The following is a 57,671-nucleotide window of genomic DNA, read 5'->3' as shown; positions in this document are numbered from 1 at the left end:
TGGCAACAAAATGAGTGTGTTCAATATCTCTGGGTTTAACGTCTATATAAAATGTCATATCAGGCCTTGGGTGTGTAATCCCTGAGTCATACTGACCAATACTCTCATCTGCAAATGTATTGATATGCGTATAAATAGCTAAAACACGCTTATTCATATTTTGAATATTGCTGGGTAAAGTAATTTGGTTTGCAGGAATAACTTTTACGCCGTCCTGAAGCTCAAGTTCCTGCATATTTAACAACGTTGATTTGTTAATGCTTAAAATTTCACCGAGTTCAACTCTATCTTGCTGTGCGCTTTTATTAATAGTGATCGAATGACTGTAATCTACATCTTTCCATTGTTGATTAAACTCGGTTTCTCCTATCACCATCATGCCTTTCACTGAGACATTTTGTGGGATCATCCAACCATCAATGGTTAAAAATTGCACCAGATGTTTGGCAATACTTAGCTGCCCTTCTTTCGTGAAACCATGCTGCATTGCCTCTAGCACAAGAATATCTATCGACTCAGTAGGGTGATACTGGGTAGCATCAGCTTCTTCAATTCGCAAAACATAATCGCCAAGTTGTAAGTCTTTAACTAACTGCTGCAACGATAATATTGCCCCAGGGTGAACATCTACCAAAATTACGTTGACCTGCTTTGACGTAAATTTAGTACTCTCTTTATAGTAACTCAACAAAGGCAGCAGCAACGGTGCAAATGGGCCACAGGCGGGGTATAAAATGGTGATGGAAGATGAGTGCTTAAGCTTGCTTTCTATCGCTTGATCAATCCCAAGTGCATAACCTTGAATGCGATACACATCTTTTATGGTGTGTTTGCAGTTTTAAGGAGACATAATTAAACCAGAGCCTGACACATATTGCCGCGTTAGCTGCTCTTGGCTGAGCTGTGCTAATGCCATTGATTGCACAGCATGATCATACATAGACTCAAAAGCGCTCACTAATTGAAGGTGTTCGACTTGCGTGTCGCTCAATACCAAAGTCATTGTATCAACAAAGCTTTTTTGCAAAACTTGTTGGCGTTGTTCAGTTGTTAATTTAGATTTTAGAAGAGACTCAAGCTGGGTACGTATTGAATGTTTTAATAGCTCATCAATGTGGGGCTCTGCATATTCCAAACACGCTTTAGGATGAGAGCTATATGTTTTCATAATTAAGCATTTCCTTGGATTTTGATTACCATGTAAAATCTTCATTCGTTAATACTACATTCAGCTAACATTTTAACCCACAAGGCATAGAACGCAATTTTTTTTGCATAAATATCAATAATAGTTACTTTAAATAATAAACTAAGAAGAAATCACTAAATCATTGATTAAATGGCATTTATAAAAAACAATATGCCACAAACTTGCTGTAAAAAATATTACACTTTATTACACGGCATTGTTTGTTACTCATAGCGAGTCTTTAGCTACTTACTTTAATGGAGCCATGTTTATATATTGTACAATACGAGGTCTACTTCCCTTATTTGGACAACTACCGTGCGGTAATGTATGTCGCCAAACAATTAAGCTACCTGCTTTTGCCGCTAATGGAGTGCTGTGGCATTTATCGAAATTAAAAGAGTGTGGATTAGTATTTTTAGGTAAGTTAGCTAGCCAGTTATCTATTTTTTTATGAAAGCCAGGTACACAACTAAACGCACCTTGCTCAGCGGCAACGTCAGTAAGGTACAGTAATCCTTGCGTTGCAAAGGTGAGTGGTTTATTAAAGTTTATATCCCAGTGAAGATTTGGCCCAGGAAACTGCCAACTTTCTGTCTGCGGTGGATTAAAACTAAGTCTGTCAGTGCTTACTATTAAGTTTTTTCTCCCCCAAAGTTGCTCAAAAACACCTCGAACTTGAGGAAGAGAGCGTATAACTTGCATGGTTATATCATTAAATATTTGTACCATAACCCCCTGTTTATGCGCATGACAGCTATACCATGAAGCGGGGTTGTTTTTATCCATTTTTAAACGTTCATAAAGCATATTACAAACGTCTTCACATAATTTTTTTGGCACCAACGCTGGAATGATAACATAACCATTATCATCCCAGCTTTGCCAATGCACTGGCGTTAAAATATAGTGACGAGGCGTCTCTACTAATACTGTTTCATTTTTTATGTCTGTTTTCTCAAAAAATGAAACAATGTTTTTATTAAGCTGATTTATTTTTGCGTTTGAAATAGCTCTACCATGCGTTTTTTTTACCCAACTTTCAAATTCAAAAAAACTATCACTCGCAAAAATAGACTCTATAGTCGGTGTGAGCCCTAAGCCTAGAGTGTCCATTATCATGACATCAAGCGACCATTCGTTTTCTATTATTTTTTTATCCGCACAGCCTTGTTTTTGTAACTGTGCTTTGTGCCACATTCGCTTTAATTGAAATAGACCTAAGCCTCCAGTTTCTTTATAACAAGGAAGTGTGCTCTGCGCTATTGTGTCCGAAGGTGGCACTTTTACTATCAACTCATTTTGCATAATAACTCCTTTTCCTTACCTGATTTTAGGCAAGTAAAACTCCTTAAATTGATTTATTAACACAATCTAAACTTTATTAGAATAGAGTGCTATATTATTGCGAGCAACGATTTTTTTAGCTAAATACAGGGAGCGATATGGATACTGAGTTACTGAACAGATACCGTAATGCGGTTACACATTTGCTAAATGAGCCAGCCGATGCGGGGTTGATGAAGCCTTTTATCAACGATTTCAAAAATTACTTAGGGAATATTACGTCTATTTCAACTGACTTAGATATGAATGACTGGAATGATGAAAATACGTCCCAAGGCGTTGCAATTTCTCCTGTACAAGCAGCTAAATGCACTGAAGAGACTCTTCGCACACAAATATTTATGCAAGGTATTAAGCTCGCCATTGAAGAACGTTTAAAGGCAAAGACTGATGATATTCATATTCTTTATGCTGGTACGGGGCCTTATGGCACGTTACTTATTCCTTACTTAAGTCTTGCCACAAACTCACGTATAAAAGTCACACTCATTGACATTCACCCAGAAAACATCAGTGCAATTAAAAAGCTAGTAAAGCACTTTTCAATCACCCAAAACATTGTTGCAATTACATGTGATGACGCAACTTGTTGGCAAGCGCCCCCCTCTCAGCAATTTGACATCATTATTTCAGAAACTATGACAGCGCTATTAAAGCGAGAGCCTCAAGTGTTCATTTTCTCTCATTTATGCCAATACTTGCATAATACTGGCACCTTAATCCCACAAAATGTTTCTTTAAAGGCATGGCTAACACCTTTTAAATCTTTAATGTCTGCAGAAGCTAATACTACAGATGACATACTCCTAAAAGAGTTTTATTGCTTAAACATCGACGAAGCAAGGCGTTTAAATGCAGGAGACGCATCTTCTTTCAAAGGCAATATGCTGATCCCAAATGACGTTGATATTAATTACAGACTCAAACTAACAACCGACATTCAAGTATACAAACACCATAAACTAACGGAAAATCAATGTAGTTTAAATATACCGCTTATTTTTTTACCTCATGATGCGCAGCTTCGTGGCGGTGAAGCTATTCATTATGAATACATAACACCTAACAATGCAGACTTTATATTTACATTCCCAATAAAAAACACGATTAAAACGATGAATGAATTGGCAAGATTTACAGTTCTCAATAACTTGGGATTGCCTGGTGTAAAGCGTATGTTTGAGCATGCGCAAGCAGCTAAATCCGGTCACCCTTTTAGTATTGCCGACGATGAATGGGCATTATGGACAGAGCTACTAGATTCATTAACGCTGCCGTACCATGAAACAACGGCAGCACTTTATCAAAGTCAACGTATTGAAGAATTTGAACATTGGCTAGTCACTAACAGTAATCTCAAATCATTATGACTATTAGCACTGAACACAATACAGATAAGCAGTTAACTGAGGTTGAAAATATTTTAGCCTTTCTTACTGATATAGGTATAAACCACCGGTATGAAACGTTAAACGAAAAGACTTTTTTACCTGGCCTTAAGCTAGAAAAAGGCGTTTTATTGCTTGATTTTGTCAATGGGTTCTATCCTGGTGATATCCTCCATGAGGCTGGGCATATTGCTGTCTGCGAGCCAATTTTTAGGCCCCTATTAGATGCTGACTTTTATAAGAATGGCTTGCTTGCGGGCAGAGAGAAACAAACTATGCACGCAGAAGAAATGGCCGCGACAGCTTGGGCTGTTGCTGCAGCGACTCACTTGTCATTACCACTAAGTATTATTTTTCACGATGACTCATACAAAGGCGCTAATAATTCATTAAAACATGCTTTTGAAAATGGGAAAGGCTTTGGATTTCCATTATTACAAGCATGGCAAATGACTTGCCCAAACAAAGGTTACCCTGTAATGGTCAAGTGGATCAGAGACTGTCGCTGGATAGAAACGCTTCCAAATATATAGTTTGCAAAAAACGGATAAACTTTGTTTAAAATAAAAAGGACAATTTAATTTATGAAAATATCCTCAAATAAACATGACTTTTTCCTAAAAAACGGTTTTGTTCACTTTGAAAATGCACTTTCGATAACATTACTTAAAAAATTACAACGTTTTTCAGATAAATTAGAAGCATTAGCACTAGAGAATTTTCACAATGGGCAAGTCAATAATCAATGTTGTATCTCAACAGACTCAGGTTTGCCTCGTCTTTTTCGTTATAACGACTTACTATTCGAGTCACCTGAATTAATAATTGAACTATTAGCTAGCCCACCACTCATCGAAGTTTATAAAGAATTGGTAGGAGATGGCGCAGTCCCCTTGCAATTAGATGTAGCTTATAAATACCCGTACCCACACCCTCATATTACTTGGCATCAGGATGCTCCTCATTCTAGGCAATATCCTTATTTAAATATTGGTATATACCTTGATGACGCTCTTTTAGAAGATGGCTGTTTACGCTACGTACCAAATACCCAGCATAAAGTTTTAGATATTTACGCACTTTCCAATCAATATGGGTGGGATATTCCTAATGTAGTACAACAACCCGCTAAAGCAGGTGACATCATAGTTCATGACATAATGGTTTTACATAGTTCAGGAGTAAAGCGCAGCCAAGGTGCAAGAAGAACACTGTATGTTGAATTAAGGCCAATTTTAGGGATTACCGAAAGTGGAAAACAAACTAAGGAGTGGGCCGAACTGAGAAAACAATGGATGGCACATGTAATTAAAGCGGCAGATCCAAGCAGTATTTCGCAAGCTTGGCATGAATTTTACGGCGAACCTAAATACGATTTAAGTACCTTGGTTAAGCTCATTAAAGCCAAGCCTGAAGCACCCATCCCTTCGATTCATGCCCATAAAAATGTAGTTCATCCAAATTACCCTACTCCCAAGGATTTACGCTAATATCACATATAATTTGAAAATATTCATTTTCTCATTAGGGTCTGTTGACCTTTCAGGACTAAAATTAAACAATCTCTTAAAGGAATATACGTGCTTGATGAACACTTTACGCCAGAACAACGTGCATTGATATGCGCTGATCTAGCTCATTTACGCTTATTAGCTGATTTAAAACTTGCACCATCAAATCCTTACTTTGCAGAAAAACCTTACCCTATTGGCCGCTGTAGAGAAATACGCGATGAGGTATTTACACTACTGCAAACGGAATTACCTACCACTAAAAAACCTGGGCTCAATTTATTAAAAAATCTAATTGTACAAGGTAACTCTTTACAAAAAGCATGGGGCTCACTGCGAGATGAATACTTTCAAAACGCATTGATACTTGGTCCTTGGTATATTGATGTTGCTAACGACACCGTAAATGCCAATAAACCTAGAATAGAGATTTTATCCTTAGCTACCTCAAACTTTACATCAATAAAGGATTTTGATCAGTTTGTAAAAATAGCTCGTCGCTATTGGAAGGTTGAAGTGTATAGAAATGATGTATGCCCAGCGCTTGCACCTTATATGCCGCTACTTTGTGTAGGTGAAAATGGGATAAGTTGGTTGGCAGCAGCTAATGATGAAATGCTCAATGTAGCTATTAATAGCAATTTTGAAGAATCTAAACGTATTTTGAACTCTTTACCCTGCGCGCCCGTAAAAGTCAGAGATCGCTGGAAGAAAGTATTAACCAATTTTAGCCATGATGATTTTTTGTTAAGTGTTGGAGACCCAGTAACGTATTGCATTATGTATGGTCAACACTCGTACCAACCAGATCTGGCAAAACGTGACGCTGCTGTTATTGCATACTTATCTTTACCTAAATGCGTTTAATTAATATTCAATGAAGGCTATTTTTACGTGCTTCAAGTTCCGGTACAAATACGGGTTTAAATAATGGTGACTATTTTAGCCATTAAATTAAGAAATAATAAGCTCAAGTAATATTTCATGCCACAAAGCTAATGAAATAATGCTATGGTTGAGTTATCGATTATGACCTCAAGGAATGGCTCATGAACCAACAAACTGTACATACCTATTTAATGAACAAGCCGTTAGTTAAACTAACCCAGCCTTTTGCTAAAGATGTTGATGTGTATAAAGTAAATCATAAAATGTTTGCCACTCTTGCACTTAGCAATGAGGGTGAAACCGATGAAAATGGCGAACCTATTTGGTGGCTAAACTTAAAGTGCGATCCTGATGAGGCGCAATCATTACGAGATATTTTCCCTGCCGTTATTCCTGGTTATCATATGAATAAACGCCTTTGGAATACCGTGATTTTAGATGGCTCAGTACCACAGGGTGAAATTGAGCGTATGATTGATAACTCGTTTAATTTGGTGGTCGACAACATGCCTGATAAAGATAAAAAGGCCATTGAAGCGTTACTGTAAATAAGCGTCCAGACGCAACTTTTACCAATTCGATTGATTAAGTATTATTGTTGATTATCGAACACAAAAAAGCCGCATAATTTGCGGCTTTTTTAGGTTAACTTAAAACATTAATCTTTCTGTTCAGTCGTCTCATTTTGAGTGTCAGTTGATTTATCATCATCTTGCGCTATCTCAATTTCAGCTTTTTTAGCGGCTGTAGTGTAAAACTTATCGCCCTTGTCAGCCATTGCAAGTAAAGTATCACAAGGTGTAAAAATAGCGTTGCTGTTAGCCAGAGTAGACATATCAGAGCTTATTTTACCTGCGCCTAATTTATCCATGTAGCTAAACGGGCCACCTAGGAATGGTGGGAAACCAATACCAAAAATAGCACCAATATCACCATCACGCGGGCTGGCAATAATACCGTCATCTAAACAGCGAACGGCCTCATTAAGCATTTGTGAGATACAACGCTTAGCAATTTCGTTTTTATTTAAACGTGGAGCTGGGGTTACACCTAGTAGCTCATAGACTGACTCATCAACCTTTTTGCCTTTCTTGTCGTATTCATAAAAACCACGACCCGTTTTACGGCCTAAGCGTTTTGAATCAATCATACGCGAGAAAGCATCTGGGCCTTTAAAACGCTCACCGAGTTCTTTTTCAAGAATTGGCGCGATTTTAGAACCAATATCAATACCGACTTCATCAAGCAGTGCCAACGGCCCTACTGGAAAACCAAACTCGACTAAGGCTGCGTCAATTTTTTCAATTGGCTCACCGGCAAGCATTAAGTTTGCCGCCTCATTCAGGTATGGCGCTAAAATACGGTTTACGTAAAAACCGGCCATGTCTTTTACCACAATTGGCGTTTTACCTTGCTTACGCGCAAAGTTAACTACACGAGCAATCGTTTCTTTTGAGGTGCCTTCGTGAGGAATAATTTCTACCAGTGGCATTTTCTCTACTGGTGAGAAATAATGTAAACCAATTACATTTTCAGGACGCGCTGCTTTAGCTGCAATTTGCGAAATAGGTAATGACGAAGTATTACTTGCGAAAATAGTATTCGCTTGGCAATGCTGCTCTACATCAGCAACCATACCTTGCTTAAGCTCTAAATCTTCAAATACGGCTTCTATCACTAAATCTATGTGTTTAAAACCGCTGTAATCGGTAGTGCCGGTAATGCGGTTCATCGTTAACTGCATATCGGCTTTAGACATAATACGGCGTTTAAGACGCTTATCTAAAATTTTGTATGTGTAGTTCATGGCATTACTTATGCCCTGCTCTGCCACATCTTTAATACGGACCGGCAATTTAGCTTTGACCGCACTCACATGGGCAATACCTGCGCCCATTAAGCCACCACCTAACACGGCAGTTTTACTAATCGCGGGAGCATCATCATTGCGCCATTCTTTTTTCATTTCAGTGGTTGCAAAGAAAATACCGCGCAGCGCTTTAGACTCATCACTCATTACCAATGTGGCAAAACCTTCTGCTTCGGTTTTATACGCTTTCATTTCATCAAGCTCTACGCTTGCACGTACCGCTTTAATAATTGCAAGCGGCGCAGGGTAATGACCACCGGTTTTTTTAAGAACGTTTTCTTTAGCTTTTTTAAAGATAAAGTTACGACCAAATGGGTTTGACTCTAATAGCTGACTGATCTTATCAAGTTTAGGCTCTTTAGCTTGTGGCTTTTTCTTTGCCGCAAACTCTTTGGCCACTTTTAGCAGTACGCTTTGTGGTACACAATCATCCAATACACCGGCTTTTTTAGCTTGTTTAGGACAAATTTGTTTTCCGGTTAGCATCCACTCAAGGGCTTTTTGAATGCCCACGATTTTAGTTAAGCGCTGTGTACCACCACCGCCAGGTAATAAACCTAGTTGTACTTCTGGTAAACCAATTTTAGTTAAATCGCTATCTGTACCTACGCGGTAATCACAGGCTAAAGCAAATTCTAAACCGCCACCAAGCGCTGCGCCATGTATAGCACTAACTGTGGTGTACGGAAGCTTTTTCATATCAAAAAATGCTTGATGGCATAATTCGCTAATAGCTAATGCATCTTCACGCTTTTGCACGCTGTCTAGCATTTTAACATCGGCACCAGCAATAAAGTTATCGCTTTTACCACTAATAAATACCATACCTTTAACTGCGTGCTCTTTAGCTTGTGCTAATAATGCTTTTAAATCATCAGCAAAGCTATCTCGCAGGGTATTCATTTTCTCACCCGGCACATCAATGGTCACTACGGCTATTTTGTTATCATCAACCGTTAAATTAAATACTGAATCTGTCATTACGCACTCTCCAATACAAAGGCTGCACCTAAACCACCCGCAGCACAGGCAGTCGTTAACGCTAAACCACCGCCACGACGCTTAAGCTCGTATAAACTTTGTGTAATTAAACGCGCGCCGGTTGCCGCAAATGGATGACCATATGCAAGCGAGCCGCCGTTCACGTTAAACTTATCCATGTTAATTTCACCTATGGCTTTATTACGCCCTAAGTGCTCTTGTGCAAATTTATCTGAAGCAAACATTTTCATATTCGCTAAGGTTTGCGATGCAAACGCTTCGTGCATTTCAATTAGATCTAAATCGGCTAACGTAATACCTGCTCTATCAAGTGCGATAGGCGTTGAGTGAGCCGGCCCCATTAGCATGTCTTTTTCTACGCCAATCGCTGAAAACGCAAAACTGCGTACGTAGCCTAAAATTTCGTAACCCAATGCTTTTGCTTTGCTTTCGCTCATCATTAACACTGCGGCTGCGCCATCGGTTAATGGGGTTGCATTGGCTGCAGTGACTGAGCCGTGTTGACGGTCAAATACCGGCTTAAGCTTGGCATAACCTTCAACCGTTGAGTTTTTACGAATATTGTTATCTTCTTCAATAAAGCTTTTATAAGGCGGTAAATGAGCCGTCATTACTTCATCTTTAAGCTTGCCATCAGCCCAGGCTTGAGTTGCCAGTGAGTGAGAACGATGCGCTAAGGCATCTTGATCTTCACGGCTAATGTTATGGGTTTTAGCCATTTGCTCGGCTGTTTGTCCCATTGATAAACCCGTTGAGTACTCAGCAACCGCTGGCGGCACTGGCAATAAATCTTTTAAACGTAGTTTTGAGAATATTTTTAAACGCTGACCAAGCGTACGTGCTTTGTTTAAATCAACTAAGCTACCCGCTAATTTTTTACTTACACCAATTGGCAATACAGATGATGAATCGGCACCACCGGCAATACCTACGCTTACAGAGCCTGCCATAATTGATTCGGCAACGTTTGCTATCGCTTGAAAACTCGTCGCACAAGCACGCGATACAGAGTACGCATCAACCGATACTGGCATCCCAGTACCCAATACAATTTCACGCGCAATATTTGGCGCTTCTGGCATTTGTACTACTTGCCCAAAAACCAATTGATCGATTTCTGACTTGTCGAAATTTAATCGCTCAAGCATTTCATTAACTACTAACTTACCCATATCCAACGCTGGTACATGGTGGAACGCAGTCGCTTGCTTAGCAAAAGGAGTACGTAAGCCGCTTACGATGGCAATACGGTCGCCTTTTGGTGTTTTAAGTATGTTTTGCTCAGACATTTATTATTCTCTCCCGCTGACAGGTCAGACCTGTATGTTTTCTCCGATTCTAAACAACCCGTGTGATAAAGCCAATAGATAAAGGTAAATTAATACAAAAGCGCCATTGTAAATCACTACATACATTGTATGAGGGTAATACAATAGGCTTTTTTAGCTGGTTTTACAAAGTTTTATGTTAGGCTAAAAAATCGTTAAAAAATAACGAACTATTTTTAAAAAATCAGTCTAACTCTTGAGTTATCCACTTATAAACCTTATAACTAGCTCAGTATTTGTTACCTAACCAATTTAGGTATTATTTAAGCTGACGAGGACAGTCCACTTATTATGGCAGCTAACGCATTTTCACAATTAAAAACGTATTTAGACACCCAAATTATTGGCCAGCCTGCGCTCACTCAAGCACTATTAATTGCTATTTTAGCCGATGGTCATTTATTAGTTGAAGGCCCACCGGGGCTTGCAAAAACACGCGCTGTTAATGCCTTAGCAAAAGGTATTGAAGGCTCGTTTCAGCGTGTTCAGTTTACCCCAGATTTATTACCAGCCGATGTGACCGGCACCGATATTTATCGCCAACAAACCAGTGAGTTTGTGTTTGAAAAAGGCCCTTTATTTCATAACCTTATTTTAGCGGACGAAATAAACCGAGCACCAGCAAAAGTACAATCGGCTCTACTAGAAGCAATGGCCGAGCGCCAAGTCACGGTGGGCAAAAACACCTATCCACTCAGTGACCTGTTTTTAGTGATGGCAACACAAAATCCGCTTGAGCAAGAAGGTACTTACCCGCTACCAGAAGCACAATTAGACCGTTTCTTAATGCACCTAAGTATTAATTACCCAGGTGCTGAGCATGAGCTTGATATTTTACGTTTGACCCGTGGTGAAGCACTTAATGATGAAGCCCCAGTGCTTGAGCAAATTTCACAACCCGATTTGTTTGCTGCGCGAAAAGCAATTTTAGGTCTGTATTTGGCCGAGCCATTAGAGCAGTACCTAGTTCAGTTGATTATTGCTACTCGAGAAGGCGCAAACTTAGATGAGCAACTTGGCCGCTGGATTGAATACGGCGCCAGCCCACGTGCCACGATTGCTTTGGATAAGTGTGCCCGCGCTCATGCGTGGCTAAGTGGCCGTGATTTTGTATCACCTGACGATATACAAGCTGTTGTGCATAATGTATTACGCCATCGCATTATTCTAAGTTACGAAGCACAGGCCGATGGTATTACTAAAGATCAGGTCATTAGCCGTATTGTTGAACTAGTTGCTGTACCTTAAGTTATGCAAACACACGTTGATTCTCAGGCATGGCTTAAATTAAGCCATAGCCACGGTGTTAATTTATCGCTTAAAGAGCTGATGTATTATAAAGCAAAAGCGCAACTGCTTGAGCTGGCACCTAAAGTTAGAATAAAAAACACCTTAGCAGGGCAATACCTTGCGCCCCACAAAGGCCGAGGTATGGAATTTGCCGAAGTGCGTCACTATCAAAACGGTGACGATATACGCTCTATTGATTGGCGCGTTACCGCGCGCACAGGCGAAACCCACACTAAACTTTTTCAAGAGGAAAAAGAGCGCCCGGTATTTGTGTTTACTGACTTTTCAAACTCAATGCTATTTGGCTCGCAATTACTGTTAAAATCGGTGCAAGCAGCACATATTAGCGCCTTAGTTGCGTGGTCAGCGTGTCAGCGTAGCGACAGAATTGGCGGTATTGTGTTTAATCAGCACTCGCATTTAGAGCTAAAACCCAGCGCTCGTGAAAAAGCGGTATTAAAACTATGCCATAATTTATGCGATGCGCATCAGCTGGCTCTTGAGAACATTGATAAGCCGGCCGCGAATAATTTTAGCGATAACCTCAAACGTTTAAATCACTTAGCTAAGCCCGGTAGTTTGGTTTATATCGTGTCTGATTTTAACGCCTTGGATGACGCCAGCTTCAAGCAACTGGAACTTTTGGCGCGTCATTGCGAACTGATTGGGTGTCATATTAGCGACCCCTTTGAACATCAATTACCTGCTTTTAAACAAACGGTAACCGTCAGTGCTAATAATCAGCAATTTGCCCTGCCCTTAATGGACAAGAGCTTTAGACAACGATTTGCCAAAAATGCCGAGCACGCATTTAGCGCGCGCATTAATCGCTTAACAAAGTCTGGACTCACCCTATTATCATTTGATGCAGCCACTGCGCTGGAACTGCAATTAGTGAGAAAATAAATCATGCAAACCTCTCCACTTGATGGTCTACACGATATTATTGCTCCCACCCAAGTCGACTGGTGGCCACTCGCTCCTGCTTGGTGGGTTGTTATTGCAATTGCTGTGTGTTTATTGTGTAGCTTAATTGTCATAATTTATAAAAATTATCGCTTTAAAAAGCCAAAACGTGATGCCATTGCATTAGCTAATCAACAACAGTCAGCGCAGCAATTGCATGTCATTTTAAAGCGTTTAGTGATCACCTATTACGATCCGCGTTTGGCCGCGCAGTCAACAACGCATTGGTGCAACACATTAAACCAACTTTCAGCTATTGGCTTTACAGAAGAAGAAATTTTAAGCCTATATAACGCTAATCAAACACAGGCAGCACTTAGTGATAAATTTCGCCAAGCCATTAAACAATTTAAACTAAAGGAGCCGCTGCATGTTTGAATTTAGCTGGCCATGGCTGTTTTTATTACTGCCGCTACCTTTAATATTGTTACTATTAAAACCCGCCGCCAATGATGCCAAAACGCGTCTGCGCATTCCAAGTTTTGCATCACATAATTTAAGCAATCAAAGCATAGAGCCAAGTGCGCGTAAATTGAATATTATCGAGTGGTTGCTGTGGTTATTATTAGTGACCGCATCAGCAAATCCAACGTGGTTAGATGAGCCCATATCGCTACCTAATGAAGGTCGCGATATAATGCTCGCTGTGGATTTGTCAGGGTCAATGACCGAACAAGACATGGCTTACAATGGCCAATATGTTGACCGTTTAACCATGGTTAAAGCAGTGCTAAGTGACTTTATAGAGCAGCGCCAAGGCGACAGACTCGGCCTTATATTGTTTGGTGATACCGCTTTTTTACAAACCCCATTGACGCGTGATGTGAAAACCGTCAGTAAAATGCTCTCTGAGGCGCAAATTGGTTTAGTAGGACGTGCCACGGCGATTGGTGACGCTTTAGGTTTATCGGTAAAACGCTTTGCCAGTAAAAAAGAAAGTAACCGTATTGTGGTGTTGCTTACAGATGGACAAAACACCGCAGGAAATTTAAACCCAGAAGATGCGCTGCTACTTGCCCGTGAAGAAGGTATAAAAGTGTACACCATCGGAGTCGGTTCAGATAACCCGCGCGGCTTTAGTTTATTTAATATGGGCTCTGGGGGCAGTAACCTAGATGAGGGCTTATTGAAAAAAATTGCTGAGCAAACAGGCGGTCTGTATTTTAGAGCAAAAGATGTCGCTGGCCTGCAACAGATTTACGCTGAGCTTGATAAGCTTGAACCAATTAGTGCCGATGAGCAAACCTTTCGCCCACAAACAGCCTTGTTCTATTATCCGTTATTACTGGCCATTTTACTCATAAGTGCAATGGCATTGATAAAAACGGTGCGCGCAATGAAGGAGCCAAACTAATGGATTTTGAATTTATTCGTCCTACTATTTTATGGCTGTTACTCCCTGCCTCAGGGTTATTTTTTATCGCCTTACTAAAACATAAAAAAACCCAGTCAGCGCCACTTATTGCGCCGCACTTGGCACCATTTGTAATGAGTGAATCAAACAATAAAGCTCGCCAGCCGCTGTGGCTGGTTGCGTTATTTTGCAATTTAGCGATTATATTTAGTGCAGGGCCAAGCTTTGAAGAGAAACAAGTACCCGTGTTTCAAAGTAAAAGTGCCCGCGTTATTGTCATGGATATGTCCTACTCTATGTATAGCACCGACATTGCTCCCAATCGATTAATGCAATCACGTTTTAAAGCCCTCGATATGGTTGAGCTATTCAAAGAAGGCGATACCGCGTTAGTGGCTTACGCAGGCACTGCCTATACCATTTCACCACTGACCAACGACGCTAAGACTCTTGCCAACCTTATTCCTAGTTTAAGCCCTGAAATTATGCCAGATAAAGGCTCAAACGTACTCGCTGGCTTAGATATGGCACAAGAGCTACTAAGCCAAGCCGGCTACCTCGATGGCGATATTATTTTGATCACCGATGGTATTGAGCAACAACAGCAAAGCGATGTAAGCCGTTTTACCAACAGTAGTCAATATCGACTTAATATTTACGGCGTAGGCACCGCACAAGGAGCCCCTATAAAGTTACCTGAAGGCGGGTTTTTAAAAGATAATTATGGTCAAATTGTGGTGCCAACCCTCAATGCATCTTTACTTGAAGGACTTGCAAAAAATAGCGGTGGTCAGTTTGCCGATTATCAGCCAAGCAATAGCGATATTGCCGTTTTTTCACCGCAAGCCAACAGTGAAGTATTAAAAAGTGAAAAACCAAATTTAGCCTTATGGCGAATTGACGCCGGTATTTATGGTTTGCTTATTTTACTGCCTTTAGCTTTGTATTTATTTAGACGATCTGCATTAGTTAGCGCAGTACTATTACTTAGCTTTTTACCTCAACAAAATGCGCATGCCGCAGAGCTGCCAACCCTGTTTAAAAATACGGATCAACGGGCATTAGAGGCATACAACAACAAAGAGTATCAACAAGCAGCTCAGGCTCGCTCAAGCGCTCTCAAAGGGGCTGCACTTTATCAGCAAGGGCAATTTGATGCTGCCTTAAATGAGTTTAGCCAAGATAAGTCAGCAACCGGTTATTATAACTATGGCAACGCCTTGGCTAAAGCAGGACAATTAGAGGCTGCCATTGACGCGTATAAACAAGCGCAAGTAAAGCAAGATAACTTTAGTGAAGCCGCTGAGAATCAAGCGCTTGTTGAGCAGTTACTGAATCAACAGCAAGACCAAGAAAATCAGCAAGGCAATGATTCGCAAAATCAAGATAAGCAAAGTCAAGATGATGCAGATAAATCAAAACAAGATCAGCAAAAAAATGGCGAGAAAAACAAAGCAGATAAAAGCGAAGAGGACAGCCAAAATAGTGAGCAACAGCAATCAGATCAGTCCTCTGAACAATCAAAAGATCAACAAGGACAATCTGGTGAGCAATCAGACAAACAGAATGAGCCTGACATGCAAGCTCAGTCACAAAGCCAACAAAATGAAAATAAAGACGAGAATACACCGCAGCAAGATGAGCCTCAAAATCAACCTAATGAAATGAGTGAGCAACCGCCCTCTGATGAGCAAAAACAGCAGGCACAGCAACAAGCCATGCAGGCACAAGCCGCTGAGCTCACTAATGAAGAAAAAGAAAAAGCACAGCAACTAAATCAGTTATTAAGAAAAGTGCCCGACGATCCCGCTATTTTATTAAGAAACAAAATGCAATTAGAAGCCCAAAAAAGACAATATCAACGTCGTCCAACAGGAGTAGAAAAATCATGGTAATGCGATTATTTTGCTGTTTATTGCTATTAACTGCCATGCCATTAATGGCCGCCACCACTTTGGAGGCAAGCGTTGATAAAAACCCAGTATTAGCGGGTGAATTTTTTATGCTTAATATTAGCATTGATGATTCAATAAAAGGGCAACAACCCGACACCTCAGCATTATTAAAAGATTTTGTAGTCGGCCCTATGAGCTTAAGTAGCCGCACTAACATTATTAATGGCAGTATAAAAAAACAAACCTCTTGGTCTGTTAAACTAATGACCCGCAAGGCGGGTGAATACACCATTCCCAGTTTTAGTGTTGCAGGGCTAAACTCGCAACCAATTAGCTTATCGGTTAAAGAGCGCAGCAGCGACGCAGATAAAAATAACGATATATTTTTAAAAACCTCGCTCTCAAACAACAGCTTATTTGTACAAGAGGCTGGCGTTTACACCATTAAGCTTTACTTAGCCAAAGAGCTTCTTGATGGCAGCTTAAGTGCGCCAAGTATGGAAGATGCCCAACTTACCCAACTCGGTAAACAAAGCGAAGATTATGAACTGGTTAACGGTAAACGTTATTTAGTGATCACCCGTAATTATTTAATTCAGCCCCAAAAAAGTGGCGCCTACACTATTGCAGCTCCCGTTTTTCAGGGGCGTATTCAGCAAAACTATCGTCAATTGGAAGTGTCAGCGCTTGGCGATGAGCAGCAAATTGAAATTAAACCTATCCCTGAAAACTATCAAGGAGACTGGTTACCCAGTGAACTGGTGAGCTTAACCGAGCAATGGCAGCCAGAGGATAATACCGTTGAAGCCGGTACGCCGATAACACGTACAATTATGCTCACCGCGCTAGGGGTGACTAAAGAGCAGTTACCCGAAATTGATATGCCTACTATTAATGGTATTCGCAGCTACCCTGATGAAAAAGAAACCAATAATGCGGTACGTGATGGTCGAGTGGTATCACAGCAAAGCGCCTCATTTGCGCTATTGCCACAAACACCTGGCACTTACACATTGCCTGAAATTAGCTTGCCTTGGTATAACACCAAAATAAATCGAATTAGTTATGCGACCTTACCTGAGCGTACTATTACAGTAACACCCAGTACAACAGCGCCAGTGCAAACGCTTAATCCGCCAGCTGAAAACAACCTAAATAACACTATGGCAGAGTCAACGAAGCAAGCAGTTACAGTGCAACAGCAAACTGCCACACCACTGTGGCTAATTATTGTGGCCGCGCTTGGTTATGTTTTATGGATTGCGACGCTGATTTTTTACTTTAATAAACGCCCAGCTAAAGAAGTGCAACAAGCGGCTCAAACAACTAATAAAACAAATCAACAACCATCTTTAAAAGCCCTGCTGGTATTAGCTAAAAGCCATGACGAAAAAGCATTTTACGATGCGCTTAATCAGTATGCGCTAACCCTTACAGGTAAAAAGGTAGGGGCGCTATCCCATTTATGCGCTATGATAAACAACCCAGAGTTCACCGCGCAGGTAAACAATTTACAAGCACAGTTGTACAGTAAGCAAACGGCTAGCGCCAATTTTGACGCTATAGTTAGCATGTTAAAGGCACATCAATCGCAAACAGCTAAGCCTTCATCACCTGCGTTAAAAGAGCTGTATTCTTGATCTCAATTGTATTTTGCTTTTTTGACCTATAATAATTTTAACTAAAAAGTGCTTATGTTTGGAAATAAAAAATCGAATGATCGGGTCTTACTAAATATGGCTGAAAAACAACAACGCTACGAAGCCCTGGTTCACGTTTATCATAAGGAACTCTATCGCTTCGCTTACTGGTTATGTAACGATCCGAATATTGCAGATGACTTAGTGCAAGAAACCTTTTTACGTGCTTGGCGCTCGCTTGACTCGTTACTCGATCAAAAAGCAGCTAAGCCATGGTTGCTAACAATTTTAAGACGCGAAAATGCGAGGCGCTTTGAGCGCAAGCAATTTGATTACAGTGATGTAGATAACGACACGCTAGTGGATCAAACCAGTCATTCTTTAGATGATGAAATGGAGCAAACCGTTATTCAACGGCAAATTTCGTTGTTGGCCGATGAATACAAAGAGCCGCTACTATTACAAGTGGTTATGGGCTGCTCTGGGGATGAAATTGCAGACATACTCGATTTAAACAAAAATACGGTTATGACACGTTTATTTCGAGCAAAAAATCAACTTAAAGAGGCACTAAGCCGTGATGATGAACAACTTAAAGGGGCATCAAAATAATGGATGAACTTGAGTTTCGTCGCCGCACGATTGCACAGCCAAACGAGCTAGACAAAGAACTACTGGAATTTGCAAACAGCAGTCCCGATAGACAACAATTTTTAAATGAAAACAAAACATTTGATAAGCAACTCAATGATGCGCTTGATATTCCTGTGCCTGACAACCTTGCTGAACGGATTATTTTAAACACCTCGTTAAAAGAAAAAGCCAGAAAAGATGAGCTTGAACAAAAAGACAACGTTATTGATTCACGCTCACGCTTTAAGTTTGACCGTGTATATTTGGCGTTCGCTGCTTCATTTGTGATTGCGGTAAGTGCGTTTATGTTTAGCACAGAGCAAAACTTGAATCATGCGGCTGGCGAGCATGCATTGGCGCATGTTTATCATGAACTTAACGCGTTAAATAAAACTCAACCTATCAGCTTACAAACAGTCAATGAAAAGCTGGCTTTACTTGGCGGTCAACTTAATGATTTACCTGGGAAAGTTACTTATGTTAACTTTTGCGATTTTCAAGGCGAGAAAGGCATCCATTTAGTGTTTGAATCGGACTTTGGCCCTATGACCGTGTTTATTGTCCCTAGTGATAACAAAGTCTTTGAAATTGGCTCGGGTGACTTTAGTGACTCTCGCTATGTAGGCCATATAAGCCGAGGAAAACAAGCTGATACTGTACTAATAGCTAGCCTAGGCTCACCGGTTGATATGTATAATGAACGTATTGCAGGCGCTATTCGCTGGCTGTAATACCAATTTGTATAAATATTTGAACAATTTAACGAGTTAAACTCCCTTATATCTAAGCAGATTGATATAAGGGGATGGGTATTACAAACAATAAAAAAACCGCAACGAGTGTGCGGTTTTTTTATTGCTAATAAGCTAAAACTTATTATTGGTTACTTACATACATCAGCAACAGCGTTAGCAAAGTAATCGATGTTTGCTTGACTAATTCCCGCTACGTTTACACGGCTAGAGCCCACAATATAAATACCGTAGTCTTTTTGTAGACGCTCGATTTGCTCTTTATTAATACCTAAGAAAGAGAACATACCGTGTTGGCGGTCTATAAATGAGAAGTCTTGAGCAATGTCTTTGGCTGCAAGGCTGTCTTTAATTAAACTACGTAAACCATTAATACGGTTACGCATTTCATCAAGTTCACTGTGCCATAACTGCGTTAACTCTGTGCTGCTTAAAATGGTGTTTACAATGTCTGCACCGTGCGCTGGCGGCATAGAATAAATGCTACGTACCACACTTAATAATACCGAGTTTGAAATATCAGCGGTTGCACTGTCTTTTGCAATAATTGAACACGCACCAATACGCTCACGGTATAAGCCAAAGTTTTTAGAACATGATGAACAAATGATCAACTCTTCAACCGCATTGGCTAAAATACGTAAACCATTGGCATCTTCTTCTAAAGAAGAACCAAAACCTTGGTATGCAATATCAATTAATGGCGTAAAGCCCACATCTTTTGCAAGTTCAGCAATAGTATTCCATTGTGTTTCGTTTAAATCCATACCACTTGGGTTGTGACAACATGCATGTAATAACACAACATCGCCCTTAGGCACCTGTGTTAATGTTTCAACCATTTCATCAAACAATAAATCTTTGTTTTCGTAGTCGTAGTATGGGTATTCTTTAACAGTTAAGCCTGCAGCTTCAAATAAGCTAATGTGGTTAGCCCACGTTGGGTTAGTAACCCATACAGTTGCGCCTGGGTTACAACGTACAATAAATTCTGCTGCAACACGAAGTGCGCCTGTACCACCAGGTGCTTGTGCTGTGCGTACGCGATTAGCTAATAATGCCGGGTGCTCACCAAGAAGAAGATTTTCCATTTGTTGACAGTAATCTAAGTTACCAGCAAGACCAATGTAAGATTTGCTCATTTCATTTTCTAAACGAAACGCTTCTGCTTTTTTTACTGATTTTAATACCGGGGTATTCCCCTGCTCGTCTTTATATACACCAACCCCTAAGTCAATCTTATTAGGGTTAGTATCTTGCTTATAGGCCGCCATAAGGCCAAGAATAGGGTCTGTTGGTAATGGTTTTAATACTGAGAACATTGACTATCTCTTCGTTATTTAGGGGTTAGCTGTTGCGCTAAGCTTAACATAAAAACTCACTCGATTGACCAGTGTTATTTACACTAAAAAGTGAGGAATTTTAATACAGCATGCAATTAATAACGCGAGTGTCGCATTATCAAAAAAATCCGTGCTAAAGGCTTCGCCATCGACAATGCCAATGCACTGCTTTTGCGCATTAAATAGTGGTAAACAGGCCTCTGCTTTTACTTTCGGATCGCAGGTGTAATACTCACCACCCGCGGCTAAATATTGCTCAACATTATTAATGACACGTCCTTTACCACTGAGTGCCACTTGCACATTATTACTGCCGGTTGCAAATTCAGCGGTGAGCGGAAATAAAGGGCGACTCGGTGCACCAAAATAAGCGAGCTTTAATAACTGCTCGCCTTCAGGGGTGGCCGTATTTTGATAGATGCCATACCAATCTAACTGGGTGTTTTCGATTACATAGTCAACAATCAACTGAAGTTGCGCTAACTTTGCCGTTGTTTGCGTATTTTGGCTAACGTAATCGTTTAAATTAAACGGCTCATCTTGCAAGTAGCCGAATAAACTACATGCGCCACCTTCACCGAGTTCTGGAATTTGATACTGCCAACGCACGGCCGGTGCAGCATTGCTATTTAAGTACTGCTCAAGCTTTTCTAGCTCAGCATTAATTAACTGTTGCTCTACATTAAGCTGAGCTTGCTCTAAATAAGAATTTATCATTTGGCCATCCATACATCTATAATGCCGAAATAGTAGCATGGATATTTTTATAGCGCTAGCCAATTTAAAGCGCTTTTTAAAATCCTTAAGCACTTTTATTCATAAGCACTATTGCGGTACTTAAACAGAGGATGTTTATCTTTGCGGGATTAAAAGGTGTTCAGCTTAGGCGCAAAAATTACGCCTTTGCGTCACAAATTTGTTATTATTTAGCCCAATATTAGATTCAATCTTAGATAGGTTAATTATGAGTGATAATCACTTAGTGTATTCAACAGCAACAGGGCGAATTGACCAGCCAAAGCCAGAAAAAGAACTGGATGTAAAACTATTTAAAGACGGGTCTATTCGCATAGAGCGTCAAACCAAAGGTCGAAAAGGTAAAGGCGTAATGCTAGTTGTAGGATTAGATCCCCAACAGCACGATTTAAAAAAGTTAGCAAAAACAATAAAAAGTAAGATGGGCCAAGGTGGCGCAGTAAAAGAAGGAGTTATTGAAGTACAAGGTGATGATCGCGATAAGTTAAAGGCGATTTTAGAAGGATTAAAGTTTAAGGTAAAAATTGCGGGTGGTTAACCCGCAACTTTTGTTCTATTCAGGGACTTTTAACGCAGCTAATTGATCAAACAACACAGGGATATCGGCTTCGGCAACGGGCTTACTAAAGTAATAGCCTTGCACAATAAAACAATTATTATTTTGTAAAAATTCAACTTGCTCTATTGTTTCAACCCCTTCAGCAACCACATCAAGCTTGAGCTTTTGTGCCATCGCAATAATCGCAGCGGTGATCTCCATATCATTATCATCTTCAGGGATATCTTTAACAAACGAGCGGTCAATTTTAAGAATATCGACAGGAAAACGTTTAAGGTAACTCAACGAAGAATAGCCTGTACCAAAATCGTCAATGGAAATTGAAATACCCAGCTTTTTCAATTGATGTAACTGATCAATAGCCGCCTCAACATTACCCATTAGCATGCTCTCAGTCAGTTCAAGGTGCAGGCTTTTAGCATTAATTTGCGTCTCTATGATTATTTTTTTCAGCATAGGTACTAAGCTTGCGTCTTTAAACTGCCTTGCTGACAGGTTTATCGACATGTTGCTCGCTCTACCTTGTTGCTCTAGTCGTTTAGTGAACTCACATGCTTGTTGTAACACCCACTTACCAAGTTCCACAATTAAACCCGTTGCCTCCGCAATAGGAATAAATTTAGTAGGTGGAATGAACCCCTGCGTAGGATGGAACCAGCGAAGCAATGCTTCATATCCCACTACACTATTATCGCGACAATCAACTTGTGGCTGATAATGCAGTGTGAGTTGCTTTTCTTTAATTGCATGGCGCAACTCATTTTCAAGGAATAATCGCTCATTAGCGGCTGCATTTAGATCTTGGCTATAAAAGTGGAACGTATTACGCCCTTTCGCTTTTGCTTCATACATGGCTAAATCGGCATGTTTTAATAACTGATCTTCTTCTAAGCTATCAAATGGCGCCAAGGTAATACCAATACTGGCACTAACAATGACTTCGTTACTACCTAATTTTATTGGCTGATTTAACGTTTTTTGAATGGTGTCAGCGACTTCCGATGCTTCTTTTTGATGCTCAATACCACTGAGTAATACCGCAAACTCATCACCGCCTAAACGGGCTATAGTATCTTCTGCTCGTAAGCGCTGCTTTAAGCGCGTTGCCACTTCAACCAATAGTTGATCGCCTGCATCATGACCTAAAGTATCGTTAATACGCTTAAATTCATCCAAATCAAAATAAAATAAAGCAAACGAGTAACGCCCTCTTTCAGCAAGCGCCATCGACTTTCTAAGCTGCATTCTAAAGAATGTACGATTAGCAAGCCCGGTTAATGTGTCGAAGTAAGCGAGCTGTTCCATTTTGCGTTGGCTTTCTTTTACAAATGAAATATCTTGCGCTGAAGCAACGTAACTGGTGATTTTTCCACCATCTTCACGAATAGGTGACACACTCAGCGATACCCATATGGGTGGCTTGTTTTGCGCTTCAATAAGGGTATCCCCTCGCCAGTAATTACGGTTGCGCAAATCAATATCAATGTCCTCTACCAGCATGGTCATTTCATTAGCAATAATAGTCAGAAGTGGCTGGCGCAGGAAATCACTTTCTGCAAAGTCGGTCATTTCCAGCATTTTTGGATTAACATATTCAATCACAAAGTTTTCATCAGTGATCACCACACCCGTGCCCGAGAAGGCAACCGCTTTAGACAAGCGATTTGCAGCCTTTTCTGCAATTTCTTTTTCTATTATGCGCTGGTTTAAGCCATCGATGAGTTTGCGGATTTCAATGGTCATATCTTTGAATGAACCATTAAGCGTGCCAATTTCATCTTTATTTTCTTTTGGAAAATCAATTTCTAACTGGCCTTTACCAAAGTTAGTAACCGCATAAACCAGTGAATGTAGGCGTCTTAAAACTAGTTGATAAAGTGCTTGGTGTAATAACAAAGCAACTAAAATGGCATACAGAATAAACAAGCCAAAAAACTTCAGTTTTAAGTCTTTCAGTGCCGATAGTGTAGAAGAGCGCTTTTTATATACGCCCACGTACCAATTTACACCTTCAACTTTATGGATATTTATAATGTAGTCTTCACCATTTAATGAAAACGAGTCGGCATATTCCGGCAATTGTATTTGCCCTGCATTATCAATAACTCGCTTTAGCTCAGGAGAAATAAAATCGCCAGGTAGCAACTTTTTTCCCGCCTCTCCGTATTGTGTATAACTATCGGCTCCTAAATTAGGGTGCGCCAATAGCTGCCCTTGCTTATCGAACACCACTAAATGTTTTTCTTTTCCGCCGACGGGCAATTGCGATATGAGAGAGTCGAGAGAAATATCACTACCCGTAACTCCTAAAAACTCATCATTTTTATAAATAGGTACAATTAAACTAACGACCCACTTATTCCAAACGCCATCGTAATACACTCGTGACCACAGCGGCTCGCGTTGTGGGTTTGTTAACGATTTTGCGTAATTAAAACTTTTGCTTTGATTAAAGGTGTAATCTCCGGGGACATTAAGTGCCCAATTTGGTGGCGCAACACGGATAAAATTATCTTTGGTGATCAGGTAAAAATTATAAAAATCTTGAATTAACGTGGGGGAAATCACTTTCCAAAGCGATTCAGAATCTGCAATTAACTGTTTATAAAAAGGAGAATAAGCATTTTCGGGAATGAACGCCGCAGATAAGCCATCGGCAGATGCGCTGCGCACTGAACCATCATTGGTGACTTGCATAGTCGGGGCATTGTTATTCTTAAATGATAATTGCCCCTCAAATAACTGCTCGCTAACAACAATATTAGCTTGCTCAGCTATTTTAACTTTGGTCGCTATCAAATTATTAAACTGGTTTATTAATAATTCATTTGATTGCTTTAATACCTCATGCTCTTCAAATACAAGCTGTTTCTCTTCTGATTTGAGCATTAAAGCAGCCGCACAAATACCTGCAACTAAACAAATGCCAGAGATCAACAGTGATAACTTGACACTGAGTGAGTTTATTCCAAATCGAGATGGAGGGCGTCGATACACAAAAGGCCAACCTTATTTATAATTATTATTTTTGCGAGTAGTAGAAATATACCAGATCTCAAATCAGAATTATAAATTATTTGTAAAGTTTTTAAAAAACAATATGTTTTGTATATATATCAGGTAAAAAACCTATTTAATATAAGTGCTTGTTGACATTAGAGGTTACTCTTCATACATTAAGGGCATGAATATAAAATACTCACTTACTTTCTTATCTTTTTTTAGCTTCTTTATATAGAAGAGGCTTCCCTGTTTGTGAGATAAAATCAATCGAATAGTAAAGCCTCCCAACTGGGAGGCTTTTTTGTTTACGCTGTTAAATACAGTGACATTTTTGGAATGAGGAAAACCAAATGAGCAATGATGTTTTAGACACGCTTAGGCACGATATAAATGAAATCGATTCTGACCTACTTGTGTTATTAGCGAAGCGACGCCGTATTAGCCATGGTGTTGTTGAATATAAGATAGCGAATAATAAACCAATTCGTGATGAAGCACGTGAATTAGCATTACTCGAAAAATTAATCGGTTATGGTAAATCTCTTGGTTTAGATGCCTACTATGTAAATAATGTTTTTCAAACCATATTAGAAGACTCAGTATTACATCAACAAGCTATGCTGCAAAAAAACCTCAACCCTGATGCGCTAAGTGAAACCCATCGGGTAACCTATTTAGGCGGACAAGGATCTTACAGTCAACTTGCGTGTCATAAGTACTTTAGTCGCCGACCAGGCAAATTAATTGAAATTGGCTGTAGTTCTTTTGATGAGATCACCGGTAAAGTAGAAAATGGCCAAGCCGACTTTGGCTTGTTACCGATTGAAAATACCAGCTCAGGCAGTATTAATGAAGTATTTGATTTACTCCAGCACGCGCAAGTCTCTATTGTCGGCGAAGTCACTCACAGCGTAGAGCATTGTTTATTAGCCGCCCCAGACACAGAACTTAACCAATTAACCAAAGTGTTTGCTCACCCGCAACCGTTTGCTCAATGTAGCCGTTTTTTACAAGGGCTTGGCGATTTGCAGCATGAGACCTGCGATTCAACATCGAGTGCATTAAAATCAGCACTTGAAACACCTAACAGTGCGGCTATTGGCTCTGCACAAGCAGGTAAAAATGTAGGGCTTGAAGTCATTAAGGCCAATCTTGCTAATCAAAAAGAAAACCATAGTCGCTTCATTGTGGTTGCACGTAAACCGCTACATGTATCTAAACAAATCCCCACTAAAACCAGTTTAATTATGGCAACTAAGCAGCAAGCAGGCTCACTCGCCGATGCGCTGATGATTTTTAAACAGCATAATATAAATCTAGTAAAATTAGAGTCTCGTCCTGTACCAGGAAATCCATGGGAAGAAGTATTCTATGTAGATTTAGAAGCGAACCTTGCTGATAGCCAAGTGAAACATGCGTTAGAAGAGCTTAAAGAGCATACCCAGTACGTACGCATATTAGGCTGTTATCAAAGCGAATCACTGCAAGCTGTGAGCGTACAAAGCTAGTCTAAAGCAACATTAAAAAAGGGCCTGCGGGCCCTTTTTTAGTTTTAATTAATCTGTCACGTTTAATCGAGTACTTTGGCGTCGTTCGCTTTATTTAATAAACTGCGACTTTGTGTCAAAAAGTGCGCTGTGGAGTCAGAAAAGTAGGCTTTTGCATCAGCAAAGGCATCGATTAAGGCTGGCTTATCCCCTGCTTTTAACTTTTTAAGCGTCTCTGAGAACAAACACTGATACTGCGCTAATAAGCTTTCTACATTATCAAATTGCGCCAGCATAATATCAGTATACAACTCTGGCGATTGCGCAAAGAGACGACCGACCATCATCAGCTCTAACTGATAAATAGGTGATGAGCAACTACGCAGCTCTGCCAGTGTATGTCCTTGTTTTGCTAAAAACTGACCGTACACAAAGGTGGTTAAATGGCGCATAACCTGAATGATTTGCATCGCTTCATCGTGTTTTTTAGCATCAAGTTCTACTAACTGACAGCCCCAAATTTGTAGCTGCTTTAATAAACCTTGTGCCATTTCAGGATTACGCCCTTCACATACCACCACAGTTTGTTTCACCCAATGAGAAATATCAGGACCAAACATGGGGTGTAAGCCAACAACAGCGCCATTGTGAACTTTTTTGAGCACATTTAACGGCGCTTGTTTAACCGATGTAATATCAACCAGCAAACAATCATCATCGAGTTTAGGTAACGCGTTAACAACCGTTTCGAGGGCATTAATTGGCACACTGATCATCACCAGTTTTGCGCCTTTTAAAATCTCTGCTGCCTGTGATTGCTGGGCTTTATCTAAAACTTTAACTTCGTAACCCGAGCGCTGAAATTGTTTTGCAAATAGCTGCCCCATTGCCCCTTCACCACCAACAATGACAATCGGAGATAGTTGTGAGTCGGCACAAGCTAATTTGGCCTGTTGATTTTGATAAGCTTCACGCATCATGCGCCTGAGAATGTCTTCGACTAAATCAGGGTTTACACCTTGATTAATTGCCTCTTGGCGTCGTGCAGCTAATAAATCAGCTTCTCTATCGGGTGCATGTAGTGGCGCGCCAGTTTGTTGTTTTATTGCGCCAATTTGTTGAGTAATACCATTGCGCTTTGCAAGTAAGGCAACCAGTTGCGCATCGCATTCATCTATACCTTTTCTTAGCTGCGCTAAATCACTTATCTCTGCCACGTTCTCATTCCATCTAAAAAAGCAAAATCGTAAATTAATAATTACAAAAAAGTAAACTAATCAATACGATAAATACTAACAGGATACGTTAGGGGTTAAAAGGCTAATTAGTGAAAAGATCAGTATGAGTCACTCAACTGCGACCAAGGTAGGATAATTAAATGAATAGAACACAGCTTGCGTAAAGTGAATTAAAAAGCATATAAAAATGTAAGTCTATGCCGAGTTTAAACAATGAAAATTAAAGTGGCTTAATAGCCACTTTAATTAGCACTTTTTATCTAATATTCCAATGCCATAGTCGCAAGCGACATAACACTTTCGAATGATTCTGCACCGGCGATAAATAGGCCATTATGGCAAAACATAGCATCATCTATACCGGTCACTGCTTGAAATTCACTATCAGATAATCCAGCCCACGGTGCAGGTAATGGCTTTCGGTCTTCAAACGAGCCTAGCTCTGCAGGTACCGTTTGCACTATCCACTTACCAGAATGCGATGGATACACTACATATAGCGCCTCTTCTGATAAGCTATGTACGGTTTTTTTCCACGGCGTATAACGCTCTAGTACGATTAATCGTGGATCGTCTGCTTGTTTAATTGCTTGAGCAACAATCTTTTTAGCATTTAAACCACCCTGCGCTGAGGCAACAAAACGAAGCAGCAAAGTGTGTGCAAATTCAACCGCTTGATCAAAAGCAGCATCAAAATTACTTTCCTCTTCCCATGTTGGGTTAAACATAGAAATTGTTTGGCTTAAACTAATGCCTGTAGCAACACCTTCAACATGACCACAATCAATGGCATCAATAGTTGATACAAGCCCTGCATCAACTGCATTAGCCACATCTTGATTATCATCACATATTGCTAAGCCATATTTTTTCCACACCAAGCCAAATGACGAAAAAGGAATCCCATTTTCGCGAGCACCGGCACCGCCGCGCTGATGATGATCAAACCGGTCAGTTTCTGGGTCATATTGGCCGCCGACATCAATAACCACATCAGCGTCATTAATAATCGCATTATCGCGTGTGCGGATCAGGGTAAAAGAAGGGAAAATAATTTTAAGCGCAGCGATACTAAAAACATCATCTGCATGAAAATTGCCGTTGTGCGTAACTATCGTTTTATCATTCATTTTTGTACATCATTTTTTGCAAGAAGTGAGAAGATATTGTGCTTTGAAGTGAACCACACTTTAACGCATGCTGGTTAAGGTGTGTATTGGTTTTTAAATGTAGCGATATAAAAATTGCAATAGCATTAAAACCAAAACGGGTTGCAACCCAAAGGTTGCAACCCGTTTTTTTGCGTTGATAAACAGCGCGTATTAGTTAAGTTTTTCTCTAATACGTGCAGATTTACCAGAACGCTCACGTAGATAGTAAAGCTTAGCACGACGAACCGCACCGCGACGCTTAACTGTTACGCTATCAATAAGAGGGCTGTGCGTTTGGAATACACGCTCAACACCTTCACCGTTCGAGATTTTACGAACTGTGAATGCTGAGTGAAGACCACGATTACGCTTAGCGATTACAACACCTTCAAAGGCCTGTAGACGCTCTTTAGCACCTTCTTTTACTTTTACCTGTACAACTACTGTATCACCAGCGCCGAATGCAGGTACGTCTGTTTTAAGCTGCTCATCTTCAAGCGCTTTAATAATATTTTGGTTTACTTTTGCCATTATGTTTCTCACTTTCCTAGGTGTAACTGTCTTCTAGCCACAAGCTTTTTGGTACTCTTGCTGAAATTTCGCGAGTAATACCGCTTGCTCCTCAGTCAGAGCTAGGTTATGCAACAAGTCAGGACGGCGAAGCCAAGTTCTACCTAATGACTGCATAAGCCGCCATTTTGCTATCTCTTGGTGGTTTCCGCTGAGTAATACAGCAGGCACCTGTTTGTCGTCCAATGTTTCTGGCCGTGTATAGTGAGGACAATCTAGCAAGCCATCCGAAAATGAGTCTTGCTCTGCTGACTGGTTGTGTCCTAACACCCCTGGCACTAATCGCGCTACTGCGTCAATTAATGTCATGGCAGGTAGTTCACCCCCACTCAAAATAAAATCACCAATTGACCATTCTTCGTCAACGTACGACTCTATTATTCTCTCGTCTATACCTTCATAGCGACCGGCAATTAAAATCAGTTTTTCAGAGTTTGCGAGTTCACTAGCCCCTTGCTGATCTAATTTGCGCCCTTGTGGCGACATATAAATTACTTTTGCACCATCACCTGCAGCCTGTTTGGCTTCAAGAATGGCTTGTTTTAGTGGTTCAACCATCATTAACATGCCTGGCCCGCCCCCGTAAGGACGATCATCTACGGTTCTATGCTTATCAGTTGCATAGTCACGTGGATTCCAGCAGTTAAAATCGATTAAGCCATTTTTAACAGCACGACCGGTTACACCTTGCGTTGTAATTGCATCAAACATATCCGGGAAAAGGCTGATAACCCCTACCCACAACGAACTTGTTTGACTCATTAAAAGCTTGGATCCCAATCTACAGTAATTTCTTTCGCATCATATTTAACCTCTTGAATAACTGAATCAGTTAAAAAAGGAATTAAACGTTCTGCTTGGCCAAATGCATCTTTACTGTTTGCTTTCACAACCAGTACGTCATTTGAGCCTGTCTCCATAAGGTCATCAACAATGCCTAAGTTATAACCTTTATCAGTTACAACCGACATGCCAATGAGATCTCGCCAATAGAATTCACCTTGCGGTAATTCTGGTAGCTGCGCTGAATCCACAGAAATTTCAACATTGGTATAAGCCATTGCTTGGTCTCTGTCATTTACTTGCGCAAACTTAGCGATAAAGCCTTTGTTGTGGCGACGCCAGTCGACCACTTCTAAGGATTGCCATTTACCTTGCTGCCCTATCAACCACGGGCTGAAATCGAAGATCCCTTGGGGATCATCAGTAAATGAATGCACCTTAAGCCAGCCCTTTATACCATATGGGGCGCCGAGCTTTCCTACGACAATTATTGATGAGGTGTTCTCTTGACTCATGGTTACACTTACGCCTATTAAGCCGCTTTACGAGCGTCTTTAACTAATTTAGCTACACGATCTGAAAGACCTGCGCCTTGACCTAACCAGTGTTCAACACGTGGTAAATCTAAACGAAGTTTTTCTTCTTGACCTGAAGCAATTGGGTTAAAGAAACCTACTTTCTCGATGAAGCGACCGTCACGCGAGAAACGGCTATCCGCAACCACAATTTGATAGAAAGGGCGTTTTTTAGCGCCACCACGTTGCAAACGAATAGTTACCATACCGTCCTCTAAATAGATTGACTGTTTTCATTAATAAGATTTACTCCCCAGTATGGGGAGCCGGTGAATTGTACGAGTTTTTAGCAACAATGCAAGTAAGAAGTGATGCAAAAAGCCAGTTTAGTAGATTAAACCGTGATCCAAGATGAAAAAGTATATGAATAAGCTATTCTGTGCATAGTTTATTCAACAATAAAGAGGCATTTTGCCTCTTTATTGATTACTTTTTATCTCGTATTGGAGGTATTAAAGGTTAAATTATTAAAATTTTGGACCACCGCCACCCATCATGCCAGGTGGTAACATCCCTTTCATGCCACGCATCATTTTTTGCATGCCACCTTTACCTTTCATCTTCTTCATCATTTTTTGCATTTGCGTAAATTGCTTAAGCAGTTTATTGATCTCTTGTACTTGAGTACCAGAGCCCGCAGCAATACGCTTTTTACGTGAACCTTTGATGATTTCTGGGCGTGCACGCTCTTTTTTGGTCATAGAGCTAATAATCGCTTCCATTTGAATAAAGGTTTTATCACCCATTTGCCCTTTAACCGCATCTGGGATGTTTTGCATGCCAGGCAGTTTATCGAGCATCGACATCATGCCACCCATGTTTTTCATTTGCTTTAGTTGATCAGCAAAGTCATCCAGCGTAAAGCCATCACCTTTAAATACTTTTTGTGCTACTTTTGCCGCTTGTTCTTTGTCTACTTTCATCTCGACTTCTTCGATTAATGAAAGTACATCACCCATGCCTAAAATACGTGAAGCAATTCGGTCTGGGTGGAAAGGCTCAAGGGCATCAGTGCGCTCACCCACACCCATAAACTTAATTGGCTTACCAGTAATATGACGAATAGATAAAGCAGCACCACCTCGGGCATCACCATCTGTTTTAGTCAGTATCACACCGGTCAGCGGTAAAGCTTCGTCAAATGCTTTTGCTGTATTTGCCGCATCTTGACCTGTCATTGCATCAACAACGAATAGCGTTTCGATTGGATTAATTGCATGATGCAAGGCTTTAATTTCATCCATCATGTCGCTATCAACATGCAAACGACCCGCAGTATCGACTAATACAACATCAATAAATTTCTTTTTCGCATGAGAAATGGCGGCAGTTGCAATATCAACTGGTTTTTGCGAAATATCACTTGGGAAAAATTCTACATCAACTTCTGTTGCTAAGGTTTCTAATTGCTTAATTGCCGCTGGACGATACACATCGGCACTCACCACTAGCACAGACTTTTTCTTGCGCTCTTTTAAAAACTTAGCCAGCTTACCTACACTGGTGGTTTTACCCGCACCTTGAAGACCAGCCATCATCACTACCGCCGGTGGCTGTGCGTTAAGGCTTAGCTCTTCGTTGGCTTCACCCATTGCTTTTTCAAGTTCTTCACGAACAATTTTTATAAATACTTGGCCAGGGCTCAAGCTTTTGGTGACTTCAACACCAACCGCACGCTCTTTAACTTGCTTTACAAACTCGCGAACAACAGGCAACGCCACATCGGCTTCTAAAAATGCCATTCGCACTTCACGAAGTGTATCTTTAATGTTGTCTTCAGTTAAGCGACCACGGCCACTAATATTTTTTAGGGTTTTACCTAATCGTTCTTGGAGGTTCTCAAACATGTAACGGTTCCGAAAAGACGTTTATATCAACTCTATTAATAAGGTCGATGCTATTAAAATTCAATTGAAAATAGTATACCGTAAATGGTGGCATACAATACAGTGCTGAAGTGCTGCTTATTGAGTTTCTTTTTACAGGGTCTATGCATTTGCGTTGCTATAAAATACAATGACCAGATAACGAACACGAATTATTTGACTTCAATTAAGTGGCCAAAGCAAAATGCTGATTATTAGTTTAACTATTATTGCCAGTTTATTTTATGTGTTAGCAACGTCTCACGTGCTTTCGCGATTGTTTCATCGTCAGGGACCAAGCCAAAAAATTACCATAATACTGAGCACTGTCGCTATTTTGGCGCATATGCTGCTTTTAGTAAACTCGGTGTTTAGAGCCGATGGCCAAGATTTAAGTATTGTTAATGTTGCATTACTGACTTGTTGGGTAATAGTGCTTTGTGTCACCACCGTCTCTTTGAAGTTCCCTGCGACACTGCTATTACCTGTTGTATACGGCTTTGCTGCCCTGTTAACTATTGCTAGCCTGTTTATTCCTCATCACGTTTTACTCCATAGCATTAATGTAGAGCTTGCGTTAGTTGCGCATATTTCACTGTCGTTATTAGCCTACTGTATCTTAATTATTGCCACCCTTTACGGCGTACAATTTTACTTTATTGATAAACGTTTGAAACGTAAAGATTTAGCGATAGTACATAGCCATTTACCGCCACTAATGGTGGTAGAGCGTCAACTTTATCAACTATTAAATTTAGGCACAGTATTATTAAGCGTGGCGCTGATTACAGGGTTTGTATTTCTTGATGGCATGTTTGCCAAAGAGTTTATTCATAAAACAATCTTATCTTTAGTTGCTTGGGCTATTTTTGCCACGATTGCCGTTGGCCATGTAAAACGAGGTTGGCGAGGGAAAATGGTGGTAGTGAGTATTATGATTGCCGCATTTACACTCACACTCGCTTATTTTGGCAGCCGTTTTATACAAGAAGTGGTTCTAAATAAGTTTTAACTTGACTCTGAAAGCTCACTCTAGCTTAATACGCATTGGTTTATAAAAAAAGGATCCATCGTTGGACGACATATCGACAAGTACGCTGTTTATCATTTTAGGTTTATTGGTACTTTTTTCTGCTTACTTCTCCGGGTCAGAAACCGGAATCATGTCAATCAACCGTATTCGTTTACGACACCTCGCTAAAGAGAATCATCGTGCTGCGAAACGCGTTAGTAAGTTACTCAGTCGACCTGACAGGTTGATAGGTCTTATCCTTATTGGTAATAACCTTGTCAACATTGCGGCTGCCCAAGTTGCCACCATTATTGGTATTCGTTTGTATGGTGATTTAGGTATTGCTATAGCAACAGGTGCATTAACACTTGTGGTGCTGATTTTCGCTGAAGTAACGCCAAAAACACTGGCCGCCCTCTATCCTGAGCGAGTCGCTTTTCCAAGTTCGGTGATACTCAAAGGGTTACTAAAAATTCTCTTCCCATTTGTTGTCGTTGTTAACTGGATGACCAATGGTATATTGCGCTTATTTGGTATTAGCGCTGCACAAATAGATGAGCACAGCATGAGTAAAGAAGAATTAAAAACCGTGCTAAATGAATCGGGGGCGCTAATCCCCGCTCGTCACCAAAGTATGTTGACCTCTATTTTAGATTTAGAACAAGTTACCGTTGAAGATATTATGATCCCTCGCAATGAAATTGTGGCGATTGATATTAATGACGATTGGAAAATAATCAGTAAACAACTTACTCACGCTCAACATACTCGGGTGCTTTTATACCGCGACAATATTGATGATGCTGTTGGCTTTATTCACTCTCGTGATGCGCTTCGCCTTTTAACTAAAGAGCAGTTTGATAAGCCTTCGCTATTGCGTGCGGTACGTGAAATTTACTTTATCCCTGAGGGCACCTCGCTTAACACTCAGCTACTAAAATTTCAGTTATCAAAAGAACGTATTGGTATTGTTGTTGATGAATATGGCGACATTCAGGGCTTAGTCACTCTTGAAGATATTCTTGAAGAAGTTGTGGGTGATTTTACTACCACTCAAACTCGGACACCGAGTGAAGAAGTAACCACACAAAACGATGGCTCTTACATTGTCGACGGCGGTGCTAACGTTCGCGACTTAAATAAAGAAATGGGCTGGGAATTCCCATTAGACGGCCCTAAAACATTGAGTGGCTTGATTGTTGAGTACTTAGAAGATATCCCCGATGCTAATTTAAGTATTCGTATTGCAGGCTATCCGGTTGAAGTACTTGAGGTAAAAGAAAACATGATTAAACAAGTTAAAATTCAACCAAACAAACGTAAAAAATAAACCAATAAAAAAGGAGCCTGCTGGCTCCTTTTTAATCTAATCTAAAAGAACAATCGCTCTAACCAACCTTTATCTAAATCATCTTCGCAGCGTCTTAGCTGTGCGCCATAACGGCTTGCCCGATGTTTTACTTTATTGGCAACGCTCATTAGCCATTTTTTCTTACGATAGGTGCCTCGTTTATAACCACCCCATCCCTCATGATAATTTAAATACTGTGCGTAGGCGTCCCACTTAGACACACCATTAACTTTATGGGTTTTATAAACAAACCACGCCATAAAATCAATCGCATCTTCAAATTCGTCTCTGTCGGCGCCACTGTTACCTGTTTCACGAATATAATCAGACCAAGTAGGTGTTTTAGCTTGAGAATAGCCATAGGCATCGCTTGCACGACCAGTAGGAATTATCCATAAGAAGTATTCCATAGGCGGTGCTGCATCGTGGCGAAAAGAACTTTCTTGATACATCATGCTCATTAACACATGTTTTGGGGAGCCCCACTTTTCCTGCGCGTCTTTGGCATCAAAATACCAGTCAGATTTCTCTTCGAAAATTTTACAAATATCTTCTGGTTGCTTTGGGGGAGCTGTTGCACACCCAGCTATAGTGAGCAGCAAAGATAAGGTAATAATATTTTTTTTCATTTTTTAAGATCTCACTGAACTTTTTAAAAAAGTGTGGGTCTGAATCTATGAATGCAGCAGTACAGCATTGTTTCATCCCTAAAGAATATTTACGCAGCTACTATGAGCTGCGTTTTTTTTTGCCTGCTACTTACTTGGGTCTGTTGACCTTTCAAGGTTGCATTTGCAGCAGTTTGTTTGGTATTTAGGCAAGGCAAAGCCTATGTGGTGTGGTTATTCCCCATAAATAGGCGATAACGCAGCATCAATGCCAAACAGGTGCTGCCCTTCGGGTTCTGCCTAGGAGCGATTTACTCTTTGTTGCTCGGTTTTTACTTAGCCCACTAGGTTACAAACCTCGCGCCGCGATTAAACCGCTCCTAGTTTGAACAAATTGTAATCCGCAAAGGTCAACAGACCCTGAAATACGTATCTAAAAATGCGGTAAATGATTGTTTATCAGCGTGTTCAATTGCCTTTTGGGCTTGGTACGACTCTGCAGCTTGTTGCTCTAGCCACGATTTTGAAAATTCAGTATAACTTGCTGTTTCATGGCTTTGTTTGTACTTCTGAGCAAGTGACAGTGCAAAGTGGCCATTATCTAACCCTGACGCTTTTAACTGCTCAACATAACGACCAGAATACGTTAATGCCGGATCATGAATCCAAGTCGCCATGCGCTTAATAGTGTTTGAGTAGTAGTCAACATCGTAAGCAGTATCCATCCACTGAGCAACATCACTCAACTGACTAAATATTTCATCACCCCAAGATTCTAGGCTGCGCTGCTCATTATTAAAATTAAGCATCAAGCCTTGTTCTCGACCTTGGTTAACCACAGTATCCAGATTTTCAGTGCTACGAGTTTGCTCTTGCCAATCCATAGGCGCTGAATCTTTTAATAAACAATAAGTTAAAAACACATCTAAAAAGTGTATTTGCTCTAAGTCAATCCCAACTTCACTAAACGGGTTAACATCCAATGCACGAATTTCAATATATTCTATACCCGCTCTTAGCAATGCATCGGTGGGCGTTTCACCATTTTTTGCATTACGTTTAGGACGAATTGGCGAGTAAAACTCGTTCTCTATTTGCAAAATGTTTTTATTTAATTGCTTTGGCGTAGCACTGGTGTAATCGTCAATACTGCCGTAAATATCTGAAGGTGTATTTATGGCTTTTTTAAGCCCTGCAACATATTCATCTAATGAGTTGTACATTACCCGTAATGACGATTGTGCGCTATTGGTATAGCCTAAATTACCTAATCGTAATGCGGTACCCACTTCTAAATATAAAGTGCCTTTACCGAGTTTTTTAAACGGTAAATCGCTTTTACGCCCTTGTAAAAAAGAGCTACATAATGCCGGCGATGCGCCAAACATGTAGCTAATTAACCACAGTTCGCGTTTAAAGTTACGAATTAACGCCAAGTAACTATCCGATATGAAATCTTCAAGTTTCGCATTACTTTGCTTTAATGAATGCAGTGACTGCCATAGCGTTTCTGGAAAAGAAATATTGAAATGCACGCCTGCAATCGCTTGCATCATACTGCCGTAACGGTTCTTCAAGCCTTCGCGATATAGGGTTTTCATTTTACCGACATTAGAGTCGCCAAATTGTGCCAATACAATATCGTCTTGATGATTTATAAAGCACGGCATACTAATTGGCCACAACAATTCATCGCCCATATGTTCTAGGGTGAACTTTTGTAAATCTTTTAGCTGCTGCAAAGTTTGCTTTGATGACTCGCTAACCGGTGTAATGAACTCAAGTAAAGACTCAGAAAAATCAGTGGTAATATGCCCATTGGTGAGCGCACAGCCCACACCTTGAGGATGAGCCTGTTTAGAAATAGAACCATCGTGGTTAATTCTTAATGATTCTCTCTCAATACCGCGCATAATGCCTTTAATAGCCTGTTGATTATCTGCATTAGATAGCGCGTTGAGCGTGTTCTTTAAATTATAAGTTGTCAAAAAAAAGTTTCCTCGAGCCAAGTGGCTTAATCATAAGGTTATGGGGTCTTTTTACCTTTACTCAAGATTAAACGATGAAAAAACTATATGAATTTATTAGATATAGTTTTTACTGGATTTTAAACACGCTTTGTTTCACGCTATAAAAGATAATCTTGCCATTGCGACCACGAATATACAATTTCTTTTACATATTATTTGCCATAATCCGCCGCTGACAACATGGCGTTTTAAAACGCTTTGATAAGATAGAATTAAACCCTAAAAGTTTGTCATAACTGAAAAATTCAATTACGCTTAATATTGATAAAGATCATATAAATATCAAAAAAAATGTCTTATTCCTGCTATTTTACACATATCACTAACGTACATTAGTTTTAGTAATTACAATAGCCGCCATAATAAAGAATGATAAAGAGTCACTATGCGTCGTAATCAAAGCTTAATAGATGAAGAAGTTAACTTCGAAGAACACCAAGAGTTGGTTTCAACCACTGACTTACGCGGTGTTATTACTTATGCCAATCATGAGTTTTGTAGTATCGCAGGCTACGAGATGGATGAGCTGATAAATAAAAATCACAATATCGTTCGCCATCCTGATATGCCAAAAGCTGCATTTAAAGAAATGTGGGACACCTTAAAACAAGGCCATTCGTGGCGTGGCGCAGTAAAAAACTTATGTAAAGACGGCCGCTATTATTGGGTTGATGCATTTGTAACGCCTATTTTTGAGCATGGCCAACTGATTGGTTATCAGTCTGTGCGAATAAAACTAGAGCAACGCGCAAAACGCAGAGCACAAAAGCTCTATGCCAAAATTAACGCTAATAAATCATTATTCAGCTGGCGCGAACGCACATCATTGAGACAAGGTTTAAGCATTGCGGGAATTTTAATTTGGTTAGCAAGTGTCGCAATGTGGGGCTCTCTTTCGCTTGCCGCGATTAACTTATTAGTATGTATTGTTATTTTAGTTTTAAATTATGATGAGCTGGTAACAACACCAGCGACCCTCAAACAACAAAAAAGCCAAGCAGACTCTGTATCTCGTTATGTGTTTAGTGGCTCGCACCCACACAGCATTAGTGAGTATAGAGAGCAGATGCTCAGTGCTAAATTAAGAACGGTACTGGGACGGGTAAAAGATTCAACCTTGAGTTTTAATACGATTGCCCAAGGGTTAGATCAACAATCGACGTTGACCGAGCAAGGTATTTCTTCTCAAGGCACTCAGCTAGAACAAATTGCTTCAGCCATGTCACAAATGAGTACCACGATTGGTGAAATCTCTAACAATACCAATAACACAGCTGATAAAGTGGGCATTACTTATCAAAGCTGCTCTGATATCAAAAATCATATTGCAGATAACAGTAAAATGGTGTCTGACTTAGCTGTACAAGTTGAGCAAGCGGCCGCCACAGCAACGGGGCTTGCCTCTGAAGCAGATAAAATTGGCCAAGTCATGAGTGAAATAGAAGGGATTGCTGAACAAACTAACTTATTGGCACTTAATGCGGCTATTGAAGCGGCACGCGCCGGTGAGCATGGCCGTGGTTTTGCCGTTGTTGCCGATGAAGTAAGAGCGCTGTCGTCACGAACTCAAAACGCCACAGCACAAATTCACAGCTCAATTAAAGAAATTCAAGATACCTTGTTTAGCTGGTCTAAAATCATGCAGAGTACAAAACAACAAGCCGATGACTGTGTTAATACAACAGGACAAACACAACAAGAGCTTGATAGTATTTTTATTCAAATTAGTGAAATTTCACAGCTCGCCACCGATATTTCAGCCGCAGCAGAACAGCAACAGGTTGTAAGTAAAGACATTGGTAGCAATGTTGAAAAGATTAAAGGCTTAGGGGATGACAATTTACAATTGAGTTTTAGCGTAGCGCGCGGTGCGGCTGAACTAGTGGAAGGCTCAAGAAAAGTGAATGATTTATTACTGACTTTTAAGGTTTAACCAACTCCCTTAATAAAAACAAAAAAGCCGCTGAAAACAGCGGCTTTTTGCTGTGCTCAAATTATCGACTCGTAAACACTAAGCCGTCTTCGTTAGCATCAATGACAATGATACAACCTGGTTGAAATTCATTATTAAGCAGTTTTTGTGCTAATGGATTTTCAATGGTTTGCTGTATTGCCCGTTTAAGTGGACGAGCGCCATAGACAGGATCAAAGCCACTGGCAGCAATTCGCTCAAGAGCAGCATCTGTCAACTCAAGTAAATACCCCATCTCTGTCAATCGTTGACGTAATTTACTTAACTGAATATCTGCAATTTCTTTAATATGACTATGTGAAAGTGAGTGAAATACCACAGTTTCATCAATACGGTTAATGAACTCGGGTCTAAATTCATTATGTAAAACACCCATGACTTTTGCTTTAAGCTCGTCATAGTCATTACTTCCCGCTTGCTCTTGAATGATATCTGAGCCCAAGTTGGAGGTCATAATGATAACCGTATTTTTAAAATCAACCGTACGCCCTTGGCCATCCGTTAAACGCCCGTCATCAAGGACTTGTAATAAAATATTAAACACATCTGGATGCGCTTTTTCTATTTCATCAAGCAAAATAACCGAATAGGGTTTACGACGAACAGCTTCGGTTAAATAACCACCTTCTTCGTAACCTACGTATCCTGGAGGCGCACCGACTAAACGTGCGACTGAGTGTTTTTCCATAAACTCAGACATATCTATACGCACCATGGCACTTTCGGTATCAAACATATAGCCTGCTAGTGCCTTGGTAAGTTCTGTTTTACCAACCCCTGTAGGCCCTAAAAATAAGAACGAGCCAATTGGACGATTGGGATCAGCAAGCCCTGCACGCGAACGACGAATGGCATTAGCCACCGCAACGACGGCCTCATCTTGACCAATGACTTTGTTATGTAACTGCTCTTCCATTTGTAATAGTTTTTCACGTTCACCTTGGAGCATACGTGCCACTGGGATCCCGGTCCAACGTGATAAAATTTCTGCAATTTCATCTTCGCCTACCTGATTTTTAAGCAAGCTCATTTCTTGCATTTCTGCTTGTGATGCTAAATCGAGTTTGCGCTCAAGCTCAGGTATACGTCCATATTGCAGTTCAGACATACGCTGCAAGTCACTTGCTCTGCGTGCCACTTCTAAGTCAAGTCGTGCCTGCTCTAGTTCAGCTTTAATAACCTGCGTGCCTTGTAAAGACGCTTTTTCTGCATTCCATACTTCATCAAGTTCACGGTATTGTACTTCAAGCTCAGTGATCAGCTCGACCATTTCTGTACGGCGCTTTTGACTTGCTTCATCTTTCTCTTTGGCCAGTGCGTTATCTTCAATTTTTAATTGGATAATGCGGCGCTCTAATTTATCTAAAGCTTCTGGCTTTGAATCAATTTGCAAGCGAATAGAAGAGCCCGCTTCGTCAATTAAATCGATTGCTTTATCGGGTAATTGGCGATCACTAATATAACGATGCGATAACTGCGCTGCGGCAACGATTGCAGGGTCGGTGATCTCCACTGAATGGTGTAATTCGTAACGCTCTTTCAAGCCACGCAGAATAGCAATGGTGTCTTCTACTGAAGGCTCTTCTATTAATACCTTTTGGAAACGGCGCTCAAGCGCAGCATCTTTTTCAATGTACTTACGGTATTCATCTAAAGTGGTTGCGCCTACGCAATGGAGTTCACCGCGTGCTAAGGCAGGTTTTAACATGTTACCCGCATCCATAGCGCCATCACTTTTACCAGCACCAACAATGGTATGAATTTCATCAATAAATAAAATAACTTGGCCTTCTTCTTTAGCCAACTCATTAAGTACTGATTTTAAACGCTCTTCAAATTCACCTCGGTATTTTGCACCAGCAACTAATGCGCCTAAATCAAGTGATAATACGCGCTTGTTTTTTAAGCCCTCAGGCACTTCACCATTAATAATACGCTGTGCAAGCCCTTCAGCTATGGCTGTTTTACCCACCCCTGGCTCACCAATTAACACAGGGTTATTTTTGGTACGGCGTTGTAATACTTGAATAGTGCGGCGAATTTCATCATCACGACCGATTACAGGGTCAAGCTTACCTTGCTCTGCACGCTCAGTTAAATCGATGGTGTACTTTTCAAGTGCTTGGCGTGTTTCTTCCGCATTAGGATCGTCAACTTTTTGGCCACCACGAATCGCCTCAATTGCCGTTTCAACCTTACTCGCAGTAATGTTAAGTGCTTTAAAAACACTGCCAAGCGGGCCTTTATCTTCACACGCAACTAATACAAACAACTCACTTGAAATGTATTTATCTTTACGTTTTTGGGCGTATTTATCACATAGGTTTATCAGTGAAACCATGTTATTTGACAACTGTACATCGCCACCAACACCTTCCACTTTAAATAACTTTTCTATCTCTTGTGATAATTTAGTGTTGAGTTCATCAACGCTGATGCTCATTTGTGCAAATAGTGCACGTACACTTGAGCCACTTTGTTTTAACAAAGCGTACATTAGATGCACAGGTTCAATAAATTGATGATCGCGACCTAGCGCTAATGATTGCGCATCTGAAAGCGCAGACTGAAATTTACTTGTAAATCTATCTAAACGCATGGGGGTTTACCTATAAAAAAACGAATTACTTAATAGATGGGTATGTTAGCGGGTTTGTTCAAGGTATTGTGGGAAAAATAATCACCTAATGATTATTTACTTGCGCCAGATCAAACTTGCCATACGACCGGTTTGGCCATCGCGCCGATAAGAAAAAAACAAGTTAGCTTGAGAAACCGTGCAATGCTCACCCCCGCTAATGTTTATAACGCCCTGTTGATTAAGTAAAATAGTTGCTATTAGATAGATATCAGCTAAATACTTTTCATTATTTTGAGCTTTGAACGCGCTGTGCATTAGGGGGTTAGTTGCTGTAAATAACTCGACTACCTCTTGGCCTACTTGAAATTGATTAGCCCCTATTGCAGGACCTAACCAAGCATGTATATTCGCCGAGGCATTTTTAAAACATGCCAGCGTATTGTTGATCACCCCTTGCTCTAACCCTCGCCAACCAGCATGAATTGCGGCCACTTCTTGCCCGTCACTCGATGAAAGTAAAATAGGTAAACAATCAGCGGTCATTATGGCTAAAGGTTGATTGCGTAATTGCGTGTGTAGCGCATCGCCTGTGAGTGTTTGGTTGGGGTCAAATCGCTCATCCACTGTAATTACATCAGCGCTATGAACCTGATTTAACCAAATTGCCGGTTTAGGCAAATGAGCATTTACACGTGCTCTGTTATTTAATACATCTTGGCTGTTATCACCTACATGCAACCCTAAATTCAAACTATCGAATGGAGGCTGAGATACGCCCCCTTCACGTGTAGTACTCAATGTATCTACACCATGAAGAGATTGCCATGTAGCTGATAAGCCAAACATTGTTAACTCGCTATATCAGGGTTTGCTTTTGTGTCTTCGCGCAGTGCTTGAGTCATCGCCACCATATCATCAGGGATAGGCGCTTGCCAGGTCATCATTTCACCGGTGATTGGATGCGCAATACTTAATTTAACGGCATGAAGCGCTTGGCGTTTAAAGCTACGCAGTAACTCAAATAACTCAGGCGTTGCCCCTTTTGGTGGACGAGGACGACCGCCATAAGATTGATCACCAATTAATGGATGGTTTAAGTATGCCATATGCACACGAATTTGGTGTGTACGCCCTGTTTCAAGACGTAAACGCAAACGTGTATGGGCGCGGAATTTTTCGGCAACACGGTAATGCGTAATAGCTGGTTTACCCATTTCATGTACTGCCATATGCGTACGCTGCGTTGCATGACGACCAATTGGTTTTTCAACCATACCACCGGCTGTCATAGTGCCATTACATAACGCTTCATATTCACGTGTGAAGTTTTCGCGCTTTTGCAGTGCTTTAACTAAATGTGTTTGTGCCTGAATCGTTTTAGCAACAACCATTAAACCTGTTGTGTCTTTGTCTAAACGATGCACAATACCCGCTCTTGGCACGTTAATAATTTCTGGATAGTAGTGTAGTAAAGCATTTAACACCGTACCATCAGGGTTACCTGCGCCAGGATGAACCACTAATCCCATCGGTTTGTTGATCACTAAAATATCATCGTCTTCATAAACGATGTTTAATTTGATATCTTGTGCTTCGTATTCACGAGGTGCTTCTATTGTTGTTTCAACAGCTACAACTTCACCACCGAGTAGTTTTTCACGCGGGGTGTTGAAAATTTCGCCATCAACGGTGATTTTATCATCTAAAATCCACGTTTTTATCCGTGATCGTGAATAATCAGGGAACAATTGCGCTAATACTTGGTCTAGACGTTTACCACCTAAGTCTGTTGGGACCTCGGCTTGGAGAGATATTTGCTCTGACATTAGTAACTTTACCCAATTTACCAGTGCAAGCTGTGCTTGACTGGGTTAGAATCGCTTTTAATAAAAGCATAACATAATACGCATAGTTTACTCGGTTTTACCCACTTGGCCTAGCCGAAGACATCGAAGGTAACAAATAAAATGATAAATAAAATAGGGAAACGTGCATTCGCCATTGTTTTTTCAGTTTCAGTGCTTAGTTTAGGGGCCTGCTCGTCTGCACCTGACCAAGAAGATATTCAACGCGTACCCAACAGATCGGCACAAGCACTATACGAAGATGCAAAACGAACGCTTGATTCTGGTTTATACGCTCGTGCAATTGAATTATTGTCGGCAATTGATTCTCGCTACCCGTTTGGTCCGTTTTCAAAACAAGTCCAAATGGATTTAGTGTATGCACATTACCAATCAGGTAATACAGAGCAAGCGCTTGCTACAATCGACCGTTTTATTCGCTTAAACCCAAACCACAAAGATTTAGATTACATGTACTACATGCGTGGCTTGGTTAATATTAAGGCGGATAAAAATGCTTTCCAAGAATACTTTGGCGTAGACAGAGCCGACAGAGATGCTAAACGCACCCGTGTTGCTTATACCGACTTATCAACTTTGGTTAAACGTTTTCCAGAAAGTGATTATGCGCCAGAAGCAAAACGTCGTTTAGTTTGGTTATTAAACCGCATGGCACGTTATGAGCTAAAAGTGGCAACTTACTATTACGAACGTGAAGCCTATTTAGCAGCCGCAAATCGCGGTAAATATGTGGTAGAGCACTACTCACAAAGTAGTTATCTTGATGCGGCACTCGCCATGATGGAAAAAAGTTACGAGAAGCTTGGCTTGACTGAACTAAGTCAACATGCAGAGCAAACGCGTAAATTTAATAGCAGAAATAAATAACACGAAAAAGGCGCTAGTTATAAAATTAGCGCCTTTTTTTACGAGGTTTATTCGACTATATAGCCTCTTCATCCTCTTCTGCAGTACGAATTCGAACCACACGTTCTACGTCAGTGACAAATATTTTACCATCACCAATTTTGCCAGTTTGTGCTGTTTTAACAATAACATCAATAGCACGTTCTACGTCTTCATCACCGAGCACAATATCTAGTTTTACTTTAGGTAAAAAGTCAACCATGTACTCAGCACCACGGTATAGCTCTGTGTGGCCTTTTTGACGCCCAAACCCTTTTACTTCACTTACTGTCATACCCGTAATGCCAACATCAGATAATGCTTCACGCACATCATCGAGCTTAAACGGTTTAATGATTGCTTCTATTTTTTTCATAGTAATTACTTTTGAAAGCTTCAGTTGCCTCGATTTTAGACAATCATGAGGTTCATAGCAAACAAAGAGATTGAATAGCACCGGTGAAAAATAATCATGGTATGATTATTTTAATAAAAATAACTATACTAAAACATCACCGAGTTAATGAGATTTATATGAAAACTAAGCACCGTGGATTTACCCTATTAGAGTTAATGGTCACCGTGGCCATTGTTGGCATTATAGCCACTATTGCGTTGTGGAACAGTAGCGATATGCTGGAAGAAAACCGAGGTGAAAATTTTTTATTAGAACTTAAACGTAATATTAGCTTTGCACGCTCACAAGCGGCTAGTACCGATGAGATCGTAATTGTGTGCGCTGCTCCAGGTACAAAAGTAAAAAGTAGTGATAAAACCCTAACTTGCTCAAGTAAATGGGATGTTGATCAAATAATTATTACCTTTATAGATGCTAATAATAATGGCCAATATAATAATGAAACAGATAGCTTGATCAGAGTCATGGAGGAAATTAGTCCTAATGATCGCGTTTCATTTACAGATACCCGTATACGATTTAATACCAGCGGACGTATAACTACAAATCCTGGGAACTTCATATTTTGTCCTAACGGCGACAACAAAAACCAAAAAGCGTTAACATTAACGCAATCAGGCACCGCTTTTTATTTAGGGGATACCACAGAGAGCTGTGGTTAAAAGCCATTTCATACTTTGTCGTTTTTTTGATTGTTTACTAAACTAATATAATGGACTGTTCAATGAAAGGCTTCAGGGATGAAGTTAATTATAAGTGTTCACAAAAATGGTGGCGTTACATTATTAGAATTACTAGTAACCATTTCAGTTATAGCGATACTAAGCCAACTCTCTTTATGGTTTTTTCCTGATTTCTTGGCGCTCAATCGCGCAGATAACCAGATTAATCTATTACACAGAAACATTAATTATGCACGTCTTTATGCAATAGAAAATAATAGCTACGTCACTCTATGTGCCTTGAAAAATAATGAGTGTTTAGAAGATGATTGGGACAATCAGGTGTCACTTTTTATTGATAACGACAAGTCAACCTCTTTGGATGATGACGAGCGCCTTATTAGTACCTTTGAACATACCCATCCCTCTGATAGCTTAGAGTATCCTCGGGATGCCATCACTTTTAGACCCGACGGCTCTTTAAACGGCTTTCAAAACGGTACTTTTATCTATTGCCCAAATAACGAAAAAGCAAGCCTTGAGGGGCTTGCTCTGTCAATAAGTCAAACTGGGCGAATACGAATAAAATCTACCAACAAATGCCAAAAATAACTAATGTTATCTACCCCAGCAATAGTTGATGTCGGTATTGCCTTTACTACCCGTTGCTCCTTTTAAGCCAACGTCATTAATGGTTAATGACGTGCAATCAGCATCCCCTTTCACGGCACCAGCAATGGGTTTAGCAGTGATTGTAAATTCATTGCTATTAACCACATTAATTGTTAGCTCAAAATGACCGTTTTCAGTTTTACTTTGAATACCTAAGTCGCTAAACGAAGTTGAATATGCTCGGTTATCCACAAAGTATTGCTCTTGCTTGTTTGCCGCATCTAAAAGCGCAGAAGCGGCTTCTGCGCGTGATGCCCTTTTTATATATTCACTGTAATTAGGCACTGCAATGGCGGCAATGATGCCAACAATCGCAACGGTGATCATTAACTCAATTAATGTAAATCCTTGTTGTGTCTTATTCATATACAGCCCTTAATTGTTGATCTCATCGTTTTCTTCACGCTTATAAATATATGTTTGCTGCGTTTTAAAACCAAAGCCAATGGGTTGTTTATCATTCACTAGCTTAATTTTACCATCTACCACTTTTAAGCCAGGTCCTGTAATTTCTATTGGCTTAAGTGGATTTTCAGCTTGTTCCCCTTTGATCCCAGGGCCAATTAGAAAAAACTGGCTCTCTTCGATAACATCTTCCTCTGGATTATCATCACATTTTCCATCATTGTTAGAATCAGCACAGGAATTAGTCGCACCAAAATAAAGCTGTGGTGTATCTGGCACATCATAACTGGTTGCAAATTTTAGTTGTTCATACACTTTAGTACCGTAATGCAAATGAAAAGCATAAAGTGCGCCGCCACCGCCACTTAAAGAACATTGATTCTCTACAACTTCATCAGATGCTGGCGTGAAAGAGGTAAAATAAGCAACCCCACCAACAACGGTAGCTGCAGCTAATGACTTTTCACCTTTCGCTAGCTCATAACGCCACCCTTTCTTTTTCGCCAGTTCAGCTTCAACAAGGGTGAAACCATCTAAGTCATCTAAAGTATTACCAAAGGGGTCACTATTCATCACCATTAAATCTGCAGGCACAATTGGCGCAGGAGCATTAGTTTTAAATGAACGCGTCAGAGTATTCTCATCACGGATCATAAACAATTGATCTTGCTCGTTTGTATTCGTTGGTTTTGAACGGTTACCGCTGCCAATAACAACTGCATCATAAGGAGTATCTAAACGAGTAATGACTTTATTACCATTAACCGTGGTCTCTGTTACTTTACTAAACAAAGTACGCGCAACCAATGGTTTATAAAAGAATCGTCTATCTTGAGTATCTTGATTACTACCTAGCTCTGCAAGTTTGAAATGGCTAAACTCACTGCTATCTTCTCCAGGCATATCAATTCGCCAAATATTACCACCGGTATCTGAGGCATAAATTCTGTCAATATAGCCATCATAATCTGAATCAAGCGTAGTTAAATCAGCAGCAATACTGTGTTTACCTTTAAAGCCATTACTGTCTGGGGTTAACGCCCAAACTAAGCTGCCTGTTTTTGCCTCAACAATATAAATACCACGCCCTTTTGAGTCCTCTGCTCTTATTGCCGCATCTTTATTTGTATCGTAACCCGCGCCAAACACAAGCAAAGGCTTATTACCAAAAGCTTTAATATAAGCTATTTGTGGCTTTGACCACGTTTGTGCCAATTCAGTAAAGTCGCCTTTACCCCCTTCAATTGGTTTGCTCCAAAGACGTTTTGGCTGATTAGGATTTGTAATATCTAAACCATAGTAGTTTTTACCACCACGGCGCATTCCAGCAAAAGCCCATACCTCGTCTCCTTTGCTAGCATCTATAATACCGTCATTCAAACCTTCACTATTTAAGCTTTTATTACTAAAGTAGACACTGATAGGGCCATCCATACCATATACTTTACTATCTGCTTGTTTATTTCTAAGTGGTTTAATAATGTCAAACAGTGCTGAAGGTATAAATGCCCAACTTTCACTTACAGTCTCACCGGCATCTTTAAACATATGTAAGAAGCCAGCATTTGTCCCTATGAGGATGCGAATATCATCATTACCATAATCAATTGCAATTGGTTTTGAATGCAAAGGATCACCAAATATATCAGCGCGTTGGTCTTGTGATGAGCCATCTTTGTCCTCATCATCAACATCTACTCCTCTTGCCCAATTAACATCTTGAGTGGATAAGGTCAGCGGGTTATTAACAATGCCACTGAGAATGTCACTAACAGCCGAAGTATCAAAACTAACAATCGAGCCTTGATTCTCCGTAAATAAATTACGAGCAAGTGGATCTATGGTGCTTAAATAATGGTTTACCCCCCCCTGAGCAACCGCGTTACCATCAGCGGGTTGGCCCGCAGGTAACCAAAATGTTTTTGCCTCTTTTGAAATTAAACCGTCACTATTAAGGGCTTGTTTGTTGGTTGCATCGACTATTTGGCTGCCCGATACCTTTAACTTTTTCAGGTTCCCACGCCAGCGCGCCCCGGTTTCTGGATAAAACATAGCAAAATAAATAGCATCACGACTTCGAGTTTGATCTACATTGTTACTCGCCACTGACGGCGATGAAAAACTGTCATTTACTTCACGAATACGAGAAATCGTATTTTTAAGTGCATCAGATAGTTGCGCAGCTGTATTCGCATGTAAGTATTGCCCACCACCGTAATCTGCAGTCTCAGTAAGTAAGTTTTTACCTGAGTCACTCATACCCGTACCAAAACCGATAGGAAATACACGTCCTATATCAAGTACGTTCTTAGTTTTGCTATACAAGTCAACTTTTACATCATCTGTACCGTGAATAATTTTTGCTAGCGCCGCCAAATAGCTGTTACTAACAGCAGGCGGATTACCAGAGAAATAACTATTATGAAGGTTGTATATATCATTATTTCTATTTGAATCGTTGGTTGGATCGCCATCTGTCATTAAAATAATATTAATACTGTTATCACACCTAAGTGGCTCGCCAGTAACAGGCGCAAAGGGTGATTTATAAACTCCTGATGATTCAGCTGTAAAATCTCGCTTATCAGTATTTCCCCCATAATATACGTTTTGTCCCGTGATATACAGGTAGGCTTCCCAGAGTGTTTCTGTTAATGGAGTTGAACCACTTGCAGGTAACTCTTCTACTTTATTTAGTAAAAATGACTTTTCAGCCCCTACTCTGGCTAAAACATACCCGCCATTGCTACCATTAAAGCGCATTAAACCAAATTCAATATCATCGTTATCGTTCACTAATTGGGTGATAGCATTTTGCGCAACTCTTAAGCGGCTATCACTACATGTGGGTTCATAATTGTAGTAACTAGTTCTTTTATAACATTGCTCATTTCGTTTATAACTGTCTTTACTTTCAAAGCAATCAACCTCGTAATAACTATTACCGCTTCTTTTATAACAGGCATCACCATCATTTACATCCCATGCCATACTTCCCGATGTATCAAAAATCATGATTACGCGAGGCTTTTCATTGGTTTGTACATTATGATTAACATACAGCTCTATATCTTCAGCGCCTGCTGACATGCTAAGCATTATTCCTATTAAAGAAATGAGTGCTTTATTTAGTATCAGTTTCATTTTAAATCCCCTTGCTTAGGCTAGCCATCTCTTGGGCTACGCCTGTCACAATTGTTAGTTGGTGCTTACTTTTAGAGCCATACTCAATAGTTGTTGAAACTTGTACCATGTTGCATGAGATCCCAGCTGTAAAACTAAAACGACGAGGACATTCTAAATCAAGCACGCCTTTATTTAAGTTAATCATTCTACTTTGCATATCATTATGTTCGGCTATAACCATGCCTTTTTCATTGCCAGACGCCATGGTAGTTACTTCCTCTGGCGTTAAGAAAAATTGATTTGTTGCACCATTGCTCGCTTCATCGGCAATCATGCGCTGCACTTCGCCGATAAGTTCATTTTCGGCAACTTCTCGCTCTTGTGCTGAATTAGTAATTTTAATATCTATACTACTGCTACTCATTAACGTCACTGCAATACCTGTAACGGCTATGACCATTATTAGTGCAGTGATAAGCACCACACCTTGCTGTTTATTTTTCATCGGGATTAAATACGCCATAAATTTGCTCCCACGTTATTTAAACGGATAGTTGTTGTGAATACAGTACGTCTAAAGTTATCTGAAAAAGTAAGGGTGCGTTTATTAGCATCTTCCCCTAATACATAGGTTTGGTTTTTGAGTGTAATACCTGGGTCAGGTTGCAGTGCTCTAATCAATAAAAAAACTTGTACCGTTAAAATACCTTTGCGGTTTTCCCAGTCTGTGGCTGTCATGTTATTAATGCTTTTATAGGTATCCACGCGACTGTCGGTGGTGGTATCTAAACCAAACACAAAACGCATATTCTCCACGCCTTCCATTATAGTTTCTGTATTCATAGAACCAGCTACTAAACGTTTTCGCATGAGTGCGGGTACAGTAATACTTTTATTATTGACTGTATAAGTTTGCTCAGCAATATAATAACTATGATGGCTATAAGGCCAAACACTGGCATTAACATTTAAACTATCAGGGTCGATAACACCTCGAACAAAGCGTGCATTTTCTTGCTCAGCAATAAAGTAATTCTCATCACTTTGCGTTTCATTAACACCTGCGGCATCAACTTCTAGTTGGTGACCTTGTAAAAACTTAACCTGTAAAATATCAGTACCCGCTAAAGGGTTATTAACACAATTAAGTTCACTTGAACTTGCCGCTGTTTTTGCATAAAGGGTTTTAAAATTACTGCTGCTGGTTAAATCAGGAAAGCTGCCATTGTTGAGACCTTCGAAGCAATCACCTGTAGGATTTGTTAATGATGATGTATTTATTGCAGTAAACGAATCATCATAAAATGTTCCCCAAAAGCCTACTTGTTCTATATCGCGTTGCATAATATTAATGGCTAATCGACCAGACTCTTGCAGCTCACCTATTGTCATCGTATCGCGGGTCGTCACTTTCATACCAATATAGGTAAACATTACGCCACCCAAAATTAATCCCCCTATAAATAAAGAGATCATCATTTCAATGAGTGTAAAACCAGCTTGCTTCATCTTAGCTCCTAACGTAAATGTAGCTAGTAAGTACAACTAAACGGCGCCTTTTATCTGCTACACCACAGCTAATTTTGCCTGTTGCCTCACTCGCCTTAAATTCTTGACGACCCTGCCAAGAAACAATGACCTCAATATTAAACGCCTTACCGCCAGAGCCTGCTACCGACTCTGGATTAATACATACGGTGGCACCATCAAGTGATCCCGTATTTTCGCGGGCACGAATAGCACGCTTCCACTGCTCTATATCTAAACTCGCAATTTGTGCATTACTGCATGAACTTGTAAAACAGGTTGTAGAGGAATTAATACTTGTCTCGCTGGTAAACTCAAGGTCGTATAATGTAGCTAGTTGCGATGTATCGTTAGCCCGAATACGTTGGATAATATCATTACCAAGCGCAACAGCAGCAGCACGTTGCATTGAATCAAAGCTTGCTTGTTTTGCTTTTGCTTGCAGGGCTACAGCCCCCAATAAACCAAAGCTAAGAATAATAAACGCAATCAGGACCTCAATAAGGGTAAAACCTTTTTGCAATTTAAACGTGCTCAAAGACATAGTAAAACCAAATAATAATTATCTGATACTAAGTGTATGCAATAAAAAAATAGATTCAACTAGGACCACGACCAACGGTTAATTATGTTGATAAGCGGTTAATAGGTCGGTGTGCTAAAGTACGCTTTTTACGCTTTTGAGCGCTCGACGACTAACAGCTAAAAAAGGTGAACACCCTTTGAGTTCAATAACATGTTGATGGTTTTTAAGTGTATGGAGTGCCAAAATTTTATTTTTATTCACTAAGGTATTTCGATGAATTCGCAATAAGTGACGAGGATATTGCATTTCAAGTTGCTTTAAACTGTCTTCAATTAGAGCCTCCCCACCATCGAACACAACTTTGGTATACTTTTCCTGTGCATAAAAATAAAAAACATTTTCTATTTTTATACTTCTTACGGTGCCTGCTAATTGATAGGTTATTTTTTCTGTTTGTTGTTGTTGCAGGTGTACTCTGTTTAAACGTCCTAACTGTTGTAATGCATGTTGCAAACTTTTTTCTGATATAGGTTTTACCAAATATCCGGCTGCATTTAACTGCATCGCATCAAGTGCATGCTCAGGATGAGCGGTTATAAAAATAATCGCCGGAGGTACCGCTAGATCATTGAGTTGATTGGCCACTTCGATGCCATTTAAGCCTGGCATATCAATATCTAAAAACACTAAATCAGGCTGCTGCTTTTTCATTTGTGTTAAAGCGTCATTGCCATTACTAGCCTCTCCTTGCACATGAATGGATGTATGGTTCTCAGCGAGTAAACGCTTCAATCGTGCCCTTGCTAAGGGTTCATCATCTACAATCAATACATTCATAACGTATTCTCTGCTTGTTTTGGGATGACTACTTTGACTCTAAATTGATTATCTTTATTGGTTATTGTCAGTTGCGCCCGACCTTTATAATAAATACTTAAACGAGAACGAATATTATCAAGAGCCATACCGTTATGCTCTCTAGTATTTTCAGTTTCAGTAGGTACAGGATTAGTTACAATTAAGGTTAAATAATGTGTTGTCACATGCAGTTCAATACTTATAGTAGCACCACTTTGGCTTGGCTCAATGCCATGACATACTGCGTTCTCTACCAAAGGTTGTAATGTTAGATATGGAATATATAGCGCAGGGAGATGTTCTGGTAATAACCACTCAACCTTTAAGCGCTCTGCAAAGCGCCATGATTCAAGCGCAATATACTGTTTAGTTAATGTTATTTCATCACTGAGTAATACACTTTGACCTGAACGCATTGCAGCTTGAGACAGCGCTGCTAGTGCTAAAATTGCATGCTCTGCAGCCTCAACGTCATGATGCGTTAATTCTGCCGCCGTATTCAAGCTATTATATAAAAAGTGGGGTCGGATCCGTGCCTGCAAAGCATCAAGTTCTGCACGAGAAAGTGCTTTGGTTTGCTGCTCTTTTTCAAAATGAATAAGCAAAAATTGTACAAACAGTAAGGTAAGCAAAAATACAATAATGCAATTACGCAGCACAAAAAACGTCAGTTGTTTTTCGTTTTCAATATCAAAAGCAATATGAGAAAACACCAGACTAAATACAGCAGTACTGAGACTATATGAAGCAATAAAAAAACTGATCTGAATAAACTGAGTCTGTTTTGCGAGTAATCGACGACAAAGATATAAAAAAGAGGTACTGACCAGCACAGTTACATGGAGAAACAAACTGATCGCCCCCAAATGCAGCCATATGTCATCGCCAGCATTAGGAGCAAAAGCTAATATAATAGCCACAACCTGTGTTACTACGAGGGATGCAAGCACACCACGCTCATTAAAAAGGGCCGAAAAAAGTAACGCATCTGGTGACAGTTGCTTACCCATTCGACCCTCCTTTTATGGTTTATCTCTAAATTAACGCAGCTCTACTGGTACAGCAAAAACAATGTTTTCTTCTTCACCAGGATTTTCTGTTACTTGGTTACCACCGAGCTCTTTTAAGCGGGTAATCACTTGCTGCACTAGCACTTCAGGTGCTGACGCGCCTGCGGTAACCCCCACACTATTGATACCATCAAACCATGACGCTTCAACATTGCTGGCATCGTCAATTAAGTACGCACGCGTACCCATTTTATCAGCTAGTTCTCGTAAACGATTGGAGTTAGAGCTATTTTTAGCGCCTACAACCAATAGCACATCGACTTTGTCTGCTAAATCACGTACTGCATCTTGACGGTTTTGAGTTGCATAACAAATATCATCTTTACGCGGACCATCAATAGCAGGAAACTTGCTGCGTAAGGCATCAATCACATCCGCAGTATCATCTACCGATAAGGTTGTTTGGCTGCAATAAAAAAGGTTATCTGCATTCTTAACATCAAGCTTTAACACGTCATCAACGGTTTCAACTAGGTAAATGCCACCTTGTTGATTGTCGTATTGACCCATAGTGCCCTCAACCTCGGGGTGTCCATGGTGACCAATTAAAATGCATTCAATGCCTTTTCTGCTGGCACGGGTAACTTCCATATGCACTTTAGTCACTAACGGGCAGGTTGCATCAAATACTTTAAGCTCACGGCGTTTTGCTTCACTGCGTACAGCCTGTGATACACCATGAGCACTAAATATAACAATACTGTCATCCGGTACCTGATCAAGCTCTTCAACAAACACAGCGCCGCGATTTTTTAAGCCATCAACCACATAACGATTGTGTACCACTTCATGGCGCACATAGATTGGTTTTTCAAAAATATCTAAAGCGCGCTCAACAATGCTAATTGCGCGGTCAACACCGGCGCAAAAGCCTCGTGGATTAGCTAATAATATTTCCATCAACCTTGCACCTCAATAATATCAACTTCAAACGTTAAGCGCTGGCCCGCTAATGGGTGATTAAAATCGATAGTAACTGACTCGCCTTGCACTTCACGCACCAAACCCGGAAGCTCGGTGCCATCAGGTTGAGTAAACGCAATAATAGCACCTACTTTAGCCGGCGTTTCTACACCAAACTTACTACGATCTACATAATAAATATTATCTGGGTTTGGTTGACCAAAGGCATCTTCCGGCTCAAGTTCAAATGTTTTGCTCTCACCGGCCGTTAGGCCAAGTAAACATTTTTCAAAATTAGCGGTTAAGCTGCCATCACCCATAGTGAGCTTAGCCGGCTTGTTATGCACTTTCGTTGAGTCAGCGGCAGAGCCATCTTCTAGTTTAATAGAAAAATGAAAAATAACTTCTGAGTTTTCACCAATTACAGCTTGGCTCATGCTTTATGCTCCTTTGGATTTTCGCCGGTAAAGGCGTCAAATAGTAATAATGCAGCACCAATACAAATAGCGCAGTCTGCAATATTAAATACGGGAAAATGTGAGTCTTCGTAAAACACATGTAAAAAATCAATAACGTAACCATAAGCAATGCGGTCGTACAAGTTACCAATAGCACCGGCTAAAACTAACGAGTAAGCACCACATAATACTTTATTAGACGCTGGAAGACGTTTTAACCACCACACCAACAAACAACTAATCGCGATTGCTATTGCACTTAAAAACCAACGCTGCCAGCCACCCGCTTCGCTTAAAAAGCTATAGGCTGCACCGTAGTTATGTACATAAGTGATGCTAAAAACAGGCAGTAAATTAATTGACTCACCATAAGCCATGGTGTTTACAACCAGTGTTTTACTGGCAAAGTCTATTACAAGCAGTAATAGACTCAACCAAAGCCACACTAAACCACTTTTTTGGGTTAGTTTGCTCACTAAAAACAACTCCTAAGCGAATTGACGCTTTTCACCTTCACCGTCAACGTTACTTACACAACGACCACAAATTTCGGGATGAGCAGGCTCAACACCTACATCTTCACTGTAATGCCAACAACGTTCACACTTTTTAGCATCTGTTGCTGATACGCTAATGTATAAGCCATCAATTTCAGTAGTTTGTGAATCTGCAGGTTGACTGTCTACCTCGGTAACGTTAACCGCAGAGGTTAACAACACAAAACGTAGCTCATCGCCTAACGCCGCAAGTTTTGCTGCAAGCTCTTTGCTGGCAAACAGGTTTACGGTTGCTTGTAATGTTGCGCCAATCACATCTTCTTTACGTGCAGCTTCTAACAGACGGTTCACTTCGTCACGCACATTTAAAATAGCTTGCCAGTCTTCATTACTAAACTTGGTCGTTGTTGGTGCTTGTAATCCCTCATACCATGTTGAAGTAAATACATAGTCACTGCGCTCACCTGGAAGTGCTTCCCAAATTTCTTGCGCTGTAAAGCTCATGATTGGCGCCATCCAGCGAGTCATAGCTTCAGCAATATGATAAAGCGCTGTTTGACAAGAACGACGTGCATGGCTGTCGCTTTTTGCCGTGTACTGACGGTCTTTTATAACGTCTAAGTAGAACGAACCAAGCTCACCGGTACAGAAGTTCATTAGCTTTTGCGTTACTAATAGCATTTGGTAGCTATCGTAAGCCGCTAAAATATCATCTTGTAACTGTGCTGCGCGCCCTACAATCCACTTATCAAGCTCAACCATATCATCAACAGCAACTTGATCCGTTTTTGGATCAAAACCACTTAGGTTAGCAAGTAAGTAACGGCTGGTGTTACGAATACGACGGTAACGATCTGCCGAACGTTTGAATATTTCATCGGATACGGTCATTTCTGCTGTGTAATCAGTTGATGCTACCCATAAACGTAAAATATCAGCGCCCAGTTTATTCATCACATTTTGTGGCGAAATAACATTGCCTAATGACTTAGACATTTTGCGGCCGTTTTCATCAACCGTAAAGCCATGCGTAAGCACTTGCTTGTATGGTGCATGACCATTAATTGCCACTGAAGTCATCATTGATGACATAAACCAACCACGGTGTTGATCAGAACCTTCAAGGTATAAATCTGCAGGACCAACTAAATCTTCACGCGCATCAACAACACAGGCATGAGTCACACCTGAGTCAAACCACACATCTAGCGTGTCTTGTACTTTCATGTACTGTTTAGCGTCTTCTTCACCTAGCAAAGTAGCAGGCTCTAGGTCATACCATGCTTGAATACCTGATTTTTCCACAAGTACTGCAGCTTGTTCAATCAGCTCTTGAGTATTTGGGTGTAATGCACCCGTGTCTTTATCAACAAACAATGCAATAGGTACACCCCACGTACGTTGACGCGAAATACACCAATCAGGGCGGCCTTCAACCATGTTGGCAATACGGCTTTCGCCCCATTCAGGTAACCATTGAGTATTTTTAATTTCAGCCAGTGAATCTTTGCGTAAGTTAGCCTGATCCATGCTAACAAACCATTGTGGTGTGGCACGGAAGATAATAGGCGTTTTATGGCGCCAACAATGTGGGTAGCTGTGAGTTAATGCATGATGATGCATTAAGGCATTATTTTCTTTTAATACCTCAATTACACTCGCATTGGCTTTAAACACATGTTGACCGGCAAATAATTCAGTGTCAGGTAAGTACACTCCGTTTGCGCCAACTGGGTTAGCCACTTCAAGATTATACTCAAGGCCTGCCACGAAATCTTCTTGACCATGACCAGGTGCAGTATGCACAACACCCGTACCAGAATCTGTGGTTACGTGTTCAGCTACAATAACCGGTACGTTAA

The 57,671-nt window shown here is 40.4% G+C and carries 53 protein-coding genes and 1 other annotated feature (2 of these 54 cut by a window edge); of the genes, 21 read left to right on the top strand and 32 right to left on the bottom strand.

All coding sequences use genetic code 11. The features are described from left to right. From ND6B_RS05530 to ND6B_RS05540, 3 genes are all read right to left on the bottom strand, one after another. Positions 1–814, bottom strand: the 5' portion of a protein-coding gene (locus ND6B_RS05530) for a hypothetical protein (RefSeq protein WP_033103868.1). 80 nt of this gene lie to the left of the window's left edge; only the first 814 of its 894 coding nucleotides appear in the window; its start codon is at positions 812–814; its stop codon lies off the left edge, out of view. A gap of 24 nt (positions 815–838) precedes the next feature. Beyond that, positions 839–1,168: a hypothetical protein gene (locus ND6B_RS05535; protein WP_051686721.1), complete on the bottom strand. Its 330-nt coding sequence runs from the start codon at positions 1,166–1,168 to the stop codon at positions 839–841. Positions 1,169–1,438: 270 nt separating this feature from the next. Beyond that, entirely contained in the window at positions 1,439–2,497 is a 1,059-nt protein-coding gene (locus tag ND6B_RS05540; protein WP_033103867.1) for a phytanoyl-CoA dioxygenase family protein, read from the bottom strand. A gap of 137 nt (positions 2,498–2,634) precedes the next feature. Here ND6B_RS05540 and ND6B_RS05545 point away from each other — a divergent pair, with 137 nt between their 5' ends. The 5 genes from ND6B_RS05545 (at position 2,635) to ND6B_RS05565 (ending at position 6,871) form a co-directional block, all read left to right on the top strand. Then, complete coding sequence (locus ND6B_RS05545) at positions 2,635–3,906, top strand: class I SAM-dependent methyltransferase (RefSeq protein WP_033103866.1); 1,272 nt, start codon at positions 2,635–2,637, stop codon at positions 3,904–3,906. Further along, a complete protein-coding gene (locus ND6B_RS05550; protein ID WP_051686722.1) occupies positions 3,903–4,457 on the top strand; it encodes a hypothetical protein in 555 nt (184 codons plus the stop codon). The genes ND6B_RS05545 and ND6B_RS05550 overlap by 4 nt, the downstream gene beginning before the upstream one ends. 51 nt (positions 4,458–4,508) lie before the next feature. Continuing rightward, positions 4,509–5,414 (top strand): phytanoyl-CoA dioxygenase family protein, encoded by a 906-nt coding sequence (locus ND6B_RS05555; RefSeq protein WP_033103865.1) that lies wholly within the window; start codon positions 4,509–4,511, stop codon positions 5,412–5,414. A 90-nt stretch (positions 5,415–5,504) separates the two neighbouring features. Further along, entirely contained in the window at positions 5,505–6,302 is a 798-nt protein-coding gene (locus ND6B_RS05560) for a hypothetical protein (RefSeq protein ID WP_033103864.1), read from the top strand. A 182-nt stretch (positions 6,303–6,484) separates the two neighbouring features. Continuing rightward, positions 6,485–6,871, top strand: a complete 387-nt coding sequence (locus tag ND6B_RS05565; protein ID WP_013464512.1) for an MmcQ/YjbR family DNA-binding protein — start codon at positions 6,485–6,487, stop codon at positions 6,869–6,871. Between the two features lie 110 nt (positions 6,872–6,981). Here ND6B_RS05565 and fadJ read toward each other — a convergent pair whose 3' ends face one another. Then, positions 6,982–9,174 (bottom strand): fatty acid oxidation complex subunit alpha FadJ, encoded by a 2,193-nt coding sequence (fadJ, locus tag ND6B_RS05570; RefSeq protein WP_033103863.1) that lies wholly within the window; start codon positions 9,172–9,174, stop codon positions 6,982–6,984. After that, on the bottom strand, positions 9,174–10,484 hold the full coding sequence (gene fadI, locus ND6B_RS05575; protein ID WP_013464510.1) for an acetyl-CoA C-acyltransferase FadI: 1,311 nt from the start codon (positions 10,482–10,484) through the stop codon (positions 9,174–9,176). Before fadI ends, fadJ begins: the two co-directional genes overlap by 1 nt. 330 nt (positions 10,485–10,814) lie before the next feature. Here fadI and ND6B_RS05580 point away from each other — a divergent pair, with 330 nt between their 5' ends. Genes ND6B_RS05580 through ND6B_RS05615 form a run of 8 tightly spaced genes read left to right on the top strand, consistent with a single transcriptional unit; the run spans position 10,815 to position 19,032 of the window. Further along, complete coding sequence (locus ND6B_RS05580; RefSeq protein ID WP_013464508.1) at positions 10,815–11,771, top strand: AAA family ATPase; 957 nt, start codon at positions 10,815–10,817, stop codon at positions 11,769–11,771. Between the two features lie 3 nt (positions 11,772–11,774). Beyond that, a complete protein-coding gene (locus tag ND6B_RS05585; protein ID WP_033103862.1) occupies positions 11,775–12,719 on the top strand; it encodes a DUF58 domain-containing protein in 945 nt (314 codons plus the stop codon). A gap of 3 nt (positions 12,720–12,722) precedes the next feature. After that, positions 12,723–13,157, top strand: a complete 435-nt coding sequence (locus ND6B_RS05590; protein ID WP_013464506.1) for a DUF4381 domain-containing protein — start codon at positions 12,723–12,725, stop codon at positions 13,155–13,157. Then, entirely contained in the window at positions 13,150–14,133 is a 984-nt protein-coding gene (locus tag ND6B_RS05595) for a vWA domain-containing protein (protein WP_033103861.1), read from the top strand. Before ND6B_RS05590 ends, ND6B_RS05595 begins: the two co-directional genes overlap by 8 nt. After that, positions 14,133–16,028, top strand: a complete 1,896-nt coding sequence (locus ND6B_RS05600; RefSeq protein ID WP_033103860.1) for a vWA domain-containing protein — start codon at positions 14,133–14,135, stop codon at positions 16,026–16,028. Before ND6B_RS05595 ends, ND6B_RS05600 begins: the two co-directional genes overlap by 1 nt. Continuing rightward, positions 16,022–17,668, top strand: coding sequence for a BatD family protein (locus tag ND6B_RS05605; RefSeq protein WP_033103859.1), 1,647 nt, complete (start codon positions 16,022–16,024; stop codon positions 17,666–17,668). The genes ND6B_RS05600 and ND6B_RS05605 overlap by 7 nt, the downstream gene beginning before the upstream one ends. Before the next feature lie 54 nt (positions 17,669–17,722). Next, on the top strand, positions 17,723–18,280 hold the full coding sequence (locus ND6B_RS05610; RefSeq protein WP_013464502.1) for a sigma-70 family RNA polymerase sigma factor: 558 nt from the start codon (positions 17,723–17,725) through the stop codon (positions 18,278–18,280). Next, positions 18,280–19,032 carry a DUF3379 family protein gene (locus ND6B_RS05615; protein ID WP_028835377.1) on the top strand — a complete coding sequence of 251 codons (753 nt, stop codon included), beginning with the start codon at positions 18,280–18,282 and terminating at the stop codon, positions 19,030–19,032. Before ND6B_RS05610 ends, ND6B_RS05615 begins: the two co-directional genes overlap by 1 nt. Positions 19,033–19,184: 152 nt before the next feature. On the opposite strand, the gene ND6B_RS05620 is transcribed toward ND6B_RS05615, so the two are convergent. Continuing rightward, on the bottom strand, positions 19,185–20,375 hold the full coding sequence (locus ND6B_RS05620) for an amino acid aminotransferase (protein ID WP_008464755.1): 1,191 nt from the start codon (positions 20,373–20,375) through the stop codon (positions 19,185–19,187). 78 nt (positions 20,376–20,453) lie between these two features. After that, positions 20,454–21,113: a GAF domain-containing protein gene (locus tag ND6B_RS05625; RefSeq protein ID WP_013464500.1), complete on the bottom strand. Its 660-nt coding sequence runs from the start codon at positions 21,111–21,113 to the stop codon at positions 20,454–20,456. 247 nt (positions 21,114–21,360) lie between these two features. On the opposite strand from ND6B_RS05625, the gene ND6B_RS05630 reads away from it, so the two are divergent. Continuing rightward, positions 21,361–21,690 (top strand): translation initiation factor, encoded by a 330-nt coding sequence (locus ND6B_RS05630; RefSeq protein WP_008464752.1) that lies wholly within the window; start codon positions 21,361–21,363, stop codon positions 21,688–21,690. 15 nt (positions 21,691–21,705) lie between these two features. Here ND6B_RS05630 and ND6B_RS05635 read toward each other — a convergent pair whose 3' ends face one another. Then, positions 21,706–24,708 (bottom strand): bifunctional diguanylate cyclase/phosphodiesterase, encoded by a 3,003-nt coding sequence (locus tag ND6B_RS05635; protein WP_033103858.1) that lies wholly within the window; start codon positions 24,706–24,708, stop codon positions 21,706–21,708. 189 nt (positions 24,709–24,897) lie between these two features. Then, positions 24,898–25,020 (top strand) — a sequence feature (Phe leader region). Between the two features lie 44 nt (positions 25,021–25,064). Between ND6B_RS05635 and ND6B_RS05640 the strand changes: the two genes are divergently transcribed. Beyond that, the gene (locus ND6B_RS05640; RefSeq protein WP_033103857.1) at positions 25,065–26,222 is read left to right on the top strand and encodes a chorismate mutase; all 1,158 of its coding nucleotides are present in this window, start codon (positions 25,065–25,067) and stop codon (positions 26,220–26,222) included. Positions 26,223–26,284: 62 nt separating this feature from the next. Here ND6B_RS05640 and tyrA read toward each other — a convergent pair whose 3' ends face one another. The 7 genes from tyrA to ffh all read right to left on the bottom strand — a co-directional run bounded on the left by tyrA (position 26,285) and on the right by ffh (position 32,365). After that, positions 26,285–27,418, bottom strand: coding sequence for a bifunctional chorismate mutase/prephenate dehydrogenase (gene tyrA / locus ND6B_RS05645; RefSeq protein WP_024602820.1), 1,134 nt, complete (start codon positions 27,416–27,418; stop codon positions 26,285–26,287). A gap of 281 nt (positions 27,419–27,699) precedes the next feature. After that, positions 27,700–28,569, bottom strand: a complete 870-nt coding sequence (locus tag ND6B_RS05650; protein ID WP_013464495.1) for an MYG1 family protein — start codon at positions 28,567–28,569, stop codon at positions 27,700–27,702. Between the two features lie 192 nt (positions 28,570–28,761). Beyond that, complete coding sequence (gene rplS, locus ND6B_RS05655; RefSeq protein WP_011327636.1) at positions 28,762–29,121, bottom strand: 50S ribosomal protein L19; 360 nt, start codon at positions 29,119–29,121, stop codon at positions 28,762–28,764. Between the two features lie 33 nt (positions 29,122–29,154). Then, positions 29,155–29,922, bottom strand: coding sequence for a tRNA (guanosine(37)-N1)-methyltransferase TrmD (trmD, locus tag ND6B_RS05660; protein WP_008114471.1), 768 nt, complete (start codon positions 29,920–29,922; stop codon positions 29,155–29,157). Then, entirely contained in the window at positions 29,922–30,458 is a 537-nt protein-coding gene (gene rimM / locus ND6B_RS05665; protein WP_008114470.1) for a ribosome maturation factor RimM, read from the bottom strand. Before rimM ends, trmD begins: the two co-directional genes overlap by 1 nt. Positions 30,459–30,475: 17 nt before the next feature. Beyond that, positions 30,476–30,724, bottom strand: a complete 249-nt coding sequence (gene rpsP / locus ND6B_RS05670) for a 30S ribosomal protein S16 (RefSeq protein ID WP_008114468.1) — start codon at positions 30,722–30,724, stop codon at positions 30,476–30,478. A 261-nt stretch (positions 30,725–30,985) separates the two neighbouring features. Beyond that, entirely contained in the window at positions 30,986–32,365 is a 1,380-nt protein-coding gene (gene ffh, locus ND6B_RS05675) for a signal recognition particle protein (protein ID WP_008464738.1), read from the bottom strand. Between the two features lie 223 nt (positions 32,366–32,588). Here ffh and ND6B_RS05680 point away from each other — a divergent pair, with 223 nt between their 5' ends. Both ND6B_RS05680 and ND6B_RS05685 read left to right on the top strand, forming a co-directional pair. Beyond that, complete coding sequence (locus ND6B_RS05680; RefSeq protein ID WP_013464492.1) at positions 32,589–33,395, top strand: cytochrome C assembly family protein; 807 nt, start codon at positions 32,589–32,591, stop codon at positions 33,393–33,395. A 61-nt stretch (positions 33,396–33,456) separates the two neighbouring features. After that, on the top strand, positions 33,457–34,725 hold the full coding sequence (locus ND6B_RS05685; RefSeq protein WP_013464491.1) for an HlyC/CorC family transporter: 1,269 nt from the start codon (positions 33,457–33,459) through the stop codon (positions 34,723–34,725). A 41-nt stretch (positions 34,726–34,766) separates the two neighbouring features. Here the strand turns inward: ND6B_RS05685 and ND6B_RS05690 are convergent, their stop codons facing one another. Both ND6B_RS05690 and gshA read right to left on the bottom strand, forming a co-directional pair. Then, entirely contained in the window at positions 34,767–35,375 is a 609-nt protein-coding gene (locus ND6B_RS05690) for a transglycosylase SLT domain-containing protein (protein ID WP_013464490.1), read from the bottom strand. Positions 35,376–35,764: 389 nt separating this feature from the next. Further along, positions 35,765–37,342: a glutamate--cysteine ligase gene (gene gshA / locus ND6B_RS05695; protein ID WP_033103856.1), complete on the bottom strand. Its 1,578-nt coding sequence runs from the start codon at positions 37,340–37,342 to the stop codon at positions 35,765–35,767. Positions 37,343–37,769: 427 nt separating this feature from the next. Between gshA and ND6B_RS05700 the strand changes: the two genes are divergently transcribed. After that, positions 37,770–39,317 carry a methyl-accepting chemotaxis protein gene (locus ND6B_RS05700; protein WP_033103855.1) on the top strand — a complete coding sequence of 516 codons (1,548 nt, stop codon included), beginning with the start codon at positions 37,770–37,772 and terminating at the stop codon, positions 39,315–39,317. 61 nt (positions 39,318–39,378) lie between these two features. On the opposite strand, the gene clpB is transcribed toward ND6B_RS05700, so the two are convergent. The 3 genes from clpB to rluD all read right to left on the bottom strand — a co-directional run bounded on the left by clpB (position 39,379) and on the right by rluD (position 43,763). Then, positions 39,379–41,955: an ATP-dependent chaperone ClpB gene (gene clpB / locus ND6B_RS05705; protein ID WP_033103854.1), complete on the bottom strand. Its 2,577-nt coding sequence runs from the start codon at positions 41,953–41,955 to the stop codon at positions 39,379–39,381. 96 nt (positions 41,956–42,051) lie between these two features. Further along, positions 42,052–42,783 (bottom strand): peptidoglycan editing factor PgeF, encoded by a 732-nt coding sequence (gene pgeF / locus ND6B_RS05710; protein WP_033103853.1) that lies wholly within the window; start codon positions 42,781–42,783, stop codon positions 42,052–42,054. A 2-nt stretch (positions 42,784–42,785) separates the two neighbouring features. Then, complete coding sequence (gene rluD, locus ND6B_RS05715; protein ID WP_028835384.1) at positions 42,786–43,763, bottom strand: 23S rRNA pseudouridine(1911/1915/1917) synthase RluD; 978 nt, start codon at positions 43,761–43,763, stop codon at positions 42,786–42,788. 141 nt (positions 43,764–43,904) lie between these two features. Here rluD and ND6B_RS05720 point away from each other — a divergent pair, with 141 nt between their 5' ends. After that, positions 43,905–44,669 (top strand): outer membrane protein assembly factor BamD, encoded by a 765-nt coding sequence (locus ND6B_RS05720; RefSeq protein ID WP_033103852.1) that lies wholly within the window; start codon positions 43,905–43,907, stop codon positions 44,667–44,669. Between the two features lie 55 nt (positions 44,670–44,724). On the opposite strand, the gene ND6B_RS05725 is transcribed toward ND6B_RS05720, so the two are convergent. Then, positions 44,725–45,063 (bottom strand): P-II family nitrogen regulator, encoded by a 339-nt coding sequence (locus ND6B_RS05725; RefSeq protein WP_013464483.1) that lies wholly within the window; start codon positions 45,061–45,063, stop codon positions 44,725–44,727. A 158-nt stretch (positions 45,064–45,221) separates the two neighbouring features. Here ND6B_RS05725 and ND6B_RS05730 point away from each other — a divergent pair, with 158 nt between their 5' ends. Continuing rightward, positions 45,222–45,767, top strand: coding sequence for a GspH/FimT family pseudopilin (locus ND6B_RS05730; RefSeq protein ID WP_033103916.1), 546 nt, complete (start codon positions 45,222–45,224; stop codon positions 45,765–45,767). A gap of 78 nt (positions 45,768–45,845) precedes the next feature. Continuing rightward, complete coding sequence (locus ND6B_RS05735) at positions 45,846–46,379, top strand: GspH/FimT family pseudopilin (RefSeq protein ID WP_028835385.1); 534 nt, start codon at positions 45,846–45,848, stop codon at positions 46,377–46,379. 6 nt (positions 46,380–46,385) lie between these two features. Here ND6B_RS05735 and ND6B_RS05740 read toward each other — a convergent pair whose 3' ends face one another. The 11 genes from ND6B_RS05740 to ileS all read right to left on the bottom strand — a co-directional run. After that, positions 46,386–46,805, bottom strand: a complete 420-nt coding sequence (locus ND6B_RS05740; RefSeq protein WP_013464480.1) for a type IV pilin protein — start codon at positions 46,803–46,805, stop codon at positions 46,386–46,388. 9 nt (positions 46,806–46,814) lie between these two features. Then, positions 46,815–49,988 (bottom strand): pilus assembly protein, encoded by a 3,174-nt coding sequence (locus tag ND6B_RS05745; protein ID WP_033103851.1) that lies wholly within the window; start codon positions 49,986–49,988, stop codon positions 46,815–46,817. Position 49,989: 1 nt separating this feature from the next. Next, on the bottom strand, positions 49,990–50,493 hold the full coding sequence (locus ND6B_RS05750; protein WP_016899436.1) for a hypothetical protein: 504 nt from the start codon (positions 50,491–50,493) through the stop codon (positions 49,990–49,992). Further along, positions 50,481–51,479: a PilW family protein gene (locus tag ND6B_RS05755; RefSeq protein ID WP_013464477.1), complete on the bottom strand. Its 999-nt coding sequence runs from the start codon at positions 51,477–51,479 to the stop codon at positions 50,481–50,483. Before ND6B_RS05755 ends, ND6B_RS05750 begins: the two co-directional genes overlap by 13 nt. Position 51,480: 1 nt before the next feature. Next, positions 51,481–52,041 carry a type IV pilus modification protein PilV gene (pilV, locus tag ND6B_RS05760; RefSeq protein ID WP_024602830.1) on the bottom strand — a complete coding sequence of 187 codons (561 nt, stop codon included), beginning with the start codon at positions 52,039–52,041 and terminating at the stop codon, positions 51,481–51,483. Between the two features lie 114 nt (positions 52,042–52,155). Then, positions 52,156–52,860, bottom strand: a complete 705-nt coding sequence (locus ND6B_RS05765) for a LytR/AlgR family response regulator transcription factor (protein ID WP_024602831.1) — start codon at positions 52,858–52,860, stop codon at positions 52,156–52,158. After that, positions 52,857–53,891, bottom strand: a complete 1,035-nt coding sequence (locus ND6B_RS05770; protein WP_013464474.1) for a sensor histidine kinase — start codon at positions 53,889–53,891, stop codon at positions 52,857–52,859. The genes ND6B_RS05765 and ND6B_RS05770 overlap by 4 nt, the downstream gene beginning before the upstream one ends. A 30-nt stretch (positions 53,892–53,921) precedes the next feature. Next, positions 53,922–54,851, bottom strand: a complete 930-nt coding sequence (gene ispH / locus ND6B_RS05775; protein ID WP_013464473.1) for a 4-hydroxy-3-methylbut-2-enyl diphosphate reductase — start codon at positions 54,849–54,851, stop codon at positions 53,922–53,924. After that, complete coding sequence (gene fkpB / locus ND6B_RS05780) at positions 54,851–55,291, bottom strand: FKBP-type peptidyl-prolyl cis-trans isomerase (protein WP_033103850.1); 441 nt, start codon at positions 55,289–55,291, stop codon at positions 54,851–54,853. The genes ispH and fkpB overlap by 1 nt, the downstream gene beginning before the upstream one ends. Further along, complete coding sequence (gene lspA / locus ND6B_RS05785) at positions 55,288–55,788, bottom strand: signal peptidase II (RefSeq protein WP_013464471.1); 501 nt, start codon at positions 55,786–55,788, stop codon at positions 55,288–55,290. The genes fkpB and lspA overlap by 4 nt, the downstream gene beginning before the upstream one ends. Positions 55,789–55,800: 12 nt before the next feature. Further along, a protein-coding gene (gene ileS, locus ND6B_RS05790) for an isoleucine--tRNA ligase (protein WP_013464470.1) crosses the window boundary here: on the bottom strand, positions 55,801–57,671 show its 3' portion. It continues 958 nt past the right edge of the window; 1,871 of the gene's 2,829 nt are visible here — the last part of the coding sequence; the start codon falls outside the window, past its right edge; its stop codon occupies positions 55,801–55,803.

The organism is Pseudoalteromonas sp. ND6B (genome assembly GCF_000764215.1).
GTDB lineage: Bacteria > Pseudomonadota > Gammaproteobacteria > Enterobacterales > Alteromonadaceae > Pseudoalteromonas > Pseudoalteromonas tetraodonis.
The sequence above is the reverse complement of the archived record's forward strand: the minus strand, read 5'-3'. Positions and strand labels throughout refer to the sequence as shown.

Bases quoted from the DNA above. Each gene is read 5' to 3' on its own strand.
- ND6B_RS05535 (WP_051686721.1), bottom strand. From the start codon at position 1,168: ATGAAAACATATAGCTCTCATCCTAAAGCGTGTTTGGAATATGCAGAG.
- ND6B_RS05540 (WP_033103867.1), bottom strand. From the start codon at position 2,497: ATGCAAAATGAGTTGATAGTAAAAGTGCCACCTTCGGACACAATAGCG.
- ND6B_RS05545 (WP_033103866.1), top strand. From the start codon at position 2,635: ATGGATACTGAGTTACTGAACAGATACCGTAATGCGGTTACACATTTG.
- ND6B_RS05550 (WP_051686722.1), top strand. From the start codon at position 3,903: ATGACTATTAGCACTGAACACAATACAGATAAGCAGTTAACTGAGGTT.
- ND6B_RS05555 (WP_033103865.1), top strand. From the start codon at position 4,509: ATGAAAATATCCTCAAATAAACATGACTTTTTCCTAAAAAACGGTTTT.
- ND6B_RS05565 (WP_013464512.1), top strand. From the start codon at position 6,485: ATGAACCAACAAACTGTACATACCTATTTAATGAACAAGCCGTTAGTT.
- fadJ (WP_033103863.1), bottom strand. From the start codon at position 9,174: ATGACAGATTCAGTATTTAATTTAACGGTTGATGATAACAAAATAGCC.
- fadI (WP_013464510.1), bottom strand. From the start codon at position 10,484: ATGTCTGAGCAAAACATACTTAAAACACCAAAAGGCGACCGTATTGCC.
- ND6B_RS05580 (WP_013464508.1), top strand. From the start codon at position 10,815: ATGGCAGCTAACGCATTTTCACAATTAAAAACGTATTTAGACACCCAA.
- ND6B_RS05585 (WP_033103862.1), top strand. From the start codon at position 11,775: ATGCAAACACACGTTGATTCTCAGGCATGGCTTAAATTAAGCCATAGC.
- ND6B_RS05590 (WP_013464506.1), top strand. From the start codon at position 12,723: ATGCAAACCTCTCCACTTGATGGTCTACACGATATTATTGCTCCCACC.
- ND6B_RS05595 (WP_033103861.1), top strand. From the start codon at position 13,150: ATGTTTGAATTTAGCTGGCCATGGCTGTTTTTATTACTGCCGCTACCT.
- ND6B_RS05600 (WP_033103860.1), top strand. From the start codon at position 14,133: ATGGATTTTGAATTTATTCGTCCTACTATTTTATGGCTGTTACTCCCT.
- ND6B_RS05605 (WP_033103859.1), top strand. From the start codon at position 16,022: ATGGTAATGCGATTATTTTGCTGTTTATTGCTATTAACTGCCATGCCA.
- ND6B_RS05610 (WP_013464502.1), top strand. From the start codon at position 17,723: ATGTTTGGAAATAAAAAATCGAATGATCGGGTCTTACTAAATATGGCT.
- ND6B_RS05615 (WP_028835377.1), top strand. From the start codon at position 18,280: ATGGATGAACTTGAGTTTCGTCGCCGCACGATTGCACAGCCAAACGAG.
- ND6B_RS05620 (WP_008464755.1), bottom strand. From the start codon at position 20,375: ATGTTCTCAGTATTAAAACCATTACCAACAGACCCTATTCTTGGCCTT.
- ND6B_RS05625 (WP_013464500.1), bottom strand. From the start codon at position 21,113: ATGATAAATTCTTATTTAGAGCAAGCTCAGCTTAATGTAGAGCAACAG.
- ND6B_RS05630 (WP_008464752.1), top strand. From the start codon at position 21,361: ATGAGTGATAATCACTTAGTGTATTCAACAGCAACAGGGCGAATTGAC.
- ND6B_RS05640 (WP_033103857.1), top strand. From the start codon at position 25,065: ATGAGCAATGATGTTTTAGACACGCTTAGGCACGATATAAATGAAATC.
- ND6B_RS05650 (WP_013464495.1), bottom strand. From the start codon at position 28,569: ATGAATGATAAAACGATAGTTACGCACAACGGCAATTTTCATGCAGAT.
- rplS (WP_011327636.1), bottom strand. From the start codon at position 29,121: ATGGCAAAAGTAAACCAAAATATTATTAAAGCGCTTGAAGATGAGCAG.
- trmD (WP_008114471.1), bottom strand. From the start codon at position 29,922: ATGAGTCAAACAAGTTCGTTGTGGGTAGGGGTTATCAGCCTTTTCCCG.
- rimM (WP_008114470.1), bottom strand. From the start codon at position 30,458: ATGAGTCAAGAGAACACCTCATCAATAATTGTCGTAGGAAAGCTCGGC.
- rpsP (WP_008114468.1), bottom strand. From the start codon at position 30,724: ATGGTAACTATTCGTTTGCAACGTGGTGGCGCTAAAAAACGCCCTTTC.
- ffh (WP_008464738.1), bottom strand. From the start codon at position 32,365: ATGTTTGAGAACCTCCAAGAACGATTAGGTAAAACCCTAAAAAATATT.
- ND6B_RS05680 (WP_013464492.1), top strand. From the start codon at position 32,589: ATGCTGATTATTAGTTTAACTATTATTGCCAGTTTATTTTATGTGTTA.
- ND6B_RS05690 (WP_013464490.1), bottom strand. From the start codon at position 35,375: ATGAAAAAAAATATTATTACCTTATCTTTGCTGCTCACTATAGCTGGG.
- ND6B_RS05700 (WP_033103855.1), top strand. From the start codon at position 37,770: ATGCGTCGTAATCAAAGCTTAATAGATGAAGAAGTTAACTTCGAAGAA.
- clpB (WP_033103854.1), bottom strand. From the start codon at position 41,955: ATGCGTTTAGATAGATTTACAAGTAAATTTCAGTCTGCGCTTTCAGAT.
- pgeF (WP_033103853.1), bottom strand. From the start codon at position 42,783: ATGTTTGGCTTATCAGCTACATGGCAATCTCTTCATGGTGTAGATACA.
- rluD (WP_028835384.1), bottom strand. From the start codon at position 43,763: ATGTCAGAGCAAATATCTCTCCAAGCCGAGGTCCCAACAGACTTAGGT.
- ND6B_RS05720 (WP_033103852.1), top strand. From the start codon at position 43,905: ATGATAAATAAAATAGGGAAACGTGCATTCGCCATTGTTTTTTCAGTT.
- ND6B_RS05725 (WP_013464483.1), bottom strand. From the start codon at position 45,063: ATGAAAAAAATAGAAGCAATCATTAAACCGTTTAAGCTCGATGATGTG.
- ND6B_RS05730 (WP_033103916.1), top strand. From the start codon at position 45,222: ATGAAAACTAAGCACCGTGGATTTACCCTATTAGAGTTAATGGTCACC.
- ND6B_RS05735 (WP_028835385.1), top strand. From the start codon at position 45,846: ATGAAGTTAATTATAAGTGTTCACAAAAATGGTGGCGTTACATTATTA.
- ND6B_RS05740 (WP_013464480.1), bottom strand. From the start codon at position 46,805: ATGAATAAGACACAACAAGGATTTACATTAATTGAGTTAATGATCACC.
- ND6B_RS05745 (WP_033103851.1), bottom strand. From the start codon at position 49,988: ATGAAACTGATACTAAATAAAGCACTCATTTCTTTAATAGGAATAATG.
- ND6B_RS05750 (WP_016899436.1), bottom strand. From the start codon at position 50,493: ATGGCGTATTTAATCCCGATGAAAAATAAACAGCAAGGTGTGGTGCTT.
- ND6B_RS05755 (WP_013464477.1), bottom strand. From the start codon at position 51,479: ATGAAGCAAGCTGGTTTTACACTCATTGAAATGATGATCTCTTTATTT.
- pilV (WP_024602830.1), bottom strand. From the start codon at position 52,041: ATGTCTTTGAGCACGTTTAAATTGCAAAAAGGTTTTACCCTTATTGAG.
- ND6B_RS05765 (WP_024602831.1), bottom strand. From the start codon at position 52,860: ATGAATGTATTGATTGTAGATGATGAACCCTTAGCAAGGGCACGATTG.
- ND6B_RS05770 (WP_013464474.1), bottom strand. From the start codon at position 53,891: ATGGGTAAGCAACTGTCACCAGATGCGTTACTTTTTTCGGCCCTTTTT.
- ispH (WP_013464473.1), bottom strand. From the start codon at position 54,851: ATGGAAATATTATTAGCTAATCCACGAGGCTTTTGCGCCGGTGTTGAC.
- fkpB (WP_033103850.1), bottom strand. From the start codon at position 55,291: ATGAGCCAAGCTGTAATTGGTGAAAACTCAGAAGTTATTTTTCATTTT.